This is a genomic window from Metabacillus malikii (assembly GCF_030813355.1).
In the GTDB taxonomy this organism is placed as follows: domain Bacteria; phylum Bacillota; class Bacilli; order Bacillales; family Bacillaceae; genus Metabacillus; species Metabacillus malikii.
The window spans coordinates 1-49,087 of sequence record NZ_JAUSUD010000029.1; the positions used below are offsets into that span (position 1 = coordinate 1).

Here is a 49,087-nt window from a genome sequence, read left to right on the forward strand (position 1 = left end):
GCGAAGAGGTCACACCCGTTCCCATGCCGAACACGGAAGTTAAGCTCTTCAGCGCCGATGGTAGTTAGGGGCTTCCCCTTGTGAGAGTAGGACGTCGCCAGGCTATTATATTATTCCGCAGTAGCTCAGTGGTAGAGCTATCGGCTGTTAACCGATCGGTCGTAGGTTCGAGTCCTACCTGCGGAGCCATTTTGGAGAGCTGTCCGAGTGGCCGAAGGAGCACGATTGGAAATCGTGTAGGCGGCGAAAGCTGTCTCAAGGGTTCAAATCCCTTGCTCTCCGCCACTACAATACATAATTAATAGATTGGCCCGTTGGTCAAGCGGTTAAGACACCGCCCTTTCACGGCGGTAACACGGGTTCGAATCCCGTACGGGTCACCATTCATACGGAGGATTAGCTCAGCTGGGAGAGCATCTGCCTTACAAGCAGAGGGTCGGCGGTTCGATCCCGTCATCCTCCACCATTAAATTTCATACTCATATTATCGCGGGGTGGAGCACGAACGAATAAGCTTCACTGAAAAGCTTCAGCACACCGATTGTAAAATCGGGGTGGTCAGTATAAGGTAATATCTATTAGCATAGAAAAACTTTGTATATTTTTATTATCGCGGGGTGGAGCAGTCTGGTAGCTCGTCGGGCTCATAACCCGAAGGTCGCAGGTTCAAATCCTGTCCCCGCAACCAAAATGGTCCGGTAGTTCAGTTGGTTAGAATGCCTGCCTGTCACGCAGGAGGTCGCGGGTTCGAGTCCCGTCCGGACCGCCATTTTATTTTTGAAATATATTTAGGCTCGGTAGCTCAGTCGGTAGAGCAATGGACTGAAAATCCATGTGTCGGCGGTTCGATTCCGTCCCGAGCCACCTTTTTTAAATTCTAGTAATTTATGCCGGTGTAGCTCAATTGGTAGAGCACGTTCGAATATGCTTCGAAGCTTTGCTTCAGCGCACAAATCGAGCCACTTCTTGAATAACCTATCTGAGATTTGGGTGACTGGTAAGAAAGAAAAAATTTATTTAAACAATTTAATTTATATGCCGGTGTAGCTCAATTGGTAGAGCAACTGACTTGTAATCAGTAGGTTGGGGGTTCAAGTCCTCTCGCCGGCACTGTTTCACGTATGTGGAGGGGTAGCGAAGTGGCTAAACGCGGCGGACTGTAAATCCGCTCCTTCGGGTTCGGCAGTTCGAATCTGCCCCCCTCCACCATTTTAGGGGCATAGTTTAACGGTAGAATAGAGGTCTCCAAAACCTTTGGTGTGGGTTCGATTCCTACTGCCCCTGCCAAGAAACATTCTAAATTATGGCGGTTGTGGCGAAGTGGTTAACGCATCGGATTGTGGTTCCGACATTCGTGGGTTCGATTCCCATCAGCCGCCCCATTTGTATAAAAGAATCAATATAAGTAAAATTATATATGTTGAGAGCATGTTGTCGACAATATCCTTTGATATTTACTGTCAGAAATAACTAATCTACAATCATGTAGGGTAAAATATCCAAATGGAACATCTATTGATAGTGTACTTATTTATTATATAAGTAAAACTTAGTAGTTGACGATATTTCGTGTTATTTCCTTGCAGAAATAACCCAAAATATCCTCTTGCGGTGAGTGTTCATGAAGCAAATTCAAAGAAGTATTTCATGAAGTTTATTCAATGGGCTATAGCCAAGCGGTAAGGCATCGCACTTTGACTGCGACATGCGTTGGTTCGAATCCAGCTAGCCCAGCCATTTTTTATTTCACTTTTTCAATTCTCTTGCATAGGCTAGAGTATAGAATAATATAAGTTAAATTGTTTGCGGAAGTAGTTCAGTGGTAGAACACCACCTTGCCAAGGTGGGGGTCGCGGGTTCGAATCCCGTCTTCCGCTCCAGTTTAAAATGGCGGCATAGCCAAGTGGTAAGGCAGAGGTCTGCAAAACCTTTATCACCGGTTCAAATCCGGTTGCCGCCTCCATTTAAACTACACCCTTGCCGGGGTGGCGGAACTGGCAGACGCACAGGACTTAAAATCCTGCGGTAGGTGACTACCGTACCGGTTCGATTCCGGTCCTCGGCACCATTTGTATTTTTAAGCTTTGCCAGTGTGGCGGAATTGGCAGACGCGCACGACTCAAAATCGTGTTCCCTCGGGAGTGTCGGTTCGACCCCGACCACTGGTATCAATTACGTTAGTTTTTATGCGTACAATAATTCGAGAATATTGCGTAATATCAAGCGTTTTCTACTACGGTAGAGGACGCTTTTTTTGTGTTTTCAGCGTGTAAATTTACCGTCTACTACTATGCTCTAATCGTATTCAGCGATTTACTACATAGCTAGGAGGTAAGGTACGATATGGCAAGACGTAGCAACGTATTAGACGAAGGCGAATTAGCTATTTTGCGCAAAAAAACAAAGTCGTATGTAGAAACGTTCGAAGACGCAATAAACCTCTTTTTAAAAGACTGCGAAATACGCAATCTTAGACCACATACTATACGCTTTTACCGTAACGAAATACAAACCTTTCTAAATCAGTTAGGAGAGCAGGAAATAAACGTTAGTGTATTAAAGCCCTACAATATTACAGACGAGCATATTAAAGAAAACGTTATTCTTTACCTGCGTAAGTATAAGGGCGCTAGAGTAGTCACAGTTAATACTAGGCTGCGAGCACTGCGAGCTTTCTTTAACTACCTTCACAAAGGTAAACATATACCAAAAAACCCATTCGAGAATATTAAACTACTCAAAGACCGTAAGCGCGTTATAGCGACTTTTACGAAAGAGCAGTTAAATAAGTTATTCAGACAGCCCGACCTAAAGACGTTTACAGGCGTTCGAGATTATACGATTATGCTGCTATTACTAGAGACAGGCATACGAGCTAACGAGGCGATAGGGCTAACGTTAGCAGATATTCGTTGGGAAGATAGCTTAATATGCGTAAGAAATGCTAAGAGCTATAGAGAGCGTTTAGTACCAATGCAATCGACTATGAAAACGCAGCTAAAGAAGTATATTGCGATACGAGGCTATGCAGAGACTGACGCACTATTTACTACTGTAGACAATACGCCTCTATCTAAGCGTGGGCTACAAAACAGAATAGAAAAGTATGGAGTGTTAGCAGACTTAAAGGGTGTTCGCTGTAGTTGTCATACGTTTAGGCATACTTTCGCAAAGTTAAGCGTGCAACAAGGCGCTAATATATTCGAACTGCAAACAATATTAGGACATACGAGTATGGAAATAGTGAAAACCTACGTTAATTTGTTCGGTACAGACGTTAGAGAACGGCATAAGGAATTTTCGCCTTTAAAGGTACTAGACAAAAGGAACATTTGAAAGGAGGCGCATATTTGTATGGCTACTATTGATACATTAACGATATTAGACGGATATATTGACGGAAAAGTATTTATGCTGCGAGGGCTAGCAGGCTACGCAGTAAAAAGCAGATATAACGTAGAGGGGATAAGCTCTCTCGCTCGTCTTATCGACAGCAGAGGCGAAGAGTTTATATTAACTATCGACAGAGAGAGGCAAGTAATGCTAACAGTAGCGCAGTCTTTGCAGCTACGTAAAGAATTATTAGCACTAGCAGAAGAATTAGAGGACAATTAAAAAACGGCAAAAGAAAAGCCTGCGCAGATAATACGCAGACAATACACTACTGCGCTCGCAACGCAGTACAATACAAACTTAACTACTTTCATTCTATCGAAAAAAATAAGAATGTACAAGGTTTATTAAGTATTGTCTTTTTTATGGCGCTCGCTTCTCTTATTACAGGAGAGAGTATATATGGCATTAGGAACATTGCGTAATTATTACTACGAGGAAATGAAAGAATATTCACAGTTTGAGAGTTTAGAGCAGTTTAACGAATATACGAAAAAGTTGCGTTATTTTTATATGGACAAGCTAAACGCTACAGACTTTACGTTAATAGACTACTTAGCTAAACACGCAGTAAAAGCAGCTAAGGGTGTAGCGTGCCCCAAAGTAGGAACGATAGCAAAGGCTATAGAGCGCAGTATCGACACAGTAGGGCGTATCGTTCGCAAGTTAGAAGGCTTAGGCATTATTAAGCGTGCCTACAATATGCGAACTAAAAAAGGTGGTAATGGGGCTAACTTTTACGTATTTCTAAAGGACGCTATTCCAACAGATACAGAGGCGCATACAGGGGCGAATATACAGGGGCGTAATAATTGGGAGAACATAGGCAGCCCTAAGAATGAAGACGCAAGTAGCAGCGATAAAACTAACATAGCTAGAAAGCTAGATAAAAATAATAATAAAATAATCGAAAAGACTACCGTACATAATTCAGAAACCCATCAACAGCTAGTAGACTGTGAAGTGTATAGCGATATACCTAATCTAATTCGAGCTAGTCTTAAACGCTTAGGTAATAATAAACTAGCCAATAACATATGGCGCAAGATAATTCAGGCTTATGTACGCTCTTCTTTATACGAGCACTTTAACAAACTAAGCACGCTGCAAGACCTGCTAAACGCTAGTAGTGACTTTTTACGCACGCTCTATACTAAAGTCCATAATGCGATATATGGTTATGCACATGGCGAAATACAGGATATTTACGGCTATATTTACAGAGTAGTTACGGACATATTCGAGGAGCAGCGAGCAGAACTAGACGCAGTAATAAGACGAGTAGCAAAACACCCTAGCTATCTCTATAATTGGCTAGAGGAGTAAAGGGATAAGTGTATACTTTTACGCATGTTGCATAAATACATAATTAACGCCCTATCGACAGGTAGTGTCTAATGTTACTGCGTTCTATTGGAACTCAGTTACCGAGCTATTTATTATTTTACGTGGTTGAGAGAGGGTAATATGTGAAGAGAGGAGGCTTGCTTGCCATGAATGTAGAAAGACCGTCATTTCTCGACAGCCCATACTTCTACTACGATATGGACGGTAGCATGTGCTTACGAGATGAAGCGCCAAAGGAAATACAGCGAGAGTTTAACAAATATAGGCGAACATACCGCGAATGGTACGAACAATGGGACGAGGGGCTACGTATTAAAGACGAAGAGTAGAACAAACGCTTGTTCACTTTAACGAACTAAAGTTTACGAGTAAATCAATGTAAACAATTCGATTTATTACTTTATCGCGTTAATGTATAGATGTATCAACGGTTACAGCGTTAGTTGAATGTTTACCGTTATTTACATATAAGACGATATAGGGAGTTACGTATACAGCCGCTGGTAGTCTCGGGCAGGGACGCCCTTCTATCCTCAGGGGGTACGCATTAAACTTGAACATTAATATTCAATAACTGCGCCACACCTACGGGCGCTTTTTATGCCTAGTATGTATCGAAAGGTATACGATTGATACACTATTTTCTGATAATTTTAATCGTTGGAATAGCAGCGTTTTAATATGCTTAAATGTGTATCGAAAGGTTGTATCAAAATAGATAACGTGATAGAATTAGTGTAACGAAATTAATTACGATACAGAGAGGAAATAATACATATGCTTTTTGGATATTGCCGTGTTAGTACGACAGGACAGAACCTAGCTACACAGCGTAAGTTATTGCGCCAGTATGATAACGAGATTAAGCTCGTAGAAGACAAGTCTACAGGTAAGAATATCGAGCGAGTAGGCTTACAAAAGCTGCTAGATACCGTTACAGAAGGCGACACAGTAGCAGTAACACGCATTGACCGTATAGCACGTAACACAAAAGACCTGTTAGGCATTGTCGAGCAGCTAAACGAGAAAGGCGTAAGCCTAGTAGTATTAGACTTTAAAGGCGAAAAGCTCGATACGTCCTCTTATGTAGGTAAATTCTTAGTAACCATGCTAGGCGCAGTCGCAGAGATGGAACTAAACATGCTAGCGGAAAAGCGCATGGAAGGTATGAAGAGAGCGAAAGAAGAAGGTAAACACGTAGGACGCAAGGCAGACTTAGACTTAGATAACGCAGCCGTACAGCACGCAATACGAGAGTATAAAGAGGACGTTATACCAGTAACTATGATATGCGATAAATACAATATTCCTAGAGTGAAATTCTACCGATTACTTAAACGGCACGGTATAACTCGATAGACCGCACAGGGCGCAGTATATGCGTTCTTTTTTATGTTTAATAGGCTTATAGTACAGGCATATACAGTCTCGTATAGGCTTACATATATGCGATAACATGCTTGTATATCACCACAATATGACGATTAAGTCAAATAGACGTAGTAACGCTACTCTATAGCTGTTTACAGGACGAAATAGGGCGGTCTGTATAGGTTTATACATGAGCGATTCTAGGACAACTAGAAGAGCTTACAGAGTGCGCAATATACGGTGATACAATACGGCAATATAAGGTATGATATACGCAATATACAGTAATAAGATAGGTACAGAAGCTAGTAGTTTAATGCGGAGATTATCGAAAGCAGGAGCGAATGCAGCAGCGTAGAAGTTTAGCATTCAATTATTATCTGAAATGTATTAGGAAAGTGTTGAGTAAAGTTTAGCCTCTTTTTACTTTACTAACAAAATAAAACGGGGAAGAAAAAACTACACAGAGAGCAATTTGTAACTGTATAAATGTTAATACTGAGTATGGGTAGCCCCAAGCTGTACTATGCGTGTGCCTACAAAAGTCTCATTAAAATTATAAGTAGTATTTTTGTAATCGATAGGTATTGGAAAACAAAAAGAGCTTGTAGCTAAAGAAACTACAGCGCTCTAGATTTATTATTATTAATTTGTTTATTAATCACTAAGAGCAATTCTCGCTATATCACCAATTTTAATAATTTTCTCTCCAGTTGTTCTACCTGTTATCTCATTCTTGTCTATATTGATTTTTTGTACTGTGGTTCTTGTTTCGGTTGTTCCATATAAACTAGGTATACCGCTAATAGCTGATACAGCTGATACACTAAGAGCCTTTTGCAACGCAGATGGTTTATTTATTTTTTCGGTTGCGATTTTTTTACACACTGAAAACTTTGGATATACCTCAGTTACTTCTAATCTATCTTTTATGAAATCAAGTGTTCCTAGATTGATATTATCATTAAAAGGGTCTAAAATTTTCTCACCTTCTAAGAATATTTCAATCTCATCTCCCATTGAAATATCATCAGAAAGTCCCCCGTTTATCACAAGACTATATTCATCGATTATCTTTATTACTCTGAACGTGGAATATTTGCTCATCAAAAGCCCTCTTTTCTTTATTAATAATTTCTAATGTTTTCTTTTTTACACTTCCCGCTTCATTCCTAATAACTTGGTTTTTCAGCCCTCTGTATGTATCTTTAACATGCACCTCATACTCAATTACCAAATCACTCAGTTCCTTTAAGTCATAATCAATAAAAAGTCTTCTTTTATGTACAAAATCGTCATAATTATTCAACTTGTGATTTAGAAACTCATTTTCGCCTCTTAATTTATTATTTTCGGTATTTAGGCTAACATTAGTAGTTTGGGTCTTATTGAGCTTAATTTGCAAAATTATTGCTTGTATTAAAAAATAAAGTCCAGCAAAAGAAATAGTAATTAAAATTTTCCAATTCAATGTTAAATTAGAAAAAAAGAAAGTAATAAGCCCAACAAATCCAGGTAATATAGTATAAAATAAAATACCTGTTTTTTGTTTCAATAAAGTCACCCCCCTCTATATAAATTAATGTTAATATTTAGTGGTTTAATTGTAACATGGGTGCTTAAAAAAATTGTAATAGAAAATATTAATATCTAAATCTAAGTGACTTAATAGAACCTTTACAAGATTTATAACTTAACCAGATTATAAAATTATCTGCGCCTATCCTTTTAAATGGGAGGTGTAGAATTGACTAAATTATATGAAATAGTCTCACTACAGCAGCAAGAGGTATTAAAGTCAAAAACGGAAACTAAGAAGGAAGGACTTGAGCATAGATGTAGGAAACGTCTTAGCATGGTTGATTACGTTTTACAGATAGAGAGCTTATGGGGAAAATACGCATATGAGCGTACAGAGCATGCGTTAGAAAGATTAATACGACACCTATCGCCAATATTAAAGATGAAAGCACATTCGTTAGGTAATCGTTGGAACAATAGTAAGTTAAGCGCAGCAGACTTCGAAAGTGTCTTTTATGAAACGACGTGGCAATTATGCGATAAGTACAATCACTACGGCGAGTTTTATTTTTATGAAACGCTACTACTATCATTAGAGCGAAGAGCTATAGACCTTACTAGAGCGCATACTAAAACGAAAAGAGGCGCTTTCGAAGTAGATATAAGACGGCTTAAAGAAGAGGCTGCGGAATACCTAGCGGACGAAAGTATAGACGTAGAAGGCAGCGTATTAGAAGGTCTGTTAGTTACGCAGCTACTTAATGATGTTACATTAACGATACAGGAACGACAGCTATTACAAGCTAAGTATGAATACCCTAACGCAAGTATGACTGAACTAGCTAAGGCTGCGAGGCTAAAACATCACGAAGAAGTAAGGCGTAGTTTTAAGCGAATAGGTAAAAAGATGGCGCACTATATTAATTAGCTGCGTTTTTTTATACTAATCAACAACTACATTATCTATAGAAATACTAATACACCTAGACTTAAAGGGCTTTTTCCCGTCCTAAGACGTTATTTTATTCGTTAGTTTAACATTACCTCGCACACTTTTTTAGATATTTTTATATAACCATAAAGTAAAAAAGTAATACTCTAGCATACAAGTAAATACACGTTATACATACCTATAGATAGGGGAAAAAAGCCCCGAAGTACTTAGAGAACTGCTAAAGCAAATCGACTAAGTACGAATATAGAGAGAGGTAGACCTAACACGTCGCACTCACTCTATTTTTATTTGTAGTAAATGTGGTTAAATGTACTACTTACAAGGAGGTAATGTATGGAAATAACGCCGAATATGTTAAAAATCATACGAGGAAGTACGGCACACTCCCAACTAGATATGGCTAATGCGCTCGGATATTCGCTAAGCATGATTGCGAAGGTCGAGCAAAACAAGCGCAAACTTAGTAACCAAGCGGTATTGCGTTTATTACACGTATACGAACTAAATACAGAAAAATTAGAACAAATTAGTCAAGCAGCAGCGGAGTATAAAAGGGCAGGAATCTTATAATCATGCAAAAAGAAAAGAAGCATGTAGAATACAATACGCCTAGATGGGTACGTAAACTACAACGAGAGCTAGGTCTAAGAAAGAGTAAAAAACAAGCAGCTACTAAGAAAGCAGGAAGCAAGTAAGCGGAAATTATCATATCACAATAACTAGGGGGATAAATTATGAATCATTTAGAGACTATTAAAGAGAATATTATCAAAGTACACGAACTACGTAGCAGCGCAGCTAGTATTATGCGTACGTTTCACATTTCACCATACCTAGAGCAGCGAGCAGCTATTAACGGTAATAGAGACTTGTCACACGAAGGCAAAGAGCGCAAGTTATCGGAATTACGCAGCAAATTCGAAGATGATGTAATGAAAGCTGCAAGCGATATGCAGCGAGTTAAGACAGACGCACTAAAGACAGTAGAGAACGCAGCACAACAGATACTAGTAGCGCCACTTGAAGAAGTTGACGAGACTAAGCAAAAGCTTTTTAATGATAAGTTAAGCGAGGTACAAGCGTCTGTAACCTTTTCTGTTAACTCTAAAAGCGCACTAGAGGCATTAAATAGCCTAGTAGATACGCAAGAGCCCGCACTAGCTAAGCAAGCTGCCGAGAAAGTATTACAACTTTCTAACGACGTACTAGCTATCGCAACATCAGAAGAGCGCCAACAAGTAAAAATGAAGCTTGGGCGACTACATTCAGAGTTATATGAAAAAGGGTTACCACAAGGTGCGCAAGAGGCTAAAGCAGCAATAGCAACGGCTAAAGGTCTTAACGAGGCTACATTATTCTCACCAATCGTTGTGGACGCTCTAGGTGGTTATAGTAGCACGCTAAAAGAATATGTAAATAAACCACAAGACTATACTAAAAAATAACGAAAACAGGCGCAGGGCTGTAGGCTTTGCGCTAACTTACATAAAATGTGTTGCGAATGAGATACGAAACTATTATAATAGACTATATTAAAATAAATCGTATGTAGTAATTAATAGTAGCGTAGTAGACGAAACACAATAAGCGTAGAATATTACGTAATATCTCGTACTACTAGCGTTAATTGAAATTCGCAGCACGACTCAAAATCGTGTTCCTTCGGGAGTGTCGGTTCGACCCCGACCACTGGTATAATCACAATCATTCAGTAGAATTTTGTCTATGACTATAAATTAAAATATAAAACGTCTCTACAGATTAATGTAGAGGCTTTTTTTGTGCTTTTAATTGCTTTTAAGCACGAGACATTATTCCTTCATATCCAATTATTCAATATAGGGAGAAATCGCAATTATTACATTATTGTTGACTTAGACTTATCGTCTAGAGAAAATGCATCGACAATTTTACAGCCTTCCGTATCGATAATGCTTCCTCTAAAATCGAGTGAATCAAACTCGTTTAGGTGTTTTCCACTCCTTATATGATTGTATTACAACACTTCTTAACATCTTCTCTTAATTCCTTAATCTCATCTGAAATATTGGACACCAAGATATTCTATATAATGAATCCTTGCGCTTTAAGGGGAATATTTCTTGAAATTCAACATGACATCAAAAAAATAAGGAGAAGCAGCTACAGTTTCTTCTAAATGAATGCTATGTAGAAAAAACATATTGAATAAGGTGTACAATATGTTCGAAAAAAATGGATATAAAAACCTGTATAAGTGAATAAATATTTTTTATAAGTTTATTATAAATTTGTATAAGTTTACTTTACTTTTGTACAGAACTATTTTATAATCTTATTAAGAGGTGATGAAAATGAAGGGTAACTTTGGTGATTCGATATCCAATAAGGTTTATGAGTATCGCGTGCTGGCCAGAATGTCTCAGCAAGAGCTGGCTGAGAAGGTCGGGGTTTCTAAACAAACAATTTTCGTTATGGAAAAAGGAAATTATGTTCCTACGTTACTCCTAGCTTATCGTATTGCGAATTTCTTCAAAGTGGATGTTAACGAAATTTTTACTTATGCGGAAGGAAATGATCAAAATGAAAATTGAGTCAATATCAAATACAATCTTTCATCCCTTAAAAACCTGGGCAGAAACATCAGCTGGTAATTGGAATATGCTTCTTGGTATCGGTATTTTAATGCTTTTAGTCGGTGCGATTCTGACATATGTGTTTCGTAAAAAGATGGGGAAAGCTGACGAAAGAACAAATCAGATATCGTTAAAAAGTACCCTCATTATGTTATGTGGAGTAATTTTATGCGATGTGATTTTCCCAAAAGAGTATATGTGGGAAATTTTCCTATTATTTAAATATTCCCTTGCTTTCTTAGCTGCAGGTGTCTATCTGGCATTTCGATATAAAAAAGACTTTTTAAATTAAATAACTTAGTAGGATAGGAGGATTTTAAAATGCAAGTAAATTCAATTATGAAGAAATATAGCGACTCTGTAGTTTTAAAAGGGGTGTCCTTTGATTTTAAACAAGGGGAAATCGTTGGTTTAATTGGAAGTAACGGAGCTGGAAAAAGTACATTAATGAAAATAATTGCTCAAACAATACAGACATATGATGGCTCTGTCGATGACAATACTCATGTCGGTTACTTGATTGAGGAACCAAAACTATACAGTAATAAGACCGGATTAGCACATCTAACCTATTTTTCGGAAATCTATGGGAATAAGTTTAATCTTAGCGAATACGAGGAACTTCTAAAGGGTCTACAATTAAGTGATGTATTAAAAAGAAAGGTGAAAGAATATTCATTGGGAATGCGGCAGAAGTTAGGGATTGTCATAAGTCTTTTGAATAAACCAAGATACGTTGTATTAGATGAACCAACAAATAGTATGGACATCGAAACATCCCTCGAAGTATTGCAACAATTAAGGAAAATGGCTAATGAGTGGAATGTCGGCATCTTAATTTCCAGTCATAAGTTAGAGGATATTGAAACTATCTGTGACCGCGTTTTGTTTTTAGAAAAAGGCAATATTGTCGGGGAACAGCAATTTAATGAACAGAGCCAGTATGTTGTAAAATTAGTTTTTGAAAATCCTACTGAACTAGCATTATTCATCGAGAATCAAAAATTCGGAAGTATCATTGACAGCAGTGAAAAAACAATTCAAATTGAAACGACAGCAGAGAATACAGAGATTTTCCAATTTCTGAATCAGTTAGGAATAAGGGTAACAGATTTTACTTCTGAGAAAAAAACACTTCGAAACGTCTATATGAACAAATTAAGGGGTGGTTATGATGATACTAAATATCAAAAGTTATGTTAATTACAATTTTAAAGAACTAGTTAAAAAGGGTTATCTAATTATTGGAATATTAGGAGCCTTAGGACCAGCATTACTTGTGAGTTACTTTATCTTATCAGAAACTACACCGTTTACCATAAAACATGTCTCCAATTTTTATTGTATGCTGGGTATGCTCGCGGCGGTATTACACCCACTTTACATTGTCAATAGGGATTACTCATCTAAGACCATCTCATTAATAAACAATTCCAAACAGAACAGAAAAAACTATGTAATCGCCAATATTATGATTGCACTACTTGTTAGTTTAGTTTATGTAATATTAGGAATAGGTTTACTACTAGTTGCACATCAACTTGGAGTGCCTGGGGAACTGAAGGTTTCCTTTCTTCTAGGATTCTTTGCTAATGTCTTTCTTCTAGTACTTACTTATTTCTTGTTCGGATATACTTTGTTACTATATGGTGTTCGTAGTGGTGCAGTATATGGGATTTTGACAGCAATGCTGCTATTTATCCATAATATTTTATCAAATATTTTGGGAGGGATTCAAAATGAATTTCTTTCAGGGCTAATTGAAAATTTCCCTGGATACTTCTATCCAGTTATGGTTGGCTCAAACCCTCTTTCACTTTTACAATACACCATCGGTTGTCTCACCTTAATCGTACTTATTGTACTCGTTCTAAGAAGAAGTAATAAAATTGAAATATAAAATATGACTTCATTTTTTAACTGAAAGCCGTGTTATAAAGATAACTACTAAACAAATAGAATTTCCTATGCATCCGAATTTATCCGGTAACATTTGGATATCTAGTTGCACTGGTTGTCTAGTAGCCGTCATTGTTGGGCTTCTTTTACACAAATATCTCTTTAAGAAATAAGCTTTAAATATAGTTTTTAAAAAGGGACATTATAACCTGTATATATAGTGAAAAGACAATTATCGTAAGTGAAAAACACTCAGAGATTAATATTTGTGAGTGTTTTTTGCTTGCTAAATAATTTGTTAGGTAAATAACATCTTTCTTTTTTATCCTGAGCGAAAATCTTGAACGATGTATTCATTAAAGTGAAATACTACCTTCACTTTCCAATTCCTCACCCAATTATTTTCAACGACAAAAACATCACATTTGAAATTTTTCCACTCCAATTTTTATACTCATAAATAATAGGTTAATATTCAGTATAAGCCGATGACTGGTACAGTTTCGCTTATAATAGAAAATATATGACGAAATAACATGGCAGAATGTGGCTCCATTTTTGGTATGAATAAAAACAGAACCGTAAATGGCAATTTTCCTTTTAAAGTATAAGTTTTACCTTTGCATTTTTTATATGAAAATAGTAAAGTTTATAATGTTCAAATTGTACTATTGTTTATTAAAATCGCATGCAAAAATGTAGAGAAAAAGAACAGTTATCATTTTTGCCTCTTAATATTGGATGAATTTATACTGAGAGGATATGAGTTAATATGAAAGATAATTTTTGGCGTGAATTGCCACGGCCATTTTTTGTATTGGCACCGATGGAAGATGTGACGGATGTTGTGTTTCGTCATGTCGTGAGTGAGGCAGCTCGTCCTGATGTGTTTTTTACAGAGTTTACAAACACGGAGAGCTTTTGTCATCCGGATGGGAAGCAAAGTGTCCGTGGACGTTTGACCTTTACAGATGATGAACAACCGATTGTTGCGCACATATGGGGGGACAAGCCTGAATATTTCAAACAGATGAGTATTGGAATGGCGGAGCTAGGGTTCAGAGGTATAGATATCAATATGGGATGTCCTGTCGCGAATGTGGCTTCTAAAGGAAAGGGAAGTGGCCTTATCCGTCGTCCAGAGGTTGCTGCCGAGATTGTCCAAGCGGCCAAAGCGGGAGGCTTACCTGTAAGTGTGAAGACTAGACTTGGTTACACGGATGTAGATGAATGGAAGGAATGGCTAGCACATATTTTAAAACAAGACATTGCGAATCTTTCCATCCATCTACGCACTAGAAAAGAAATGAGTCAAGTAGACGCACATTGGGAGCTCATTCCAGAGATAAAAAAATTGCGTGATGAGATTGCACCAGATACGCTTTTAACAATCAATGGAGATATTCCAGATCGTGAAACGGGTATGAAGCTTGCTGAACAATATGGTGTTGATGGGGTGATGATCGGCCGTGGTATATTTAAAAATCCATTTGCGTTTGAAAAAGAGCCGAAAGAGCACACTAGTAAAGAATTACTTGATTTATTAAGGTTGCATCTGGACCTTCATGATAAATATTCTACAGATCTAGAACCGCGTCGATTTAAACCACTACATCGCTTCTTTAAGATTTATGTGAAAGGGTTCCGTGGCGCTAGTGAACTGAGAAACCAATTGATGAATACGAAGTCTACGGATGAAGTACGTGAATTACTAGATACCTTTGATTATAATGTTGAGGATGCGGAACTCGAAACTAAATAAGAATAAACACATAAAGCTCAGTAATGTTGCTATGCAACGCTGCTGGGCTTTTTTATTTTTTTTACAAGTCAATTCGTATAACTCCTCGATGATTGTGTCTCACATCCATTCTCCCCTTTTACAAACATTAAATAAATATCGTATTGGTAATATTTACAGTGTTTGAAAGCCTCTAAATAAGTAGTAGTTATCCCGATATTAAATAAGGAGTAAAAAGCAACAAGGTAATAAAGTTTGTAGAGCAGATACAAAATAGGGAAAGGAATCATGAAATAATGAAAATCAAAAACTTCAAGATTGGAACAAAAATAAATCTATTGATTATAGGAGTTATCCTATTTTTATCAGTCATTATTGGAATTGTTACTGGAGTTCAAGTAGATAAAGCAATGAATAATGTCTTTTCGGACCGAGTAAAAGTCGTTTCAGAGCTTAGCTATAACTGGCTGGATGAAACGTATGACGGGGATTGGAGTCTTAAAGATGGTGAACTTTACAAAGGTGATGTAAAGATTAATGATAATCATGAGATTATGGATAAAATAGGGGAGATTACAAAAGGAGTAGCAAATGTCTTCCAAGGAGATACAACAGTTGCTACAAATGTTGTAGTAGATGGAGAGAGACGTGTTGGTCAAAAAGCAGCTCCTGCAATATCCGATGTTGTCCTGAATTCAAAGGAGGAATACCTCGGTGAAGCCGACATCTCAGGTGAGAAATACTTAACACTATATATGCCGATTAAGAATGGTGATGGCGAGATTATTGGGATGTGGATGGTAGGTCCTAAAATTAATGTGATAACTGAAACTGTACAGTCTATCTTATCGATACTTAGTGCTATTATCTTCATCTCAGGTATTATCGCTGTAATCTACAGCATCATTTTCACAAAGAAAATAGTACGTCCTATTAAAACTATCAATAACCAGCTAAAAGAAATATCTGATGGAGAAGGAGATTTGACGAAGGAGCTTTCTATCGATTCACGCGATGAAGTTGGGGAATTAGCAAATTCCTTTAATCGCATGATTGGAAGCTTACGTACGATGATAAGTCAAGTTGGTGCAACTTCAAATGAAGTAACTGCCTCTTCTGAGGAATTATCAGCAAGTGCAGAACAAACTTTACAAGCAACAGGACACATTGCATCTTCTATTCAAGAGGTAGCTAGTGGGGCAGAAATGCAGGAGCAAGGTGCACTTGAAAGTTCACAGACAATGAAAGAGATGGCTATAGGAATCCAACAAGTAGCAGAAACAACCTCGACTGTTTCTGATTTAGCTACGGAAACGAATCAAAATGCTCATCTTGGTAATGAATCGATTCAAAAAGCGATCAAACAAATGAATGAAATCCATTCATCTGTAAATAATTCAGCAGCAGTTATTAAAAAGCTTGGAGACCAATCAAATCGCATTGGTACAATTACAGAGGTCATTACCGGAATTGCTAATCAAACAAACCTATTAGCATTAAATGCTGCAATCGAAGCAGCGCGAGCAGGAGAGCATGGAAAAGGCTTTGCTGTAGTCGCTGAAGAGGTAAGAAAACTAGCTGAGCAATCAAAGGATTCAGCGGACGAAATAACTAGCTTAATTAGTCAAATTCAAGTCGATACAACACATGCTGTAGACTTAATGGACAAAGGAGCTGTTGAGGCATCGTTAGGTATGGACGTTATTCACGAAACGAGCGAAGGCTTCCAAAAAATTCTCCAATCAATTGAAGAAGTGACTACACAAATTCAAGAGGTCTCTGCTGTAACGGAGGAAATGTCTGCAAGTATAGAAGAAGTTAATGCAATGATGGAAGAAATGGCTCATATATCTCAAGACTCTGCAAACAATACACAAAATGTCGCTTCTGCTGCAGAAGAACAGATGGCATCAATGGAGGAAATTACTTCATCTGCTGCATCACTATCTAAGATTGCGGAAGACTTACAAAAGCTTGTCAATAAATTTAAAGTGAACGAATAGAATAAATTTTTAGAGAGGCTGAGACAAAAGGTTTTAAAGACAAGAAAAATACGAACTATTAGATGAGATTTCAATACAACCTTCGTGTTGTTTTTACAGGGTAGACGTTCTGGTTGATTTCCGCTACAGTACTCGCTTTCCGCGGGGTGGGTGGTGAGCCTCCTCGGAGTAAACTCCTGTGGGGTCTCACCTCTCCCACGCATCCCGCAGGAGTCTCGCACTTCCGCTCCAATCAACCTTTACAGAATTTGAACATTGAACCCCTAAAAACAATGTTCGTATTTAACTATGGATTTTTTGTTATGTCCCAGCCTCTTTTTATTTTCGTCTTGTACGAATAAAAATTATAAGGAATTGCACTAGGTTCCTTTTATGACAAGAGCTTATTTATGATGGACGTAGCATTTGTAGTGTATAGAATATAAGTCTTTGTCTTCGTCTTAATAACGACTCTATCTGTCGTTGCATAGGGTGTACCAATTCTAATGGCTTCTTTTTTCCCACCACCATATGTGTCGTCTAAAGATACATTGATTATTTCAGATGTGGGAATTTCTACCTTTGATAATTGCCACTTAATTATTACTATGTCATTCGTTTTTTTAACATTAATACCTAACATCATATACAACACCTTTTTGCCAAAATAAAAATTGCAATTGGTTCTACATACTTATACGACTCATACTTTGTTAAAGTTTCGTTTCAATGAGTTTTTAACAGACCTTGACTAATAAATAAGCGTTTTGAAAGGTGTATAAAATCACACTATCTAGTTCAGATTAAAGGGAAATCACTTGTGATTATGTTTGTAAGATTTAGCATATCCGAAATCAATAATGAATAAGGAGGAGTTTTTTTGAAAAAGTTAATCATTTTGTTTATTGCTTTACTGTTGCTCGTTTTAACCGCCTGTTCAGATAATGAAAATCGGACTAATGAGGAAAAGCAAACTACCCAAGAAAAGGATACTACTTCAAAAAGTGATGCTGCTGAGGAAGAGGATATTACTCAAGAAAAGAACGAAGATACTAATCAACAGAACGTCGATGTCGATAAAGGGCTTTTAAATGTAGAAATAACTTTGCCAGCTACAATGTTTGAAGGGCAAGATATTGAGAGTGTTATTTCAGATGCTAAGAAAGAGGGAGTAAAAGAGGTCGTAAAGAACGATGATGGATCGCTCACATATAAGATGTCTAAACAAAAACATAAAGAAATGTTGGGAGAGTTAGAAGCTGAGGTAAATAAATCAATTGAAGAAACGAAGAATAGTGAAGAATATAAGTCAATTAAAGACATTACTCATAATGATGCACTTACTGAATTTACGGTTGTTGTTGATAGAAATGCTTATGAAAACAGTATGGACGGTGTAGCTATACTCGGATTAGGAATTTCAGGAGCAATGTATCAGACCTTTGCAGGTGGTGTACCAGATAGTCAAAATGTGACCATTTCGATAATGGATGAGACTACTCAAGAAGTTTTTGATAAAATCACTTATCCAGATGATTTAGAACACGATAATGAAAAGTAATTCTAATAAAGGCATATAAAAAATAAAGTTAAAGACCATTTTGGCTAGCAAATTGGTCTTTACTTTTTTAAAAGGCTCTTTTCTAAAAGATTGTGGTTTTTTGCACTAACCTTTTTTAGGGTTTGTTGGAGCGGAAGTGCGAGACTCCTGCGGGAAGCGTGGGAGAGGTGAGACGTGGGCAAGCGTTTACGCTGAGGAGAACGAAAAGAGTAGGCGGCTTGCCCATCGACGTACAAACTGGAGGGGCATCGACTGAGATAAAGGAATCACGATGAGCCGTATAGCGAATCGATGATGACTTATCGTAGGGAGATGACCTGAAGTTTGCTTGTTCGTGCCGCAAGGAGCTATGAGGCTCACCACCCACCCCGCGGAAAGCGAGTACTGTAGCGGAGACAAAGCCTAGACGACAACTCAGTTAAAAGCAACAATGTTTACGAAAACAGCCTTTTAAAAAGAGAATAATTGGGAAATAATAAAAGAAAAGGATTCGTGATTATCATGCTCATATAAAATTATTTCGAAATACTAAAATCTTTACTAACCTAGCTAATAAATGATAAAATTCATTATGTTCATTTTTTGCTTAATCTTATCATAGAGCGGGGGACCCAAACGGTATATGCGGCGATCACCGCTATTGGTGAGTTCTTTAATTAGAAGGGGCTGTTGTTTCCTATAGTCCTAACCTGAAAGCTAACCTCGTAAGCATTGGAGAGGAAACAGTATGATAGAATAACAATTCGGCGTCAGCCGTTTTTTTTGTGTGAAAAATATCGTATCTAATTGTTTCCCTTACCTAAAAGAAATTTGTATCTAGCAACAAGAAGGTGGGGTAATTTTATGAAGAAATTTAGATTAAGTTTAGCGAGTCAAATTTTTATCGGTTTAATACTAGGTATTATCATCGGTGGTATTTTTTATGGAAGTGAGACGGCACAGAGTATTTTACAGCCATTAGGTGATTTATTTATCCGATTAATCAAAATGATTGTTGTTCCGATCGTTCTATCTAGCATTATCGTAGCGATCGCTGGTGTCGGTGACTTGAAATCGGTTGGTAAGTTAGGTGCGAAGTCTCTTACGTACTTTATCGGGATGACCTTAGTGGCAATCGCAGTCGGTCTTATCTCAGCAAACATTTTTCAGCCTGGTGCCGGTCTAAATATGAACAACCTTGAGCATACAGATATATCAACATATGTTGAAACTTCGGAGAGTCAGGAAGGGAAATCAATTTCAGATACACTTCTGCATATTGTTCCAACAAATCCAATTAGTGCAATGGTTGAAGGAGATATGCTCGCAATAATTTTCTTTGCTGTTGTATTCGGTCTTGGGATTGCAGCGATTGGGGAGAAAGGAAAACCAGTTCTCCGTTTCTTTGAAGGTACAGCAAGTGCAATGTTTTATGTGACGAACTTATTTATGAAATATGCACCAATCGGTGTTTTCGCTCTTATTGGTGTAACGATTTCTAAGTACGGTTTTGCATCACTTATTCCGTTAGGTAAGCTAGCTCTTACTGTTTACGGAACAATGATTTTCTTTGTCCTTGTCGTTTTAGGCATAATGGGGAAAATTGTTGGATTTAGTATTTTTAAATTATTAAAAATGATAAAAGAAGAATTAATCTTAGCCTTTTCTACATCTAGCTCGGAAACCGTTCTTCCGAGAATTATGGACAAGATGGAGGAAGCGGGAAGTCCGAAGCATATTGCGACTTTCGTGATTCCGACAGGTTATTCTTTTAACTTAGATGGTTCTGTGTTATACCAAGCGATCGCATCATTATTTATTGCGCAAATGTATGGTATCGAGTTGAGCATTGGCCAACAAATTACGCTAATGTTAGTGCTAATGATAACATCGAAAGGAATGGCCGGAGTACCTGGAGTATCCTTCGTTGTACTATTAGCGACATTTAGTACAATTGGTTTACCTGCAGAAGGCTTAGCGATTATTGCCGGTATTGACCGTATTCTTGATATGGGACGTACGGCAGTTAATGTCGTAGGTAATTCATTAGCAGCCATTGTCGTTGCGAAATGGGAAGGGCAATTTAATCCTCCTGTTGAAAGTAACGATGTTCAAGAGGCTTAAGGTAGGAAAAAGACTTTCAACGTTCCATGTTGAAGGTCTTTTTTTTGTAGCAATAATTATGTAAGTGGTAACTTTTCTGGATGCACCTTACAATCTAGTTTCTTCGTTAAGCACCAGCTCGAATGTTTGAAACGGTTTTATGAACTAAGGAAAAGTTTTTAAACATGCGGTCTCCGCCATTTCCTATCGGTGCTTGTGCAACTAACCCAACTTTTATTGTCTCATCAACTGGTAAACTGAAAAAACGCATCATATCAAATGTAACCCCGTCTAAAGAATAATGAAAAGAGAAGGCATTACCGACTCTCGCAACTTGTAGCCACACAGTATCACCTTTAATGTTGCAGCCATTTGCATCATCTGAAGTGTGATTGGTAACAACACTCACGACCGCATGTGTATCAAAATCTGTTTTTTCGAAGCATGCTTTAGCCCATATGTTATCATCTTGCATAATCATAATACATGCTGCATCATACATATCTTTTAATTCATGTGAAACTTGAACTCGCATAACAAAGTCTCCACTTACTTCAGTATAATAAAATGGGGCATTCATAAGATTTTGCGGTGATGCACCTGATTCTGATACAACACCATTATTACAGAAAAAGTCACTTTTGGCTGGTGCTTCAATTGTCAGAGTATCTTGCTGAAATTCCGCATTACTTTCGTTCATCCATTTAAATTGATGATTGCTTAACATTTTATTACCCCTTTCAAATTTGGATTTCAAACGATTCTTCGGGTTAGGGAATGAGAGAATTTACTAAAAATACAAAAATAAGGATTGTGCTATTTTCATAGTATAGGTTATAGACATCAAGTACAAGATTTATAAATAATAAGTTTGTATTAATGCATTAAAGCATTGGGGGACAAACATTGGGGGACAGTCCCCCGACAATTTAAAGTATTAATGCAGTGAGGGACAGTCCCTCACTTTTTTAAAGCGTTAAAGCGTTGAGGGACTGTCCCCTGAAGGGGGAGAGAACAATCGCTATCAAAAAAATTGTAATTGCACCGGATTCTTTTAAGGAAAGTATGACTGCTAAACAAGCTGCAGAGGCTGTAAAGAGAGGTTTTGAATCCATTTACAAAGGGTCCGTTGTCTATGATTTGATTCCAATGGCAGATGGTGGGGAAGGCACAATCCAATCGTTAGCTGTCGGACTAAACGGTAGCCTACACGAAAAGGTAGTTACCGGTCCTTTAGGTGAACCTGTAAAGGCAAAGTATGCGATATCAGGGGATCAATCAACAGCAATTATTGAAATGGCGGAAGCCTCAGGACTTGCACTCGTACCTTATGAAAAACGTAATCCATTAAAAACAACAACTTATGGAACCGGGGAATTAATAAAAGCAGCCCTAGACCATGGTGTATCGAAAATCATCCTCGGCATCGGTGGAAGTGCGACAAATGATGGTGGCGCAGGAATGATTATGGCATTAGGTGGAGTGCTTTATGCAAAAGACGGAAACAGCATAGCTAGAGGTGGCGAGGCACTACAAGAGCTTGTCAAAATGGACTTAACGAACATGGACCCCCGCTTAAAACAAGTGAGGATAGAAGTGGCTTGTGATGTTGACAATCCATTATTAGGACCAAGAGGGGCAAGTGCAGTATATGGACCACAAAAAGGAGCAACGCCTGAAATGGTCGAGCAACTCGACAAAGCGCTAGCAAACTATCATGATGTCATGAAACGAGCAACTGGAAAAGATGTGAAAACAACACCAGGTGCTGGCGCCGCAGGTGGAATAGGAGTAAGTTTACTAGCATGCTTAGATGCAAAGCTAGTGCCGGGAATTGATATCGTATTAAAACATACGAACTTTGCTGAGCGTGTAGCGGATGCAGACATTGTCATAACAGGTGAAGGAAAAATTGATAGCCAAACAACTTATGGGAAAGCTCCTATTGGTGTTGCAAAATTGGCAAAAAAATATAGTGACGCTACGGTAATTGCCATTTGTGGTACTCTAGGTGATGGGCATGAAATCGTCTTTGAACACGGCATAGATGCCGCATTTAGTATTGTTAGAGGCCCATGTCAAATCGAAGATGCTATCAAAAATGCCCTGGAAAACTTAGAAGCCACAGCACGAAATATTGCACGAGTGATGAAAATAGGAATCTAGTAGCGGGTTAATACGGATTTTTTTATGAAAATGGCAATAGTAAGAGTGTGGGAATGTATAAACTACCAGGATACGAATTTATTAACTAAAAACAAATGAAGTGTTATTAACTCTCAATTCCAATTCAGAAAGCAGTGCGAAACCATTTTTCAAATCGCACTGCTTTTAATCATGTATTAACTACATCACTTGATGTGAAATACGATGCTGGTGTGGCGTTGTGCCGACCGTTTTTTTAAATAGATGAATAAAATAAGATACATTGCCAATCCCGACTTGCTCAGCGATTAATTCAACAGAGTCATTCGTCATTTGTAGTAAATGACAGGCCTGTTTCATTCTACGAACTGTCAAGTATTCTGTAAGGCTACTACCGGTTTCCCTTTTGAAAATCCTAGAAACATAAGGCTTTGAAAGATGAAGCGTTGATGATAGCTTTTCCAAGTCAAAGGGTTCGTTGTAGTGATTCCCCATCCATTGCATGATAGTTTCCGAATAACGTAGTGAACGTTGCATGCTTTGATGAGATAAAGCCTCTGCATTATCTGTATTTAAACGGATACAAGACAGGATTTGCATGAGAAATAGTTGACATTCCTCATCCCAATTTTCGGTTATTACCGATTGATTAAAAGCATCAATCATTTCAGAAACATAATTGAAATGATTCGATAAATCGAAGGCTTGTTTCTCATAAATTCCATTTTGCAAACGATTAAATAACGTATTGATACTAGGGAATATGTGTAAGTTCTTCGCTTGTGAAATTGGATCAAAATGTAGGATGCTTCGTTCATAGGGGGTCTGAGAAGATACTTCCACATGTACTTTATGTAACTGAAAGGGTTGGAAAAAGAAGAGCATCCCCGGTTTCAATTCATAGGTATGTTGGTTAACAATGACCCGGCCTTGTCCACGATGAACAAATAAAAACTCACCGCCTTGATGCCAATGGTAAAACCCTCTAAAGTCTCTGTCGGATATCCGACGGTAAATCCACTGAAAAGGCTTTAAATCAAATAGAATAGATTCAAATAAACGATTCATATTCCCCTCCTAACAGAACAACAGAACCATATTTTTAGTTATTATACAACAACTTTATAATCTTGAGTGACGTTATACTTTAATTATTAACTGATACAGGAGGGCAATCATGCATAACTTCAATCAACAAAAAATCTTAAAAAGGCTTGAAGTGAAAGTAGAGCGTATGGTAGAGCAAATCGGGGATAAATCACCACATGTGGCGAGAGCTGATGGAGTGTACGACGATATGCCTCATGACTGGTGGACATCAGGCTTTTGACCGGGTCTATTGTGGGTAATGTACGATATGACCGATAATGAGAAGTTTAAGACGGCTGCAATGGATTGGGATGAGGAACTACGAAAGTGTTTTTCTCAGCATCCTAACGAACTGTATCATGATGTCGGTTTTCAATTTTTACTTACTGCTGTATTGAAGCATGAAATCCTGGAAAATGAGAGTAGTCTCGGTATCGGATTGGAGGCTGCCAACTATTTGGCCGGGCGTTTTAACCCGGTTGGAAAATTTATTCGCGCTTGGAACGGTGATAAAATCGGCTGGGCAATTATCGATTGTATGATGAACCTGTCGCTGTTATTCTGGGCAAGCCGTGTAACTGGTGATCCGAGATATAAACATATTGCTACTATTCATGCAGATACGACGCTAGAGTATGGGATTAGAGAAGATGGCTCGGTATGTCATATTCTATCATTTGATCCTGAAACAGGTGAATTTATTGAATCAATTGGTGGTCAAGGAAACGCACCGGACTCTGCGTGGAGCAGGGGAAATGCATGGGCGATTTATGGATTTGCCAATGCATACCGACATACAGGAGATTCCCGTTATTTACAAGCAGCAAAACGCGTCGCACACCATTTTATCGCCGCTCTTTCAGAAGACTATATCCCATATTGGGACTTCCGAGTAGATTCTATCGAAAATGAACCAAGAGACAGTTCTGCAGCAGCAATTGCAGCTTCTGGATTGTTAGAGATTGCTGAATTGCTACCTAAAAATGAAAGTAGAATCTATGCAGATGCAGCAATAAATATATTAAATTCTTTAACTGAAAACTATGGAACATGGGACAAACCAGAGCATCACGGTATTCTAATAGAAGGAACCGGACATAAACCGGCTAATGAGAATATTAATGTTTCACTTATTTATGGTGACTATTATTATATTGAAGCGATAGCAAAGCTTAATGGGTGGAAACGACGAATCTTTTAATAGTAGAAGCTTTCTAATAGAGTCTTACAATTAGGAAGCTTCTTTCCTTATATTTTTTTATGAGTTAGCTTTGTGTATGAATTAGTTCAAGGTCTGTTATTGTACTTATTTTGTTATACATATAGAGCAACACAATATTTTGGATATTCAAATAAAATTTAGTGATATGAAGGGAGATTTCTGAAAGTCCCCTTATTTACATCATACATTTAAAAAACTGAGAATGTATGAATTAATGGAAATAAATGATTGGGTCAGCTCTATTACTTTATATTTCAACATATAAACATAATAGGGGGATTATCAGTTGATAAACTCCTAGTAATAGAAAACTAGTAAGATGTGAGTGAAATAAGGTGGAATCGAACTCAGAATTATTATAATAAAGATTCCTTGAGAGTTGGCGGAAGCTTGAGACTTTTGTGTGGGAAGAAACGCAATGAAAGAGCCACAGCTTGTGCTAAGTATGCTCACAGACTTGGAAGATAATATAACCAATAACGATAACTCTGGAGGCTAAATCAATGGAACAAGTTAAATTAGGAATAATAGGTGTCGGCAATATGGGGACACAACACGCAAAGTATTTACAAGAAGGAGTAATAGACGGTGCTGTCCTAACAGCTATACTAGATAAGAATGAGAATCGTACAAAAGAACTAAATTCGGTACTGAATCAGGATGTTCAAGTGTTCAATGATGAGGAAGCATTCTTTGAATCGGGATTAGTTGATGCCGTTATCGTCGCAACACCCCATTATGACCATTCATACTTTGCTATAAAAGCATTTGAACAAAACTTGCATGTCCTTTGTGAAAAACCAGCTGGCGTATATACAAAACAAGTGAGGGAAATGAATGAAGCGGCAAAGAAGAGTGGTAACGTATTCTCGATGATGTATAATCAACGAACTAATCCGTTATATGAGAAGGTACGGGAGCTTATCCGGGAAGGTGAGTTAGGTGAAATTAGAAGAATGAATTGGCTTATTACGAATTGGTATCGCTCTCAAAGCTATTATGATTCCGGCGGCTGGCGTGCAACCTGGGCTGGAGAAGGCGGCGGAGTATTAATCAACCAATGTCCGCACCAGCTAGACTTGTGGCAGTGGATGACTGGCATGATGCCAACAAGGATGCGGGCATTTTGTCATTTTGGCAAATATCGGGATATAGAAGTTGAAGATGATGTAACCGCATATGCAGAATATGATAACGGTGCAACCGCGGTATTTATTACGACGACAGGAGAAACACCAGGAACAAACCGATTACAGATAAATGGTGACCGTGGAAAAGTGGTCGTAGAGGATGGCAAATTAAATTATTGGAGATTACGAGTTTCAGAGTCACAATTTAACCGTGAGTATACAGGAGGCTTCGGTGAACCAGAGTGTTGGAAGGTGGACATACCGATTACAGGAAAGGAAACTTCCCATACAGGAATTACGCAAAACTTTGTAGATGCTATTTTAAAAGGTACCCCACTTATAGCCCCGGGTGAAGAAGGGATTAAAGGGCTATCATTATCAAATGCTATGCAACTTTCAGCTTGGACAGACGATTGGGTCAAGTTTCCACTTGATGAGGAGATGTACTATAAATATCTCAAAGAAAAGATAGCGAATTCAACTGTGAAAAAAGAGGCAAGTAGCATCACTCTGGATGTGAAAGGGACCTATTAAAATATGAAAAGAGGGGTTTTTATTATGAATCGACAGGAAGGCATGAACTATGCACCTAAAGGAAGGGTTAATAGGGTTATAAAAGAAGGTGAATTTATCATTGCAGCAATGGCCCTGAACCACGGACATATTTACGGAATGTGTAACGGGTTAATTGAAGCTGGTGCTACGTTAAAGTGGGTGTATGATTCTGACCCACATAAGGTGAAAGCATTTCAAAAGAAATTTCCCCAAGTGAAGGTCGCATCGTCTAGTGAGGAAATCCTTGAAGATCCAAAGGTTCAATTAATTGCCGCAGCGGCCATACCTTCTAAGCGCTGTGAATTAGGACTTAAGGTAATGGATAACGGAAAGGATTACTTTACGGACAAAACCCCTTTTACAACGTTGGAACAATTGCAACAAGCAAGACGGAAAGTAAAAGAGACTGGAATGAAGTACATGGTTTATTACAGTGAACGCCTCCATGTCGAAAGCGCTGTGTTTGCAGGTCAGTTAATCGATGAGGGTGCAATAGGCAGAGTAATTCAAGTTACAGGGTTTGGTCCACATCGTTTAAGTGCTGCATCAAGGCCAGACTGGTTCTTTCAGAAAGAATTTTATGGAGGCATTTTATGTGATATCGGGAGCCACCAAATTGAGCAATTTTTATATTATACGAAAAATACGAAAGCAAAGGTGTTAGCTAGTAAGGTAGCGAACTTTAATAACCCTAGTTACCCTGAGCTCGAAGATTATGGGGATGCAACACTTATTGGAGAAAATGGCGCAACGCAATTTTTTAGAGTCGATTGGTTTACACCGGATGGCTTAAGGACATGGGGAGATGGAAGAACGTTTATTATCGGAACAGAAGGAACAATTGAAATCCGCAAATATATAGATGTTGCAAGAGAGAATAGCGGAGACCACTTGTACCTCGTAAATAATAACGGAGAAAGATATTTCAACTTAAGTGGCCAGGTAGGATATCCGTTCTTTGGTGAACTTATATTAGATTGCATCAATCGGACGGAGAACGCAATGACTCAAGAGCACGCCTTTAAAGCTGCTGAGTTATGTTTACTTGCCCAAAAACAAGCAATAAGAGTAGATGAATACACGAAACAAGAACAATTTCTTTAAAAAGTTATGTGAAAAAGATATAGCTGATATTGAAATTGGAAATTTGAGACTACTGATTAGAAAGACATACAGGGTGGTGTCCTAAAGGCGAGAGTGATGATGTTACAGTCAGTAGAAAAATGTTAACAAAAGGCTGTTTTCGTTAACATTGTTGCTTTTTACCAATTTTTCGTTTTGAGTTGGTCTCCGCTACAGTACTCGCTTTCCGCGGGGTGGGTGCTGAGCCTCCTCAGCGCAAACGCCTGCGGGGTCTCAGCTATCCCACTCATCCCGCAGGAGTCTCGCACTTTCGCTCTAACCAACCTTAAAAAAGTTAGTGCGAAAAAGCCACAATCTTTTAGAAAGAGCCAAACAAAAAACAAAAAGGGGGAATTAATCGTGAAATTCTCAGTATTTTCAGTTATGACACCGGATACAACTCCTGAAGAGCTAGTTGGGTTTCTTAAGGAGAATGGTTATGATGGAGTCGAATGGAGATGTAAAGAAATACCAAAAGAGTTAATAAATGAACAGCATAGCTTTTGGGGGAATAATTTAGCGACGATATCACCTGATATTACCGATCAAGAGATAGAAGATTTACGTCTAAGAACAGAACGAAACGGGATGGAAGTCATTTGCATTACCCCATATTTAGCTGCTGGAGATATAAGTGCAACAGAACAGGTGCTACAGGTTGCGCAAAAATTTGGCGCTTCCTCAATACGCCTCGGAGTTCCAATCTATAATCGTTCGCAAAACTATCATGACCTATTTCAGAAAGCCGTTGCGTACTTAAAAGATGCCGAACAACTTTGTAAGCAGTATAAAGTGAAGGGGTTAGTTGAAACACATCATGCCACGATTACACCAAGTGCCAGCTTAGCACATCGGTTAGTAAGTCATTTTAATCCAGAGCATATTGGAGTGCTGTATGATCCAGGTAATATGGTTCATGAAGGCTATGAAAATTACCGAATGGGACTAGAACTATTAGGAGATTACCTTGCACATGTCCATGTGAAAAATGCGTATTGGCAACAGACACCGCGTGAGGATGGAACAGTGGATTGGTCTGTCGAGTGGGCATTAGTAGAAAAAGGTATAGTAGATTGGAAGCAAGTACTAGGTGACTTAAAAGCTATAGGTTACGACGGATACGTAGGTATGGAGGACTTCAGCTGCGGATTAACGACTAAAGCATCTCTGAAGCACAATATTGACACGATAAAAAAATACCTTGCCGAGATTTAAAACCTTAACCTTTGCGTTCGTTATGATAAATGAAAGGAGGTCGTCCGTCAGTGTAAAAGTCGGACCCTCCAGCAAAAAAACTTGTCATGAAATCAATCTATAAAAATAATCAAATAGTTTAAGGGTGATAAAAATGTTTGAATTACAAACTAATGACCGCAAGTTTTGGCTTGATTCAATGTTGAAAATAGCAGACCCTGTTCTCCATCATTTACATAATAGAACATTAAAACGGGACATGCCGATTGAGATGATAGAAGGAACAAGTCGTGAGAAATTTTCACATCTTGAGGCGTTGTCACGAGTATTAATAGGGATGGCTCCATGGTTAGAAACAGTAAGTGAGGATGTCAAAGAAGAAACCTTGCGTATAAAGTATGCTGATTTAGCTAGAAGTGCTATTGATGCAGGGACAGAGCCAAACTCACCGGATTATATGAATTTTTCGGATGATTTCCAACCGATTGTTGATACAGCTTTTCTTGCCCACGCACTATTGAGAGCACCAAATGAATTGTGGGAAAAGCTCGACCATAGAGTGAAACAAAATGTCATACAAGCAGTCAAAGCAACACGAACAAGAAAGCCTTTCTTTTCAAATTGGTTATTGTTTTCAGCAATGATTGAGGCATTTCTATACAAGGTTGGCGACGAAAGCTGGGACCCAATGCGAATCGATTATGCCCTCAAACAGTTTGACCAATGGTACTTAGGAGATGGGATCTATAGTGATGGACAGGATTATCATCACGATTACTATAACAGCTTCGTGATTCATCCTATGCTCGTTGATGTAATAGAAACGGTCGGGAAAGAGTACCCAGAATGGGGGGTACGTAAAGAGTCAATTATTCAAAGGTCACAGAGATATGCAGTTATTCAAGAGAGGATAATCTCACCTGAGGGAACATTTCCACCAGTCGGCAGGTCTCTCGCCTATCGTTTTGGTGTCTTCCAAACATTGGCCCACCATGCACTCCGCAAAGATTTGCCAGAAGAACTCCACCCTGCACAGGTAAGAAGTGCCTTAACTGAAGTCATAACAAGAACACTTTCAGCTCCAGGTGCATTTACGGAATCAGGGTGGCTCACTATCGGCTTTTGTGGAAAGCAACCGGGAATCGGTGAAGGATATATTTCAACAGGCAGTCTATATTTATGTACAGCAGCCTTTTTACCGTTGGGGCTACCAGGTTCAGATTCATTTTGGAATAACCCTGCAATGGAATGGACCTCTAAGAAGGCTTGGTCGGGGAAAGATTTTCCGATAGATACTGCTTTTTGAAGCTTTGTTTTGCAAAAAAAGTGTTTGTTAAAGTCGGATATTGAAATATGTAATTGATTATTATTGGAAAAAGTAGTTGGAATCTTTTGGTTTTAAGCTTCAAACTCAATTAACTGGTGTTATTCCTAAATACACAAACATGTGTAAAGGGGATAACACCTTTTTTAATAACCTGGAATCAATCATTTATGTCAGAAATTATAACATTTATTTTTTGTTGATAAACCTAGGTTGGTAACGTTTACTCAATAAAGTGTCGAAAAAAATTATTAAAAACCAATTGAAAATAGATAATTTTCAGTATATTATGATTTTAGTGTTAGATATAGTTACATACAATGTTATAAAATGTTACATATGTTTTATATCTGTTGCTAACGCTAAATCAAATAGGAATAAGAGGGGTGTACGAAGATGAAAAAAGGTTTTTTGGTTCTTTTCATGATGGTACTTATGCTTGCGGCTTGTTCTTCGCAGTCGAGTGAGTCTGCTTCAGAGTCTGCTTCAGGATCAAGCAGCTCTGAATCTAGTGGGGATACGATTAAAGTTGGAATCCTTCATTCATTAAGTGGAACAATGGCAATAAGTGAGGTTTCCTTACGTGATGCTGAGTTAATGGCGATTGAGGAGATTAATGCGAACGGTGGTGTCCTTGGCAAACAAATCGAGGCAGTTATTGAGGATGGAGCATCTGACTGGCCGACGTTTGCGGAAAAGGCGACAAAACTACTGCAGCAGGATAAGGTTGCAACGGTTTTTGGCGGTTGGACTTCAGCGAGTCGAAAAGCGATGCTTCCGGTGTTCGAGCAAAACAATGGCTTGCTATGGTATCCGGTTCAATATGAAGGAATGGAGCAATCACCAAATATCTTCTATACCGGAGCAACGACGAATCAGCAAATTGTCCCTGCGGTTGATTGGCTATTAGAAAACGTTGGGAAGGACTTCTTTTTAGTTGGCTCTGACTATGTATTCCCAAGAACGGCGAACCAAATTATTAACGCACAAGTGAAGGCGAAGGGTGGCAAAGTAGTCGCTGAGGAGTACACAGCGATGGGGCATACCGATTACAACACAGTCATAAACAAAATTAAATCAGCGAAACCAAGTGTGATTTTTAATACATTGAACGGTGATAGTAATGTCGCTTTCTTTAAACAACTTAGTGATGCTGGCATTACACCTGATGATATTCCGGTGTTATCGGTAAGTGTTGCTGAGGAAGAGATTCGCGGAATTGGTGCAGATGTTCTTGAAGGACATTATGCAGCATGGAACTATTACCAAACAACAGATACAGCAGAAAATAAAACATTCGTGGAAAACTACAAAAAGAAATATGGCGATGACCGCGTAACAGGTGACCCGATTGAAGCAGCCTATAACGCAGTGTACTTATGGGCAGCTGCTGTTGAAAAAGCGGGCTCGATTGAAGTCGATAAAGTCAAAGAAGCAGCAGACGGTATTGAGATTAATGCACCAGGTGGTACAGTGAAAATTGATGGTGAAACACAGCATCTCTACAAAACGGTCCGGATTGGTGAGGTTCAAGCTGATGGTCAATTCAAAGAGGTGTGGAACTCTGATGAGCCAGTAAAGCCTGACCCGTATTTGAAATCATATGAGTGGGCTGGAGAGTTAGGTCAAAAAAAGTAAGTTAAATTGATTGGAACAATTCCATTCAGCTCTCTATTTCCTAGATTAGGAGAAAGAGAGTTGAACGGGGACTATGAAAAGAAGGAGGGTATGGCGATGTCGATACTTATTACCCAGCTATTTAATGGAGTAAGCCTTGGTTCAATTTTATTGTTAATTGCGTTAGGTCTTGCGATTACATTTGGACAAATGAATATCATCAATATGGCGCACGGAGAATTTATTATGATTGGCGCTTATACCACGTATGTTCTTCAGCAGGCTTTCATTCAATATCTTCCACAATCAGCCTTTGGTTATTATTTTATTCTAGCTATTCCGGTCGCTTTTATTGTTGCTGCACTTATCGGCTTATTAATTGAAAAAAGCATTGTTCGCTTTCTATATGAACGACCTCTTGATAGCTTACTAGCAACATGGGGAGTTAGTTTAATTTTACAACAGGCTGCGCGAACTATATTTGGGGCGCCGAATGTCGCAGTTATTGCACCGGAATGGTTAAATGGTGGACTTACGTTAGCGGGGGTCACGCTTCCGTATAAGCGTCTGTTTATTATTGGTTTAGTCATTATAAGCTTAGTGCTTCTCTTTATCTATCTTTATAAAACATCCTCAGGTCGACGGATGAAGGCGGTGACGTTGAACCGTGATATGGCATCATGCTTAGGGGTCTCTACGAGAAAGGTTGATAGTCTCGCATTTGCGTTAGGTAGTGGGGTCGCTGGTATTGCCGGCTGCTCGTTAACATTGCTTGGTTCAATTGGTCCGACGCTTGGAACTGCATATATCGTTGATGCGTTTATGATTGTTGTGTTAGGTGGGGTTGGCAAGCTGAAAGGAACGATTTTTGCAGCGTTATTGCTAGGGATATTAAGTACATTTGTAGAGCTTTCGACTAGTGCGACGATTGCGAAAGTGGTTGTGTTTGCATTTATTATTCTTTTCCTACAATGGAAGCCGACTGGACTTGTAGGAGCGAAGGTGAGAGCACTTGATTAATGGAGGTGAAGTCATGATAAAGAAATATAGCCAAAGTTCTTATTACGGATTATTCATTATTTTGCTGTTAGTCGCGCCGTTTTTTCTATCAGAATTTCGGGTTGGCTTACTAGCGAAGTTTTTATGCTATGCGATTATTGCCGTGGGAATTTGTTTAATTTGGGGCTATACAGGGATTTTAAGCTTAGGTCATGGTGTTTATTTTGGTTTAGGTGCCTACTGTATGGCGATGTACTTGAAGCTGGAGGCTTCGCCAAGTGGAATACCGGATTTTATGGAATGGAACGGGATTACGGAGGTTCCATTGATTTGGATGATTTTTGAAAATCCGTTTGTTGCGATTGCGGCTGCAGTGCTCGTACCCTTTCTTATCGCTTGTATTATCGGATATTTTACATTTAAAAACCGGATTAAAGGTGTGTTTTTCTCGATTATCTCACAAGCGGTTGTCGTTGTTGCGGTTACGTTATTTATCGGGATGCAGCATATTACGGGAGGAACGAGTGGGTTAACGAACTTTTATACTGTTTTCCAAGTTCCGTTATCAGATCCGCAGACGAAAACGATTCTTTACTATGTAACAGTTGGCTTTTTAGCTGTTATTATGGTGCTTTCTCTCATTTTGACGAAGACACGCCTTGGGAAAGTGTTAATTGCGATACGTGATGGAGAAAATCGCTTGAGATTCCTTGGATTTAATCCTGCTACGTATAAAGTGTTTATTTACGGGCTTTCTGCAGCGTTTGCTGGAATTGCTGGTGCTTTGTTTGTCCTTCAGGTTGGGATGATTACACCGGAAATGATGGGGATTATTCCTTCTGTTGAGATGGTGCTTTGGGCAGCAATTGGTGGCAGGTATTCAATTTTAGGGGCAGCGATTGGCGCGATTATCACGAACAGTGCAAAAAGCTTTTTAAGTGAATCATACCCTGAGTTTTGGACCTTTATTTTAGGAGCACTTTTCATCATAGTCGTTTTATATTTACCGAACGGCTTAGCAGGTCTAGTTGATAAAGTGAAGCTTGCCCTCTTTAAAAAGGAGAAGAAGGAGGTTGAGAAGAATGCAGCCGATACTGTCGTGTCGTGATGTGATGGTTGACTTTTCAGGGTTTAAAGCACTTCAAGGTGTCAATTTAGAGGTTGACCATCATGAAATTCTGTTTTTGATTGGACCAAATGGCGCCGGGAAAACGACGTTGCTTGATGTGATATGTGGGAAAACAAAGTCGACGAACGGTGAAGTGAGATTTGCGGGTGAAGTGACGTTAACAAAGCTTTCCGAGCAAAAAATCGTTCATCATGGTGTGGCCCGGAAATTCCAAGCACCAAGTATCTTTTTACAGCTTACGCCATTTGAAAACTTAGAGATTGCAATGAAGCAAAAGAAAGGCTTTCTTTCGATGTTGTTCGCGAAAATGACGCAGACTCAAGAAGAAAAAATAGAGCAATTGCTAGAGCGAATTGGCCTTTATGACGTTCGCCATCAGCCTTCCTCCTCGTTATCACATGGTCAAAAACAATGGTTGGAAATTGGTATGCAGCTCATCCAGGAACCGAGGCTGTTGTTATTAGATGAGCCAATTGCCGGAATGTCTGGGGAAGAACGAACAAAAACTGGGCAGTTAATTGAGGAAATTGCGAAGGAGTGTTCGGTGTTAATTGTTGAGCATGATATGGATTTTGTCCGTAACTTTTCAACAAAGGTTGTTGTTATGCATGAGGGTAAGGTGCTTTGTGAAGGGTCCATGGATGAGATTCAGGAAAACGAAGAAGTGAGGAATGTGTATTTAGGGAGGAAGGGATAACATGCTTCAAATCCAAGAGCTTCAAGCCGGCTATGATGAAACGATGATCCTCCGACAGCTTCATATGGAGATTCCAGAAGGAAAAATTGTCGGACTTCTCGGACGAAATGGCGTTGGTAAAACGACACTAGTAAAGGTAATTATGGGACTGTTGCCAATTGCCGACGGAACAATTACCTTTCAAAACACAAATTGGCGGAAGGAACGACCGGAACAACGGGCACGACAAGGGATTGCCTATGTGCCACAGGGAAGGGAAATCTTTTCCGACCTGACGATTAGGGAGAATTTACTTCTTGGGATGGAGGCTCTGCCAAGGTCGGCAAGGTCAACGGACATCCCTCGCGAAATCTTTGAATGGTTTCCTGTGTTGGAGGAGATGATTGACAGAAAGGGTGGCGACTTAAGCGGCGGTCAACAGCAACAGCTGGCGATTGCTCGGGCGATTATTTCTAATCCGAAGCTGCTGTTGTTAGATGAACCGATGGAAGGCATCCAGCCGTCAATCGTTCAGCTCATCCAAGACGTCCTCGTGAAAATCTCCCGCGAAAAGGGAATGTCGATTCTCTTAATCGAGCACAATTTAGATGCGGTCTTATCTTGTGCAGATGAGGTTTACATTCTTGATAAAGGCAAAATGGTCTTGAATGGTCTTTGTGATGAAATCAATGAGGATGAACTGCATCAGTATTTAGCGGTTTAAAGCGGTGGGGGACTGTCCCCAAAGGAGGGGTGAGGATGAAACTAACAGCACGTGAACAAGACAAATTAATGATCGTTATTGCTGCTGACTTAGCAAGGAGACGGCAAGCAAGAGGGTTAAAGCTAAACTATCCCGAGACCATCGCGATCATTACATACGAGGTCATGGAAGGTGCCCGTGACGGAAAGTCAGTTTCTGAGCTAATGCAGTTTGGACGGACGATTCTTTCAACCGAAGATGTGATGGAGGGGGTTGCGGAGATGATTCATGATATTCAGGTTGAAGCAACCTTTCCGGATGGAACGAAGCTTGTCACAGTTCATGATCCGATTTTTTAAGAAAAAGGCGATTCACGTGAAAAGAGGGTGAAGAATGATACCAGGAGAGTATAGGCTCAAAAATAGTCCGATTTTATGTAACGAAGGAAAAATGCCGATAACGCTAGAGGTAATTAATAAAGGTGACCGACCTGTGCAAATCGGTTCGCATTTTCACTTTTATGAGATTAATAGCAAGTTAGACTTTGACCGCGAGAAAGCATTTGGAAGAAGGCTTAACATTCCATCTGGGACAGCTGTTCGCTTTGAACCAGGAGATAGCAAGGAAGTGGAGCTTATTCTGTTTTCTGGTGAACGGAAGGTTTATGGGTTAAACAATTTAACAAATGGTCCGCTTGAGAAGGGTGAGGAATCATGAGCTTTGACATGTCACGAAAACAATATGCTGATATGTTCGGTCCGACAGTAGGCGATCAAGTACGACTTGCTGATACGGAGCTGTTCATTGAAGTCGAAAAAGATTATACAACATATGGCGATGAAGTGAAGTTCGGTGGCGGAAAGGTCATCCGCGATGGTATGGGTCAACATCCCCTTGCAACACGCAGCGATACTGTCGACTTGGTTGTCACGAACGCGTTAATTGTTGATTATACAGGGATTTATAAAGCTGATATTGGTGTGAAGGACGGCATCATTGTCGGGATTGGGAAGGCAGGAAATCCTTTATTGATGGATGATGTCGACATTGTCATTGGTGCTGCAACAGAAGTAATTGCTGGAGAAGGACAAATTTTAACTGCTGGTGGGATTGATACCCATATCCATTTTATTAGCCCACAGCAAATCCAAACTGCAATTGAATCAGGGATTACGACAATGCTCGGAGGTGGAACAGGTCCAGCGACGGGGACGAATGCCACGACATGTACACCTGGTGAATGGAACATTAGCCAAATGCTCAAAGCTGCAGAAGAGTTTCCGATGAATCTAGGCTTTCTCGGAAAAGGCAATTCCTCTAGTGAAGCAGCGCTTATCGAGCAAATTGAAGCAGGTGCGATTGGCTTAAAGCTCCATGAGGACTGGGGAACAACGTCGTCCAATATTGATAAGGCGTTAACGGTAGCTGATAACTATGATATCCAAATCGCGATCCATACAGATACGTTAAATGAAGGTGGGTTTGTTGAGGATACGATAAATGCAATCGATGGCCGTGTCATCCATACGTATCATACCGAGGGAGCGGGCGGTGGCCATGCACCAGATATTATTAAAGCAGCATCTTATCCTAATATTCTCCCATCATCAACAAATCCAACGCGACCTTATACGGTGAATACGATTGCTGAGCATTTAGATATGCTCATGGTTTGTCATCATTTAGATCCAGCTGTTCCTGAGGATTTAGCATTTGCCGATTCACGAATTCGTAAGGAAACAATTGCCGCAGAGGATATCCTTCATGACCTTGGTGTATTTAGCATTATTTCCTCTGACTCACAAGCAATGGGAAGAGTTGGAGAAGTGATTTCGCGAACATGGCAAACAGCCGATAAAATGAAGCGACAGCGTGGCGAGCTTGTCGCAGGGGAAGAAAACGATAATTTTCGCGTCAAACGATACATCGCGAAATATACGATAAACCCCGCGATTGCCCACGGCATCTCTGACTATGTTGGGTCAATTGAGGTCGGCAAGTTCGCTGATTTCGTGCTGTGGAATCCTGCATTTTTCGGGGCAAAGCCTGAATTAATTGTCAAAGGTGGGATGATTGCCTGGAGCGTAATGGGGGACCCGAATGCCTCGATTCCAACACCACAGCCTAGCATGTATCGACCGATGTTTGCGAGCTTCGGGAAGGCAAAATATGCAACATCGTATACCTTTCTATCACAAGCCGCATTCACGAAAGGCATCCATGAAAAACTTGGACTTCAGAAGAAAATTGGCGTCGTGAAAAATATCCGTAAGCTCACAAAGAAAGACATGAAATTAAACGGAGAAACCCCAGAAATTGATGTAGACCCACAAACATACGAGGTAAAGGTGAACGGTGAATTAATCACCTGTGAGCCAGATGAAAAGGTTTCACTAGCACAACGATACTTTTTATTTTGAGGTGAGGAAATTGATTATTGAAAAAGTAATTGGGAATGTCAAACAGTTAGACAAAGCACCACACCATGTTGAACGTGTGTATTTACGAAGTGATGAGCTTGTCAAAAAAATTCAGCGTGTCAAAACAGACCATGGAAAAGAGCTCGGCATTCGTCTCAAGGGTGGTAAAGATTTAAAGGATGGCGATATTTTATTTCAGGATGAAAAGAATTCCATTGTCATCAGTGTCATTGAGGATGATGTTCTAGTCATTAAGCCGACCTCAATTCGGCAAATGGGGGATATTGCCCACCAGCTAGGAAACCGCCATCTACCAGCACAGTTTGAAAACGATGAAATGATTGTCCAATTTGACTACTTAGTAGAGCGTTTGTTAGTTGAACTCGCTGTCCCATTTGTACGGGAAAATAGAAAAATGAACGAAGCGTTCAAGCATATTGGTCATTCCCATGACTAAGCTGCTAGACCTTTTACAAATTTGTGATTCGAATTTTCCTTCAGGTGCATTCTCCCATTCATTTGGCTTGGAAACGTACATTCAGGAGGAGAAAATCACGAATAAAGAGACATTTTTAACCGCAATGAAGCAATATATCTCGACTCAATGTGTCTATACAGATGGGTTAGGCTGTCGAATTGCGTATGAAGCAATTCAAGCAAAAAACATTGATAAAGTTTGGACATTGGATGAAGAGTTATTCGCGCTGACAAATGCGAAAGAAACACGTGAAGGCAATAAACGGATTGGCCGCCAATTAACGAAAGTGATGAATGAGTTGTATGACATTGACCTTCTAAAAATCTATGAAGCCAAGCTGAAGGCAAAAGAGTTACATGGTCATAGCTCAATCGTCTTTGGAATTATATGTGAGGCAATGAAAATTGACCTTGCCACAACACTGGTAACCTATTTATTTGCAACGACAAGCTCGATGGTGCAAAACGGAGTTCGCGGGATTCCGCTCGGGCAAACAGACGGTCAAAAGATTCTCCGTGAGCTGCAACCATTTATATCACAGCTAGTTGACCGTATCTTGGTCATTGATGAAACAGAATTTGGTGCCTCTGTACCTGGCTTAGAAATTGCCCAAATGATTCATGAACAGCTATCAGTCCGATTGTTTATGTCATAAAAAATTGCTAGATAATAAGAAAGGGAGTATTGAAATGGGAGAACCTATTAGAATTGGTATTGGTGGACCTGTTGGAGCAGGAAAAACATTGTTAGTAGATAAATTAACACGTGCGTTAATGAAAGATTTAGAGTTAGCAGTTATAACAAATGATATTTACACAAAAGAAGATGCGCAATTTCTTATTCGAAACGGAGCATTACCAGAGGATCGAATAATCGGTGTCGAAACAGGGGGCTGCCCACATACGGCGATTCGAGAAGATGCATCGATGAACTTTGCGGCGATTGAGGAATTGAATGACCGCCATCCGAATCTTGATTTAATCTTCGTCGAAAGCGGTGGTGATAACCTAGCGGCAACGTTCTCACCCGAATTGGTAGACTTTTCAATTTATATTATCGATGTTGCTCAAGGGGAAAAGATACCACGTAAGGGTGGTCAAGGGATGATTAAGTCTGATTTGTTTATTATTAACAAAATTGACCTTGCCCCATATGTCGGAGCCAACCTTGATGTGATGAGAGAGGATACGCTATTGACGAGAGGGGATAAGCCGTTTATTTTCTCGAATTTAAAGAATGGAACAGGTGTTACGGACATCGTGGAATGGATATGGAGAGAAGCGTTTCTTGTCGGATTAGAATCATGACGTATACAGGATATCTTCATGTGAAGGTTGGGAAAAGACGTGACAAATCCGTTATTACCAATAGCTACTTTGACGGTGTCCTAAAAATCACAAGACCTACATATTTGCACGATGACCTCCCATTGCTCACCCTCATTCATGTCGGAGGTGGCTATGTGGATGGGGATACGTACAAAACAGAGGTCGTTGTTGAAAAGTCAGCCCGTCTCGCCTTAACGACACAAGCATCAACAAAGGTCTATAAGTCACCACGTGATGGTGTCAATCAAGTGATGGACTATGTGTTAGAGCCGAATAGTGAGCTATTTGTAAAACAAGATTCACTCATTCTTTATCAGGATGCACAGTTTACCCAACAAACAAATGTGTACATGAGCTCATTGGCAACGTTTTTTTACACAGACATTATGACACCAGGCTGGTCAGAAGATGGGAGTTTGTTTACGTATACGAAATGCACGTCAAAAATGAAAATCTACGTGGACGGTTCATTGCAGGTTTTTGACCATTTGCTTATTGAACCAAATGAACAGCTGCAATCGATTATGCACCTGGAAGGGTATAGCCATATTGGCACGATGTTTTTGATTCACCCAAAGGTAACCGAAAGTTTAATTGAGAAGCTGCGAACAAAGCTTGCACATTTTACAAGCGAAAGTCGGTTTGGGATTAGTTTAGTCGCTAATAATGGGCTAACGCTGCGAATTTTAGCTTATAGCACACCACTCATTGAAAAGGTGTTTTCTGAGTGTGAGAGCTTAATGATGAAGGAATTAAACAATGAAGAAAAGCTAGAGTGGAGAAAGGGCTAGCCGCAGAGACTAGCTAAATATTTGGTCATTGCGTGCTACGTTTTTATCCGTTTGTGTTACGAAAAAATACGAGTGGTGGTTAAGATGGAAGATTCAGTGTTAAAGAGATTTGGTGTTTCAATGGAGAGCAGCTTGCTACGCCGCTTTGATGAGTTAGTGCGAAAACGAGGCTATGAAAACCGTTCCGAGGCTGTCCGCGACTTAGTCCGAGATGCGCTCATTCAGCATTCTTGGGAGGAGCATGAGCAGCTTGTCGCAGGGAGCTTGCTGTTGTTTTATAACCATCATCAATCAAATTTACTAGAAGAAATGACGCAAATTCAGCATCAGGGGCATCATCTCATCCTGGCAACAACACATTTTCATTTAGACGAATCGAGCTGTTTAGAAATTATCGTTGTCAAAGGGAAAGGAAACGAAATCGAGCAGCTTAGCAATCGACTAACGAGCTTAAAAGGAGTCGATTATGGCAAGTTTACAATTGCTCCTGTTGCGCAAATTTAGCAGGAAAAGGGTGGAAGCGAACATGACGAAAAAAAAGCTTAGCTTTTGGTTATCCGCAGGGATTATCTTTTCCCTGCTCGTAACAGGCTGTAGTCAAACAAAACCAATGAAGTCGGAAGCAACAAATAGTGAAGTCAAAAAGGATGAACTCGTTTTGGCGGTTGGAAATGAGCCTGAGATGGGTTTTGATCCGACAATTGGCTGGGGAAGATACGGTTCACCGCTTTTTCAAAGCACGCTGTTAAAAAGAGATAGTGATTTGAATATTGTCAATGACCTTGCGACTCGCTATGACGTCAGTGATGATGGGTTGGTTTGGACCGTTCAATTAAGAGAAAATGTGACGTTTTCAGATGGAAAACCGTTAACGGCAGACGATGTGACGTTCACATTTGAAACAGCAATGACAAATGGCTCTGTCTTAGACTTTCAAGCTTTAGAAAAAGTCGAGGCAGCGGGTCCAACGACCGTAAAGTTCACATTGAAAACTCCACAGTCGACATTTGTTAACTCACTCGTTGCGACAGGCATCGTCCCGAAGCATGCTTATGGAAAGGAGTACGCAGAGCATCCAATTGGGTCTGGGCCATACCAATTTGTGCAATGGGATAAAGGACAGCAGCTTATTGTTAAGGCGAACCCGCATTACTATGGAGATATGCCGTTTTTTCAAAAAGTAACCTTTCTATTCTTAAACGAAGATGCTGCGTTTGCTGCTGCGCAAACGGGTGTGGTTGATGTTACAGCCATTCCAGCCGCCTATAGTAAAAAAGCAATTCAAGGGATGCGTTTAGAAGCGGTTAAAACGGTTGATAACAGAGGGATTGCTTTTCCAACGGTTCCAGCAGGTCAGGTTACGGAGGAGGATATTCCGATTGGGAACGATGTGACCGCGGATCCAGCAATTCGTAAGGCAATTAACCTCGCAATTAACCGTGATGAATTGATTAAAGGAGTTCTTGAAGGGTATGGCTCACCTGCCTTTTCAGCAGTCGATCGCCTACCTTGGTGGAATGCTGAAACTGTCTTTGAGGATGGCGATATTGAAGGAGCAAAAAAACTGTTACAAGATGCAGGCTGGCGTGACAACGATGGTGACGGAATCGTTGAAAAGGGCTCACTGAAGGCAGAGTTCACGCTATTGTATCCTGCAAATGATGTGATTAGACAATCTTTATCACTAGTCGTCGCAGATATGATGAAGCCTCTAGGGATCCAAATCAATATCGAGGGGAAAAGCTGGGAAATGATAGAAAAGGACATGTACTCACAGGCTGTATTAATGGGCTGGGGTAGTCATGACCCACACGAATTATACAATGTGTATCACAGCAAGTTAGCTGGCAAGGATTACTTTAACACAGGGTATTATCACAATGAAACGGTTAACGAGTATTTAGATGAGGCACTTCACGCAAAAACAGAGGAAGCCGCAAATGTATTTTGGAAAAAAGCACAATGGGATGGAACGACAGGACTAAGTGCAATTGGTGATGCACCGTGGGCCTGGTTAGTGAATATTGACCATTTGTACCTCGTCAAGGAAGGTCTTGACATTGGTGAACAAAAAATTCAACCACATGAGCATGGCTGGCCAATTACCGATAACCTTGTTGAGTGGGAATGGACGGAATGAAGACAATGCAAACATCAAGAGGCATTGTGAACCTTGTTTTTGCTAAGGTAGTAAGAATCATTTCCTTGTTATTTGCGGTTTGCTTGATTTCCTTCCTGTTAGTGAAGCACTCACCAATAGACCCGATACAAGCTTATATCGGGGCTGATTTGTTAAAGGTTGGTCCTGAGCAACGTGAGATTATAGCAGCGTATTGGGGGCTTGATGAACCGATTCTTATTCAATTTTCTCATTGGCTTACAGCTTTTTTCACTGGCGATTTAGGAACATCGATGATGTATCGCCAGCCTGTCTTACATATTATTGCTGACCGATTTTTTCATTCGTTCGTCTTAATGCTTGTGGCCTGGGCTTTATCAGGAATAATCGGCTTTGTCATGGGTGTCGTGTCAGCGATGAAAAAAGATACTTGGATCGACCGACTAATTACGGGGTATTGTTATACACTTGCATCAACACCTACATTCTGGCTTGGTCTCTTGCTGCTAATCGTTTTCGCAGTTAAGCTCGGTTGGTTTCCGATTGGGCTCGGTGTTCCTGTAGGAGTTCTTGCTGACGATGTCATGCTTCATGAACGAATCCAACATTTATTTCTTCCAGCCGTAACGCTTAGCATCGTTGGTGTGGCCAATGTTGCTCTGCATACACGAGAGAAATTGCTTGATGTATTAGCGAGTGAGTATGTCTTGTTTGCACGAGCTAGAGGAGAGCGTGGGTTTACCTTGTTTTGGAGGCATGGACTTCGGAATATTGCACTCCCAGCAATTACGCTACAATTTGCTGCATTTAGTGAGTTGTTTGGTGGGGCCATCCTTGCTGAACAAATTTTTTCCTATCCAGGTCTCGGCCAAGCGATGGTTGAATCAGGTTTAAATGGTGATGTGCCGTTACTGTTAGGACTTGTTATTTTTAGCTCCCTCTTTGTGTTTATTGGTAATCTCATTGCTGATATCTTGTATTATATGTTGGACCCAAGGACGAGAGAGGTGAATCAGGGATGATTCAGGAGACGTTTAAACAAGCGACACAGAAGCAAATCGGATTTAATAAACGACAGAGAACGGCTTTGACGATTGTGTTAGGATGTACGATTTTGTTAAGTGTATTCTTCATAGGTTTTTTTCTTGATGAAAAAATCATTACAACAATTCTTAGTGAACGAAATGCTTCGCCTTCACTTGACCACCTTTTTGGGACAGATTGGTTAGGGAGAGATATGTTTATTCGTACGTTGAAGGGGCTTTATATGAGCATTGCCGTAGGTGTGATTGGAGCGGTTGGAAGCACTATAATTGCAGTGTTTCTTGGAGTTAGTTCAGCGATGCTCGGGAAATGGGCAGACAAGTGGATTACTTGGTTAATAGATTTATTCTTAAGTGTGCCACATCTCGTTACCCTTATACTTATTGCGTTTATGTTAGGTGGTGGCTTTCACGGGATTGCGATAGGGATTGCCGTTACCCATTGGCCGAGCTTAGCTAGAGTGATCCGCGCCGAAACGATGCAAATCCGGTCTTCGCCATATGTCCAGATGTCAAAGAATTTCGGAAAAACAAAAGGTTGGATAATGGTTCATCATGTCCTGCCAGCGATTGTCCCACAAATAGTTATCGGTTTTATTCTTCTATTTCCACATGCGATTTTACATGAAGCAGCTATTACGTTTTTAGGCTTTGGCATTTCACCACATGAGCCGGCAATTGGGATTATTTTATCTGAATCGATGAAATATTTATCTTCTGGTATGTGGTGGCTCGCGTTTTTCCCAGGACTTTGCTTACTGTTCATTGTTCGGATATTTGACCGGATTGGGGTAGGGCTAAGAATGCTCATCGAACCTAATCAATCACGTGATTAGTTGTACGAAAGGAGGGAAAAGAATGTCGTTATTAGAAGTAGAAAATCTGTCTGTGACATTTACAAACTACACATCCATGCTAAGAAAAGTGAAACGGCAAGTAATAGCGAATTTGAGCCTCTCGGTTGAAGCAGGAGAAATTGTTGCCGTTGTTGGGGCTAGTGGCTCAGGGAAAAGCTTACTAGCTCATGCGATATTAGGGATACTTCCCGTGAATTCGGATGTGAGTGGAACTTGCCGTTATAAGGGAACGCCGTTAACTGCCAAGCGCCAGAAGGAATTAAGAGGAAACGAAATATGTCTTGTTCCACAATCTGTAGCTTATTTGGATCCATTAATGAAAATTGGCAAACAGGTGCAAACATCTGTGAATACTGGTGATGCGGTACGTACACAGCGAAAGGTTTTTGAACGGTATCGTTTAGCTAAGAAAACGGAAAATATGTATCCGTTTCAGCTTTCCGGGGGCATGGCAAGAAGAGCACTCCTCGCAACTGCTGTCATAAGCGAACCACAGCTGATTATCGCTGATGAACCGACTCCAGGACTTGATGCGATTGTCATTGAGGAGGCATTAGCAAATCTTCGTGAGCTCGCAGAAAATGGCTGCGCGGTTCTTTTGATTTCACATGATATTGAAGCAGCATTAAAGGTTGCCGATAAAATTGCTGTCTTTTATGCGGGAACAACCGTTGAGGTAGCTCCAGTAGAGGATTTCACTGGTAAAGGTGAGTTGCTACGGCATCCATATAGTAAGGCACTATGGCGAGCATTGCCACAAAATGAGTTCATCCCGATTAAAGGGACACAGCCACAACCGAATCATCTCCCAACAGGCTGCGTATTTGAACCACGTTGTGAACGTGCCACAGCTCAGTGCAGAGTTGTCCAACCAGTGAACAGAACAGTACGAGAAGGAATGGTGAGGTGTTTTCATGCAACTTAGTGCAAGGGAAGTTAGTTTTTGTTATCAACCGGAACAATGGTTGTTTCAAGGAATGAATCTTGTCATCGATCCGGGGGAGATCGTCGGCTTAATTGGTCCAAGTGGCTCTGGGAAAACAACCTTTTGTAAGCTTCTAGCAGGTTACGAAACACCGGTTGCTGGAGAAGTATACTTAGGCGGGAAGTCCTTATCTAACAAAGGATATCACCCTGTTCAGCTCGTCTATCAGCATCCGGAAAAAGCAGTTAATCCGCACTGGAAAATGAAAAGAATTGTCAGCGAGGGATGGAACCCTGATAAAGAGACCCTTGATTTACTAGGGATTGAACAGGAATGGTTAGAGAGATGGCCAAACGAATTATCAGGTGGCGAGCTCCAACGTTTTTGTGTCGCACGTGCATTAGGACCTGAGACTCGCTTTTTAATCGCCGATGAAATGACAACGATGCTTGATGCGATAACACAAGCACAGTTATGGACAGTATTACAAAATATTGCTAGGGAAAGAATGATGGGGATGCTCGTTGTGAGTCATGAGAAGAGCTTAATACAAAGGGTTTGTCATCGAGTGGTGGAGATGAAGAGAGCTTTTTAGGTTTTATTAGGACAACGTTTCAAGTAGAGAAAATACCAGTGGATTGTTATCTTGGACAAATTACAAATTTAATGGTTTAAAGTGTAATGAGCATTTCTTTGAATGAGGAATGTTTTTTTTGTTGAAAGAACAAAAATATTATACAAAATAATAAATATTTATTGTAAAACAATAAATAATAGATTAAAATCAAAATCGTAATGCAATTCGATTATCCACCTTAGAAGCAATTTGTCAGGCGTTAGAGTGTCAACCTGGGGATATTCTAGAATACAAAAGTGACGAAAACAGCTAAACAATGTGAAGGAGCTAATAATTATTTAGGGAGGTATAATGATGGAAAATAACAATTTAATTATTGAAAACATTGCTAACCCTCATGAATTGGAGAGGATCTATCGAAAAGACCCGAAAGCATTTAAAAAGTCATTCTTACAAGCATGGGAACAACATCCTGATTCTCAAGTGCTTGGCATTTGGTATGAAAGATTGCATTTCAAGGAGACAGCGAATACAGAAAAATCTCCTTTGCTTCAAAAAAGTTTCATCTTGATGGGCATTTTAGCTATTCTGGCAGGAATATGTACCAGAGTCATTTTTCATTTTGTCGAACAAGAAGTCATTGCTCCAATTAACCTGGCGTTTGGTATATTTCCTTTTATCGCTGCCTTGTTTGTTTACAATAATACCCCGAAGAAAAGGATGATTTATTCTCTTGTAGCGTTGTTTATAATTACTGTGGTCTATCTTAATATGCTGCCTTTAAATGATAAAGACAGTATTATCCTTGCTTATTTACACCTTCCTATATTCTTATGGCTATTATTAGGGCTTGCATTTACAGGAAATCAATATTCAAAAGGGAGTTCTAGATTAGCTTATATCAAATTTAATGTGGAATATGGTATTCTTTACGCCAGCATGGCTGTTTGTGGAATGGCACTGGCGGCATTAACGATGCTGTTATTCAGCTTTATTGGCTTACAAATAGAAGACTTCTATTTTAGTAATGTTGTTTTATTTGGTGCTGCCGCTCTTGCGATTGTGGCTGCATACCTGGTATCAATGAATCTTAAACTTGCAAAGAATATTACACCATATATTGCGAAAATTTTTAGCCCGCTTGTCCTGGTCACATTATTGGTCTATCTTATGGCGGTTATATGGCTCGGGAAAAATCCATTCTTGGACCGTAATTTCCTGTTAGCCTTCAACGGGATCCTCTTTTGTGTATTGGCTGTTACGATATTTTCCATTACTGAAAGCGACACAGACCAGAAAAAGAGCATTTCAGATTATATAAATTTTGCACTTATTGTACTTGCGCTTATCATTGACAGCGTTGCCCTATCTGCCATCGTTTTCAGACTTTCATCTTATGGGATTACCCCTAACAGATTAGCTGTTTTAGGAGTAAACATCCTAATCTGGGCAAATCTAATTTGGATTATGATCTCCTATATGAGTTTTCTAAAAAGCAAATCCGGACCTTCAACGATCCAAGATGCTATTACTAAATATTTGCCAGTCTACGGACTTTGGGCAGCTATCGTTATCTTTACTTTTCCTATCATCTTTAATTAGAACGGAGTTGTTCATGTAACGAAACTAAAGTTAATTTTCTAACCGAAAAAAATCGTTAAAGCTGAAACTATGTAGATTTTTATAAAAAGCTACATAGTTTTGGTTAGTTTCATTACCAATGTTAAAGCGTTCATTCAAACTAGAAGATAAATTGTTTTAGTCGATAGAATTTTCAACTGAAGTAAAAAGTAATTAAGGAATTAGCAGAAAATAAAAAAAGTTTACGTTAGCGTCAGGTGTCTGATAAAAGTATTTACAGTACAAAGACCTCATAATTTCGCCTTTTGTATTACATATAAAGTTAAGAAGGGTGATAATATGTCATCGGAGTCCGTTGGTATTGCAGAATCCAACGTTTAATCATCTCCTCTGCCTGATTTAGAAAGAGAATCACGCTGCATTCTATACTGCTTTGGCGTATACCCAGTATATTTTTTAAAAACTTTCGTAAAATAACTCTGATCTGTGAAGTTAAGGAGGGTATGTATCTTTGATAATGAATAATCTGAAAATGAGATTAGCTTTTTTGCTTCTTCAATTTTCGTACGTTGAATATATTCTGTAACTGAAATGCCTACTTCTTTTTTAAACAAGTTCGAAAGATATTTATAATTAATTGAAACGTAGTCAGCAAGTTTTGAAAGTGAGATGTCTTCGTATATATGTTTGAAAATGTAATACTGGCATTCGCTAATTGGTTTTGTATATTTCTGTTTTTTACTATTCGCAACTCTTTCCGCAAACTCACATAAGCAATATTCTGTAAAAGTACGAACATCTTTAACGTTATTGAGTTCTTCAAGTTATTGTATTTGGATGTCCCCTATCGTGTAAGCTATTTCTGGGTGTAGGCCGCCATTAATTGCAGCTCTTGTAGCAAGAGTAATGGTAGCAATCGTATGATTCTTTTGGTTTCTTCATTCACTCGTTTTGGATAGTATCGCTTCAAAATCTCCATCTTCCTTGAAAGACTTCCAATAGAGAAGAAGCTCTTCTTTATCTCCCTCTGTAATATATTGATAGACTCTTTTTTCATTATCGGGATTTTGGTGAAAAAATGAATTCTGACGCAATTCCACTAATGGTTGGTTTCGATCTACATATTGAAAATCCCGATTTTCCATTTGATTGCTTGCTCGTAATGTGGATTTTTGCGAAATAGTTGGACCTAAAAAAATAGTCCCTGAAGTCGAAGCATCATGATAAGGGATTACAATCAATCTTTCTAAATACTTTGTTGTATATAGGATTGGAGTGTGCTTTGTGGAATCAAGAGTGGGTATGTTGTCTAAAATACACTCCCTTGATTCATATAAAGGATTAACTATGTTTTTTGAGTTGTACTTTATTATAGTTTCGCCAGACTTATTCATTACATAAACTGGTATATTGATAGTTTCATGAATAAGCTTCAAACCAAATTCTAAGTTACCTTGAACCATAGTCATCACCTCATATGTTTTTCTCCTAAAGAAAAAAAGTAAGCCCCCAATCAAACAACGCATATAAACACACAGCGCCTCCTGGTACGATGAATGTATCAATTTAAGGAGGTGCTTTTCATATGCCAGAACA

General features: G+C 39.4%; 48 protein-coding genes, 16 tRNA genes, 1 rRNA gene, 2 pseudogenes and 1 riboswitch. Of the genes and pseudogenes, 60 read left to right on the forward strand and 7 right to left on the reverse strand.

Annotated features, from left to right (window positions below; translation table 11 throughout):
- From rrf to J2S19_RS20460, 22 genes are all read left to right on the forward strand, one after another.
- Positions 1–103: ribosomal RNA gene (rrf, locus tag J2S19_RS20355) — 5S ribosomal RNA — on the forward strand; the annotation flags it as partial.
- Positions 104–114: 11 nt separating this feature from the next.
- Positions 115–189 (forward strand) — tRNA-Asn (locus J2S19_RS20360).
- Positions 190–193: 4 nt separating this feature from the next.
- A tRNA-Ser gene (locus J2S19_RS20365) sits at positions 194–285 on the forward strand.
- A 23-nt stretch (positions 286–308) separates the two neighbouring features.
- A tRNA-Glu gene (locus J2S19_RS20370) sits at positions 309–383 on the forward strand.
- Positions 384–390: 7 nt separating this feature from the next.
- Positions 391–466 (forward strand) — tRNA-Val (locus J2S19_RS20375).
- A 145-nt stretch (positions 467–611) separates the two neighbouring features.
- Positions 612–688, forward strand: a tRNA-Met gene (locus tag J2S19_RS20380).
- Positions 689–692: 4 nt separating this feature from the next.
- Positions 693–769: transfer RNA gene (locus tag J2S19_RS20385), tRNA-Asp, on the forward strand.
- A gap of 22 nt (positions 770–791) precedes the next feature.
- Positions 792–864 (forward strand) — tRNA-Phe (locus J2S19_RS20390).
- Between the two features lie 173 nt (positions 865–1,037).
- Positions 1,038–1,110, forward strand: a tRNA-Thr gene (locus J2S19_RS20395).
- Between the two features lie 15 nt (positions 1,111–1,125).
- A tRNA-Tyr gene (locus J2S19_RS20400) sits at positions 1,126–1,209 on the forward strand.
- Between the two features lie 4 nt (positions 1,210–1,213).
- Positions 1,214–1,287 (forward strand) — tRNA-Trp (locus J2S19_RS20405).
- Positions 1,288–1,306: 19 nt separating this feature from the next.
- Positions 1,307–1,382 (forward strand) — tRNA-His (locus tag J2S19_RS20410).
- Positions 1,383–1,662: 280 nt separating this feature from the next.
- Positions 1,663–1,737, forward strand: a tRNA-Gln gene (locus tag J2S19_RS20415).
- Positions 1,738–1,805: 68 nt separating this feature from the next.
- A tRNA-Gly gene (locus tag J2S19_RS20420) sits at positions 1,806–1,880 on the forward strand.
- 9 nt (positions 1,881–1,889) lie between these two features.
- A tRNA-Cys gene (locus J2S19_RS20425) sits at positions 1,890–1,963 on the forward strand.
- 16 nt (positions 1,964–1,979) lie between these two features.
- A tRNA-Leu gene (locus J2S19_RS20430) sits at positions 1,980–2,068 on the forward strand.
- Positions 2,069–2,086: 18 nt separating this feature from the next.
- Positions 2,087–2,168, forward strand: a tRNA-Leu gene (locus tag J2S19_RS20435).
- Positions 2,169–2,343: 175 nt separating this feature from the next.
- Positions 2,344–3,336 carry a tyrosine-type recombinase/integrase gene (locus J2S19_RS20440; protein ID WP_307345756.1) on the forward strand — a complete coding sequence of 331 codons (993 nt, stop codon included), beginning with the start codon at positions 2,344–2,346 and terminating at the stop codon, positions 3,334–3,336.
- 18 nt (positions 3,337–3,354) lie between these two features.
- Positions 3,355–3,615, forward strand: a complete 261-nt coding sequence (locus J2S19_RS20445; protein WP_307345759.1) for a hypothetical protein — start codon at positions 3,355–3,357, stop codon at positions 3,613–3,615.
- A gap of 132 nt (positions 3,616–3,747) precedes the next feature.
- Positions 3,748–4,719 (forward strand): helix-turn-helix domain-containing protein, encoded by a 972-nt coding sequence (locus tag J2S19_RS20450; protein WP_307345763.1) that lies wholly within the window; start codon positions 3,748–3,750, stop codon positions 4,717–4,719.
- A gap of 167 nt (positions 4,720–4,886) precedes the next feature.
- Positions 4,887–5,069 carry a hypothetical protein gene (locus J2S19_RS20455; protein WP_307345766.1) on the forward strand — a complete coding sequence of 61 codons (183 nt, stop codon included), beginning with the start codon at positions 4,887–4,889 and terminating at the stop codon, positions 5,067–5,069.
- Positions 5,070–5,517: 448 nt separating this feature from the next.
- The gene (locus tag J2S19_RS20460; protein ID WP_307345769.1) at positions 5,518–6,099 is read left to right on the forward strand and encodes a recombinase family protein; all 582 of its coding nucleotides are present in this window, start codon (positions 5,518–5,520) and stop codon (positions 6,097–6,099) included.
- Between the two features lie 669 nt (positions 6,100–6,768).
- Here the strand turns inward: J2S19_RS20460 and J2S19_RS20465 are convergent.
- Positions 6,769–7,218 carry a hypothetical protein gene (locus tag J2S19_RS20465; RefSeq protein WP_307345770.1) on the reverse strand — a complete coding sequence of 150 codons (450 nt, stop codon included), beginning with the start codon at positions 7,216–7,218 and terminating at the stop codon, positions 6,769–6,771.
- Positions 7,175–7,666 carry a hypothetical protein gene (locus J2S19_RS20470; RefSeq protein ID WP_307345772.1) on the reverse strand — a complete coding sequence of 164 codons (492 nt, stop codon included), beginning with the start codon at positions 7,664–7,666 and terminating at the stop codon, positions 7,175–7,177. Before J2S19_RS20470 ends, J2S19_RS20465 begins: the two co-directional genes overlap by 44 nt.
- Positions 7,667–7,858: 192 nt before the next feature.
- On the opposite strand from J2S19_RS20470, the gene J2S19_RS20475 reads away from it, so the two are divergent.
- From J2S19_RS20475 to J2S19_RS20520, 10 genes are all read left to right on the forward strand, one after another.
- On the forward strand, positions 7,859–8,560 hold the full coding sequence (locus J2S19_RS20475) for a hypothetical protein (RefSeq protein WP_307345773.1): 702 nt from the start codon (positions 7,859–7,861) through the stop codon (positions 8,558–8,560).
- A gap of 360 nt (positions 8,561–8,920) precedes the next feature.
- Entirely contained in the window at positions 8,921–9,157 is a 237-nt protein-coding gene (locus tag J2S19_RS20480) for a helix-turn-helix domain-containing protein (protein WP_307345775.1), read from the forward strand.
- 2 nt (positions 9,158–9,159) lie between these two features.
- Positions 9,160–9,282 (forward strand): hypothetical protein, encoded by a 123-nt coding sequence (locus J2S19_RS20485; protein WP_307345777.1) that lies wholly within the window; start codon positions 9,160–9,162, stop codon positions 9,280–9,282.
- Positions 9,283–9,321: 39 nt separating this feature from the next.
- Positions 9,322–10,032, forward strand: coding sequence for a hypothetical protein (locus J2S19_RS20490; protein ID WP_307345779.1), 711 nt, complete (start codon positions 9,322–9,324; stop codon positions 10,030–10,032).
- An 888-nt stretch (positions 10,033–10,920) separates the two neighbouring features.
- Positions 10,921–11,160 (forward strand): helix-turn-helix transcriptional regulator, encoded by a 240-nt coding sequence (locus J2S19_RS20495; protein ID WP_307345780.1) that lies wholly within the window; start codon positions 10,921–10,923, stop codon positions 11,158–11,160.
- Positions 11,150–11,494, forward strand: a complete 345-nt coding sequence (locus J2S19_RS20500) for a DUF2178 domain-containing protein (protein ID WP_307345782.1) — start codon at positions 11,150–11,152, stop codon at positions 11,492–11,494. Before J2S19_RS20495 ends, J2S19_RS20500 begins: the two co-directional genes overlap by 11 nt.
- A 29-nt stretch (positions 11,495–11,523) precedes the next feature.
- Entirely contained in the window at positions 11,524–12,405 is an 882-nt protein-coding gene (locus J2S19_RS20505) for an ABC transporter ATP-binding protein (RefSeq protein ID WP_307345784.1), read from the forward strand.
- Positions 12,377–13,102 carry an ABC transporter permease gene (locus J2S19_RS20510; RefSeq protein ID WP_307345786.1) on the forward strand — a complete coding sequence of 242 codons (726 nt, stop codon included), beginning with the start codon at positions 12,377–12,379 and terminating at the stop codon, positions 13,100–13,102. Before J2S19_RS20505 ends, J2S19_RS20510 begins: the two co-directional genes overlap by 29 nt.
- 771 nt (positions 13,103–13,873) lie before the next feature.
- Positions 13,874–14,863 (forward strand): tRNA dihydrouridine synthase, encoded by a 990-nt coding sequence (locus J2S19_RS20515; protein WP_307345788.1) that lies wholly within the window; start codon positions 13,874–13,876, stop codon positions 14,861–14,863.
- A gap of 275 nt (positions 14,864–15,138) precedes the next feature.
- Positions 15,139–16,845 (forward strand): methyl-accepting chemotaxis protein, encoded by a 1,707-nt coding sequence (locus J2S19_RS20520; protein WP_307345790.1) that lies wholly within the window; start codon positions 15,139–15,141, stop codon positions 16,843–16,845.
- 370 nt (positions 16,846–17,215) lie between these two features.
- Here the strand turns inward: J2S19_RS20520 and J2S19_RS20525 are convergent, their stop codons facing one another.
- Positions 17,216–17,467, reverse strand: a complete 252-nt coding sequence (locus tag J2S19_RS20525) for a SunI/YnzG family protein (protein WP_307345793.1) — start codon at positions 17,465–17,467, stop codon at positions 17,216–17,218.
- A 237-nt stretch (positions 17,468–17,704) separates the two neighbouring features.
- Between J2S19_RS20525 and J2S19_RS20530 the strand changes: the two genes are divergently transcribed.
- Positions 17,705–18,385, forward strand: a complete 681-nt coding sequence (locus J2S19_RS20530) for a hypothetical protein (protein ID WP_307345795.1) — start codon at positions 17,705–17,707, stop codon at positions 18,383–18,385.
- A 573-nt stretch (positions 18,386–18,958) separates the two neighbouring features.
- Positions 18,959–19,111: riboswitch (cyclic di-AMP (ydaO/yuaA leader) on the forward strand.
- A gap of 117 nt (positions 19,112–19,228) precedes the next feature.
- Positions 19,229–20,488, forward strand: a complete 1,260-nt coding sequence (locus J2S19_RS20535) for a cation:dicarboxylate symporter family transporter (RefSeq protein ID WP_307345798.1) — start codon at positions 19,229–19,231, stop codon at positions 20,486–20,488.
- 106 nt (positions 20,489–20,594) lie between these two features.
- Here J2S19_RS20535 and J2S19_RS20540 read toward each other — a convergent pair whose 3' ends face one another.
- Entirely contained in the window at positions 20,595–21,194 is a 600-nt protein-coding gene (locus J2S19_RS20540; protein ID WP_307345800.1) for a DUF1349 domain-containing protein, read from the reverse strand.
- 296 nt (positions 21,195–21,490) lie between these two features.
- On the opposite strand from J2S19_RS20540, the gene J2S19_RS20545 reads away from it, so the two are divergent.
- On the forward strand, positions 21,491–22,633 hold the full coding sequence (locus tag J2S19_RS20545) for a glycerate kinase (protein WP_307345863.1): 1,143 nt from the start codon (positions 21,491–21,493) through the stop codon (positions 22,631–22,633).
- A gap of 180 nt (positions 22,634–22,813) precedes the next feature.
- On the opposite strand, the gene J2S19_RS20550 is transcribed toward J2S19_RS20545, so the two are convergent.
- On the reverse strand, positions 22,814–23,680 hold the full coding sequence (locus J2S19_RS20550; RefSeq protein ID WP_307345803.1) for an AraC family transcriptional regulator: 867 nt from the start codon (positions 23,678–23,680) through the stop codon (positions 22,814–22,816).
- A 109-nt stretch (positions 23,681–23,789) separates the two neighbouring features.
- On the opposite strand from J2S19_RS20550, the pseudogene J2S19_RS20555 reads away from it, so the two are divergent.
- The 25 genes and pseudogenes from J2S19_RS20555 (at position 23,790) to J2S19_RS20675 (ending at position 47,512) form a co-directional block, all read left to right on the forward strand.
- A pseudogene (locus J2S19_RS20555) lies at positions 23,790–24,902 on the forward strand (glycoside hydrolase family 88 protein).
- Between the two features lie 524 nt (positions 24,903–25,426).
- Positions 25,427–26,587, forward strand: coding sequence for a Gfo/Idh/MocA family protein (locus tag J2S19_RS20560; RefSeq protein WP_307345805.1), 1,161 nt, complete (start codon positions 25,427–25,429; stop codon positions 26,585–26,587).
- A 24-nt stretch (positions 26,588–26,611) separates the two neighbouring features.
- Positions 26,612–27,712, forward strand: a complete 1,101-nt coding sequence (locus J2S19_RS20565; RefSeq protein ID WP_307345807.1) for a Gfo/Idh/MocA family protein — start codon at positions 26,612–26,614, stop codon at positions 27,710–27,712.
- A gap of 378 nt (positions 27,713–28,090) precedes the next feature.
- A complete protein-coding gene (locus J2S19_RS20570) occupies positions 28,091–28,945 on the forward strand; it encodes a sugar phosphate isomerase/epimerase family protein (RefSeq protein ID WP_307345811.1) in 855 nt (284 codons plus the stop codon).
- A 133-nt stretch (positions 28,946–29,078) separates the two neighbouring features.
- Positions 29,079–30,230, forward strand: coding sequence for a DUF2264 domain-containing protein (locus tag J2S19_RS20575; RefSeq protein WP_307345813.1), 1,152 nt, complete (start codon positions 29,079–29,081; stop codon positions 30,228–30,230).
- A gap of 444 nt (positions 30,231–30,674) precedes the next feature.
- A complete protein-coding gene (gene urtA, locus J2S19_RS20580) occupies positions 30,675–31,886 on the forward strand; it encodes an urea ABC transporter substrate-binding protein (RefSeq protein ID WP_370875185.1) in 1,212 nt (403 codons plus the stop codon).
- Positions 31,887–31,982: 96 nt separating this feature from the next.
- Positions 31,983–32,885 (forward strand): urea ABC transporter permease subunit UrtB, encoded by a 903-nt coding sequence (urtB, locus tag J2S19_RS20585; protein WP_307345818.1) that lies wholly within the window; start codon positions 31,983–31,985, stop codon positions 32,883–32,885.
- 16 nt (positions 32,886–32,901) lie between these two features.
- Positions 32,902–33,972, forward strand: coding sequence for an urea ABC transporter permease subunit UrtC (gene urtC / locus J2S19_RS20590; protein ID WP_307345865.1), 1,071 nt, complete (start codon positions 32,902–32,904; stop codon positions 33,970–33,972).
- Positions 33,947–34,690, forward strand: a complete 744-nt coding sequence (urtD, locus tag J2S19_RS20595) for an urea ABC transporter ATP-binding protein UrtD (RefSeq protein WP_307345820.1) — start codon at positions 33,947–33,949, stop codon at positions 34,688–34,690. The genes urtC and urtD overlap by 26 nt, the downstream gene beginning before the upstream one ends.
- A 1-nt stretch (position 34,691) precedes the next feature.
- Positions 34,692–35,393 carry an urea ABC transporter ATP-binding subunit UrtE gene (gene urtE / locus J2S19_RS20600; RefSeq protein ID WP_307345823.1) on the forward strand — a complete coding sequence of 234 codons (702 nt, stop codon included), beginning with the start codon at positions 34,692–34,694 and terminating at the stop codon, positions 35,391–35,393.
- Between the two features lie 35 nt (positions 35,394–35,428).
- Entirely contained in the window at positions 35,429–35,731 is a 303-nt protein-coding gene (locus J2S19_RS20605; protein WP_307345827.1) for an urease subunit gamma, read from the forward strand.
- Positions 35,732–35,765: 34 nt separating this feature from the next.
- A complete protein-coding gene (locus tag J2S19_RS20610) occupies positions 35,766–36,089 on the forward strand; it encodes an urease subunit beta (RefSeq protein WP_307345830.1) in 324 nt (107 codons plus the stop codon).
- Positions 36,086–37,792, forward strand: coding sequence for an urease subunit alpha (gene ureC, locus J2S19_RS20615; RefSeq protein ID WP_307345832.1), 1,707 nt, complete (start codon positions 36,086–36,088; stop codon positions 37,790–37,792). Before J2S19_RS20610 ends, ureC begins: the two co-directional genes overlap by 4 nt.
- Positions 37,793–37,802: 10 nt before the next feature.
- A complete protein-coding gene (ureE, locus tag J2S19_RS20620; RefSeq protein ID WP_307345834.1) occupies positions 37,803–38,249 on the forward strand; it encodes an urease accessory protein UreE in 447 nt (148 codons plus the stop codon).
- On the forward strand, positions 38,242–38,925 hold the full coding sequence (locus tag J2S19_RS20625) for an urease accessory protein UreF (RefSeq protein ID WP_307345838.1): 684 nt from the start codon (positions 38,242–38,244) through the stop codon (positions 38,923–38,925). Before ureE ends, J2S19_RS20625 begins: the two co-directional genes overlap by 8 nt.
- 34 nt (positions 38,926–38,959) lie before the next feature.
- The gene (gene ureG / locus J2S19_RS20630; protein WP_307345840.1) at positions 38,960–39,577 is read left to right on the forward strand and encodes an urease accessory protein UreG; all 618 of its coding nucleotides are present in this window, start codon (positions 38,960–38,962) and stop codon (positions 39,575–39,577) included.
- Positions 39,574–40,389 carry an urease accessory protein UreD gene (locus J2S19_RS20635; protein WP_307345843.1) on the forward strand — a complete coding sequence of 272 codons (816 nt, stop codon included), beginning with the start codon at positions 39,574–39,576 and terminating at the stop codon, positions 40,387–40,389. Before ureG ends, J2S19_RS20635 begins: the two co-directional genes overlap by 4 nt.
- Positions 40,390–40,473: 84 nt before the next feature.
- A complete protein-coding gene (gene nikR, locus J2S19_RS20640; protein WP_307345845.1) occupies positions 40,474–40,893 on the forward strand; it encodes a nickel-responsive transcriptional regulator NikR in 420 nt (139 codons plus the stop codon).
- A gap of 22 nt (positions 40,894–40,915) precedes the next feature.
- The gene (locus tag J2S19_RS20645) at positions 40,916–42,529 is read left to right on the forward strand and encodes an ABC transporter substrate-binding protein (protein WP_307345847.1); all 1,614 of its coding nucleotides are present in this window, start codon (positions 40,916–40,918) and stop codon (positions 42,527–42,529) included.
- A 5-nt stretch (positions 42,530–42,534) separates the two neighbouring features.
- A complete protein-coding gene (locus tag J2S19_RS20650; RefSeq protein ID WP_307345867.1) occupies positions 42,535–43,530 on the forward strand; it encodes an ABC transporter permease in 996 nt (331 codons plus the stop codon).
- Positions 43,527–44,387, forward strand: coding sequence for an ABC transporter permease (locus J2S19_RS20655; protein WP_307345850.1), 861 nt, complete (start codon positions 43,527–43,529; stop codon positions 44,385–44,387). The genes J2S19_RS20650 and J2S19_RS20655 overlap by 4 nt, the downstream gene beginning before the upstream one ends.
- Before the next feature lie 22 nt (positions 44,388–44,409).
- A complete protein-coding gene (locus tag J2S19_RS20660) occupies positions 44,410–45,333 on the forward strand; it encodes an ABC transporter ATP-binding protein (protein WP_307345853.1) in 924 nt (307 codons plus the stop codon).
- Complete coding sequence (locus J2S19_RS20665) at positions 45,323–45,928, forward strand: ABC transporter ATP-binding protein (RefSeq protein WP_307345856.1); 606 nt, start codon at positions 45,323–45,325, stop codon at positions 45,926–45,928. The genes J2S19_RS20660 and J2S19_RS20665 overlap by 11 nt, the downstream gene beginning before the upstream one ends.
- A 187-nt stretch (positions 45,929–46,115) precedes the next feature.
- Positions 46,116–46,223: pseudogene (locus J2S19_RS20670) on the forward strand (helix-turn-helix domain-containing protein); the annotation flags it as partial.
- A gap of 41 nt (positions 46,224–46,264) precedes the next feature.
- Positions 46,265–47,512 carry a DUF4153 domain-containing protein gene (locus J2S19_RS20675; RefSeq protein WP_307345858.1) on the forward strand — a complete coding sequence of 416 codons (1,248 nt, stop codon included), beginning with the start codon at positions 46,265–46,267 and terminating at the stop codon, positions 47,510–47,512.
- Between the two features lie 356 nt (positions 47,513–47,868).
- On the opposite strand, the gene J2S19_RS23760 is transcribed toward J2S19_RS20675, so the two are convergent.
- Both J2S19_RS23760 and J2S19_RS20680 read right to left on the reverse strand, forming a co-directional pair.
- Positions 47,869–48,207 carry a helix-turn-helix domain-containing protein gene (locus J2S19_RS23760; RefSeq protein ID WP_370875186.1) on the reverse strand — a complete coding sequence of 113 codons (339 nt, stop codon included), beginning with the start codon at positions 48,205–48,207 and terminating at the stop codon, positions 47,869–47,871.
- 222 nt (positions 48,208–48,429) lie between these two features.
- Entirely contained in the window at positions 48,430–48,954 is a 525-nt protein-coding gene (locus tag J2S19_RS20680; protein WP_307345860.1) for a hypothetical protein, read from the reverse strand.
- Positions 48,955–49,087 lie beyond the last annotated feature (133 nt).

Excerpts from the sequence above, each read along its gene's own strand:
- J2S19_RS20440 (WP_307345756.1), top strand. The coding sequence starts at position 2,344 with ATGGCAAGACGTAGCAACGTATTAGACGAAGGCGAATTAGCTATTTTG.
- J2S19_RS20445 (WP_307345759.1), top strand. The coding sequence starts at position 3,355 with ATGGCTACTATTGATACATTAACGATATTAGACGGATATATTGACGGA.
- J2S19_RS20455 (WP_307345766.1), top strand. The coding sequence starts at position 4,887 with ATGAATGTAGAAAGACCGTCATTTCTCGACAGCCCATACTTCTACTAC.
- J2S19_RS20460 (WP_307345769.1), top strand. The coding sequence starts at position 5,518 with ATGCTTTTTGGATATTGCCGTGTTAGTACGACAGGACAGAACCTAGCT.
- J2S19_RS20465 (WP_307345770.1), bottom strand. The coding sequence starts at position 7,218 with ATGAGCAAATATTCCACGTTCAGAGTAATAAAGATAATCGATGAATAT.
- J2S19_RS20480 (WP_307345775.1), top strand. The coding sequence starts at position 8,921 with ATGGAAATAACGCCGAATATGTTAAAAATCATACGAGGAAGTACGGCA.
- J2S19_RS20485 (WP_307345777.1), top strand. The coding sequence starts at position 9,160 with ATGCAAAAAGAAAAGAAGCATGTAGAATACAATACGCCTAGATGGGTA.
- J2S19_RS20490 (WP_307345779.1), top strand. The coding sequence starts at position 9,322 with ATGAATCATTTAGAGACTATTAAAGAGAATATTATCAAAGTACACGAA.
- J2S19_RS20495 (WP_307345780.1), top strand. The coding sequence starts at position 10,921 with ATGAAGGGTAACTTTGGTGATTCGATATCCAATAAGGTTTATGAGTAT.
- J2S19_RS20500 (WP_307345782.1), top strand. The coding sequence starts at position 11,150 with ATGAAAATTGAGTCAATATCAAATACAATCTTTCATCCCTTAAAAACC.
- J2S19_RS20505 (WP_307345784.1), top strand. The coding sequence starts at position 11,524 with ATGCAAGTAAATTCAATTATGAAGAAATATAGCGACTCTGTAGTTTTA.
- J2S19_RS20510 (WP_307345786.1), top strand. The coding sequence starts at position 12,377 with ATGATACTAAATATCAAAAGTTATGTTAATTACAATTTTAAAGAACTA.
- J2S19_RS20515 (WP_307345788.1), top strand. The coding sequence starts at position 13,874 with ATGAAAGATAATTTTTGGCGTGAATTGCCACGGCCATTTTTTGTATTG.
- J2S19_RS20520 (WP_307345790.1), top strand. The coding sequence starts at position 15,139 with ATGAAAATCAAAAACTTCAAGATTGGAACAAAAATAAATCTATTGATT.
- J2S19_RS20525 (WP_307345793.1), bottom strand. The coding sequence starts at position 17,467 with ATGTTAGGTATTAATGTTAAAAAAACGAATGACATAGTAATAATTAAG.
- J2S19_RS20535 (WP_307345798.1), top strand. The coding sequence starts at position 19,229 with ATGAAGAAATTTAGATTAAGTTTAGCGAGTCAAATTTTTATCGGTTTA.
- J2S19_RS20540 (WP_307345800.1), bottom strand. The coding sequence starts at position 21,194 with ATGTTAAGCAATCATCAATTTAAATGGATGAACGAAAGTAATGCGGAA.
- J2S19_RS20550 (WP_307345803.1), bottom strand. The coding sequence starts at position 23,680 with ATGAATCGTTTATTTGAATCTATTCTATTTGATTTAAAGCCTTTTCAG.
- J2S19_RS20560 (WP_307345805.1), top strand. The coding sequence starts at position 25,427 with ATGGAACAAGTTAAATTAGGAATAATAGGTGTCGGCAATATGGGGACA.
- J2S19_RS20565 (WP_307345807.1), top strand. The coding sequence starts at position 26,612 with ATGAATCGACAGGAAGGCATGAACTATGCACCTAAAGGAAGGGTTAAT.
- J2S19_RS20575 (WP_307345813.1), top strand. The coding sequence starts at position 29,079 with ATGTTTGAATTACAAACTAATGACCGCAAGTTTTGGCTTGATTCAATG.
- urtA (WP_370875185.1), top strand. The coding sequence starts at position 30,675 with ATGGTACTTATGCTTGCGGCTTGTTCTTCGCAGTCGAGTGAGTCTGCT.
- urtB (WP_307345818.1), top strand. The coding sequence starts at position 31,983 with ATGTCGATACTTATTACCCAGCTATTTAATGGAGTAAGCCTTGGTTCA.
- urtD (WP_307345820.1), top strand. The coding sequence starts at position 33,947 with ATGCAGCCGATACTGTCGTGTCGTGATGTGATGGTTGACTTTTCAGGG.
- urtE (WP_307345823.1), top strand. The coding sequence starts at position 34,692 with ATGCTTCAAATCCAAGAGCTTCAAGCCGGCTATGATGAAACGATGATC.
- J2S19_RS20605 (WP_307345827.1), top strand. The coding sequence starts at position 35,429 with ATGAAACTAACAGCACGTGAACAAGACAAATTAATGATCGTTATTGCT.
- J2S19_RS20610 (WP_307345830.1), top strand. The coding sequence starts at position 35,766 with ATGATACCAGGAGAGTATAGGCTCAAAAATAGTCCGATTTTATGTAAC.
- ureC (WP_307345832.1), top strand. The coding sequence starts at position 36,086 with ATGAGCTTTGACATGTCACGAAAACAATATGCTGATATGTTCGGTCCG.
- J2S19_RS20625 (WP_307345838.1), top strand. The coding sequence starts at position 38,242 with ATGACTAAGCTGCTAGACCTTTTACAAATTTGTGATTCGAATTTTCCT.
- ureG (WP_307345840.1), top strand. The coding sequence starts at position 38,960 with ATGGGAGAACCTATTAGAATTGGTATTGGTGGACCTGTTGGAGCAGGA.
- J2S19_RS20635 (WP_307345843.1), top strand. The coding sequence starts at position 39,574 with ATGACGTATACAGGATATCTTCATGTGAAGGTTGGGAAAAGACGTGAC.
- nikR (WP_307345845.1), top strand. The coding sequence starts at position 40,474 with ATGGAAGATTCAGTGTTAAAGAGATTTGGTGTTTCAATGGAGAGCAGC.
- J2S19_RS20645 (WP_307345847.1), top strand. The coding sequence starts at position 40,916 with ATGACGAAAAAAAAGCTTAGCTTTTGGTTATCCGCAGGGATTATCTTT.
- J2S19_RS20650 (WP_307345867.1), top strand. The coding sequence starts at position 42,535 with ATGCAAACATCAAGAGGCATTGTGAACCTTGTTTTTGCTAAGGTAGTA.
- J2S19_RS20655 (WP_307345850.1), top strand. The coding sequence starts at position 43,527 with ATGATTCAGGAGACGTTTAAACAAGCGACACAGAAGCAAATCGGATTT.
- J2S19_RS20660 (WP_307345853.1), top strand. The coding sequence starts at position 44,410 with ATGTCGTTATTAGAAGTAGAAAATCTGTCTGTGACATTTACAAACTAC.
- J2S19_RS20665 (WP_307345856.1), top strand. The coding sequence starts at position 45,323 with ATGCAACTTAGTGCAAGGGAAGTTAGTTTTTGTTATCAACCGGAACAA.
- J2S19_RS20675 (WP_307345858.1), top strand. The coding sequence starts at position 46,265 with ATGGAAAATAACAATTTAATTATTGAAAACATTGCTAACCCTCATGAA.
- J2S19_RS20680 (WP_307345860.1), bottom strand. The coding sequence starts at position 48,954 with ATGGTTCAAGGTAACTTAGAATTTGGTTTGAAGCTTATTCATGAAACT.